40 protein-coding genes and 1 pseudogene (1 of these 41 running past the window's edge) are annotated in these 57,671 nt (G+C 70.6%); 16 read left to right on the forward strand and 25 right to left on the reverse strand.

The genetic code is table 11. The annotated features are described in order from the left end of the window. From FXF65_RS15925 to FXF65_RS15940, 4 genes are all read left to right on the forward strand, one after another. Positions 1-430, forward strand: partial view of a DUF8189 domain-containing protein gene (locus tag FXF65_RS15925; protein ID WP_222868586.1) — the final stretch only. The gene continues 722 nt to the left of window position 1, outside the view; 430 of the gene's 1,152 nt are visible here — the last part of the coding sequence; the start codon falls outside the window, past its left edge; its stop codon occupies positions 428-430. Positions 431-745: 315 nt separating this feature from the next. Further along, positions 746-2,152: an FAD-binding oxidoreductase gene (locus FXF65_RS15930; protein WP_148350741.1), complete on the forward strand. Its 1,407-nt coding sequence runs from the start codon at positions 746-748 to the stop codon at positions 2,150-2,152. A 47-nt stretch (positions 2,153-2,199) separates the two neighbouring features. Then, positions 2,200-3,306: an FAD-dependent oxidoreductase gene (locus FXF65_RS15935; RefSeq protein ID WP_148350742.1), complete on the forward strand. Its 1,107-nt coding sequence runs from the start codon at positions 2,200-2,202 to the stop codon at positions 3,304-3,306. 20 nt (positions 3,307-3,326) lie between these two features. Next, entirely contained in the window at positions 3,327-4,949 is a 1,623-nt protein-coding gene (locus tag FXF65_RS15940) for a thiamine pyrophosphate-dependent enzyme (RefSeq protein ID WP_148350743.1), read from the forward strand. 9 nt (positions 4,950-4,958) lie between these two features. Here FXF65_RS15940 and FXF65_RS15945 read toward each other — a convergent pair whose 3' ends face one another. The 3 genes from FXF65_RS15945 to FXF65_RS15955 form a co-directional block, all read right to left on the reverse strand. Continuing rightward, positions 4,959-5,927, reverse strand: a complete 969-nt coding sequence (locus FXF65_RS15945; protein WP_246198736.1) for a YbgA family protein — start codon at positions 5,925-5,927, stop codon at positions 4,959-4,961. Beyond that, entirely contained in the window at positions 5,924-6,421 is a 498-nt protein-coding gene (locus FXF65_RS15950; RefSeq protein WP_148350744.1) for an RNA polymerase sigma factor, read from the reverse strand. The genes FXF65_RS15945 and FXF65_RS15950 overlap by 4 nt, the downstream gene beginning before the upstream one ends. Before the next feature lie 105 nt (positions 6,422-6,526). Next, entirely contained in the window at positions 6,527-7,447 is a 921-nt protein-coding gene (locus tag FXF65_RS15955; RefSeq protein ID WP_148350745.1) for a MerR family transcriptional regulator, read from the reverse strand. Positions 7,448-8,166: 719 nt separating this feature from the next. On the opposite strand from FXF65_RS15955, the pseudogene FXF65_RS45300 reads away from it, so the two are divergent. From FXF65_RS45300 to FXF65_RS16010, 11 genes and pseudogenes are all read left to right on the forward strand, one after another. Continuing rightward, positions 8,167-8,262, forward strand: a pseudogene (locus FXF65_RS45300) (Xan family putative trans-acting RiPP leader peptide); the annotation flags it as partial. A gap of 12 nt (positions 8,263-8,274) precedes the next feature. Next, a complete protein-coding gene (locus FXF65_RS15965; protein WP_148350747.1) occupies positions 8,275-10,080 on the forward strand; it encodes a hypothetical protein in 1,806 nt (601 codons plus the stop codon). Beyond that, positions 10,080-12,389, forward strand: a complete 2,310-nt coding sequence (locus tag FXF65_RS15970; RefSeq protein ID WP_148350748.1) for a lantibiotic dehydratase — start codon at positions 10,080-10,082, stop codon at positions 12,387-12,389. The genes FXF65_RS15965 and FXF65_RS15970 overlap by 1 nt, the downstream gene beginning before the upstream one ends. Then, positions 12,389-13,783: a hypothetical protein gene (locus FXF65_RS15975; protein ID WP_148350749.1), complete on the forward strand. Its 1,395-nt coding sequence runs from the start codon at positions 12,389-12,391 to the stop codon at positions 13,781-13,783. The genes FXF65_RS15970 and FXF65_RS15975 overlap by 1 nt, the downstream gene beginning before the upstream one ends. Before the next feature lie 2 nt (positions 13,784-13,785). Beyond that, complete coding sequence (locus tag FXF65_RS15980; RefSeq protein ID WP_148350750.1) at positions 13,786-16,047, forward strand: lantibiotic dehydratase; 2,262 nt, start codon at positions 13,786-13,788, stop codon at positions 16,045-16,047. Next, positions 16,044-17,273 (forward strand): metallopeptidase TldD-related protein, encoded by a 1,230-nt coding sequence (locus FXF65_RS15985; protein ID WP_148350751.1) that lies wholly within the window; start codon positions 16,044-16,046, stop codon positions 17,271-17,273. Before FXF65_RS15980 ends, FXF65_RS15985 begins: the two co-directional genes overlap by 4 nt. Next, positions 17,270-18,340, forward strand: a complete 1,071-nt coding sequence (locus FXF65_RS15990; RefSeq protein WP_148350752.1) for a hypothetical protein — start codon at positions 17,270-17,272, stop codon at positions 18,338-18,340. Before FXF65_RS15985 ends, FXF65_RS15990 begins: the two co-directional genes overlap by 4 nt. Further along, positions 18,327-19,430 (forward strand): NAD(P)/FAD-dependent oxidoreductase, encoded by a 1,104-nt coding sequence (locus tag FXF65_RS15995; protein WP_148350753.1) that lies wholly within the window; start codon positions 18,327-18,329, stop codon positions 19,428-19,430. Before FXF65_RS15990 ends, FXF65_RS15995 begins: the two co-directional genes overlap by 14 nt. A 2-nt stretch (positions 19,431-19,432) precedes the next feature. Continuing rightward, positions 19,433-20,110 (forward strand): VOC family protein, encoded by a 678-nt coding sequence (locus tag FXF65_RS16000; protein ID WP_187412326.1) that lies wholly within the window; start codon positions 19,433-19,435, stop codon positions 20,108-20,110. 19 nt (positions 20,111-20,129) lie between these two features. After that, positions 20,130-20,735: an NADPH-dependent FMN reductase gene (locus FXF65_RS16005; protein ID WP_148350755.1), complete on the forward strand. Its 606-nt coding sequence runs from the start codon at positions 20,130-20,132 to the stop codon at positions 20,733-20,735. Positions 20,736-20,777: 42 nt separating this feature from the next. Next, positions 20,778-21,857, forward strand: a complete 1,080-nt coding sequence (locus FXF65_RS16010; protein WP_148350756.1) for a methyltransferase — start codon at positions 20,778-20,780, stop codon at positions 21,855-21,857. Positions 21,858-21,859: 2 nt separating this feature from the next. On the opposite strand, the gene FXF65_RS16015 is transcribed toward FXF65_RS16010, so the two are convergent. Next, a complete protein-coding gene (locus tag FXF65_RS16015; RefSeq protein ID WP_148350757.1) occupies positions 21,860-22,438 on the reverse strand; it encodes an AAA family ATPase in 579 nt (192 codons plus the stop codon). A gap of 36 nt (positions 22,439-22,474) precedes the next feature. Here FXF65_RS16015 and FXF65_RS16020 point away from each other — a divergent pair, with 36 nt between their 5' ends. Beyond that, positions 22,475-22,984 carry an Lrp/AsnC family transcriptional regulator gene (locus FXF65_RS16020; RefSeq protein ID WP_187412327.1) on the forward strand — a complete coding sequence of 170 codons (510 nt, stop codon included), beginning with the start codon at positions 22,475-22,477 and terminating at the stop codon, positions 22,982-22,984. Here the strand turns inward: FXF65_RS16020 and FXF65_RS16025 are convergent. The 21 genes from FXF65_RS16025 to FXF65_RS16125 form a co-directional block, all read right to left on the reverse strand. Further along, complete coding sequence (locus tag FXF65_RS16025; RefSeq protein WP_148350759.1) at positions 22,963-23,676, reverse strand: gamma-glutamyl-gamma-aminobutyrate hydrolase family protein; 714 nt, start codon at positions 23,674-23,676, stop codon at positions 22,963-22,965. The two genes, FXF65_RS16020 and FXF65_RS16025, sit on opposite strands and share 22 nt — an antisense overlap. A 48-nt stretch (positions 23,677-23,724) precedes the next feature. Further along, entirely contained in the window at positions 23,725-25,194 is a 1,470-nt protein-coding gene (locus tag FXF65_RS16030) for an APC family permease (RefSeq protein WP_148350760.1), read from the reverse strand. 25 nt (positions 25,195-25,219) lie between these two features. Further along, entirely contained in the window at positions 25,220-26,515 is a 1,296-nt protein-coding gene (locus tag FXF65_RS16035; RefSeq protein ID WP_148350761.1) for a YlbE family protein, read from the reverse strand. 1 nt (position 26,516) lies between these two features. Further along, positions 26,517-27,860: a hypothetical protein gene (locus tag FXF65_RS16040; protein WP_187412328.1), complete on the reverse strand. Its 1,344-nt coding sequence runs from the start codon at positions 27,858-27,860 to the stop codon at positions 26,517-26,519. 443 nt (positions 27,861-28,303) lie between these two features. Then, positions 28,304-28,933: a DUF4360 domain-containing protein gene (locus tag FXF65_RS16045; RefSeq protein ID WP_148350763.1), complete on the reverse strand. Its 630-nt coding sequence runs from the start codon at positions 28,931-28,933 to the stop codon at positions 28,304-28,306. 400 nt (positions 28,934-29,333) lie between these two features. Continuing rightward, a complete protein-coding gene (locus FXF65_RS16050) occupies positions 29,334-30,413 on the reverse strand; it encodes a DUF8189 domain-containing protein (protein ID WP_148350764.1) in 1,080 nt (359 codons plus the stop codon). Between the two features lie 177 nt (positions 30,414-30,590). After that, positions 30,591-31,718, reverse strand: a complete 1,128-nt coding sequence (locus tag FXF65_RS16055) for a hypothetical protein (protein WP_148350765.1) — start codon at positions 31,716-31,718, stop codon at positions 30,591-30,593. A 184-nt stretch (positions 31,719-31,902) separates the two neighbouring features. Then, a complete protein-coding gene (locus FXF65_RS16060; protein WP_148350766.1) occupies positions 31,903-33,762 on the reverse strand; it encodes a hypothetical protein in 1,860 nt (619 codons plus the stop codon). Further along, a complete protein-coding gene (locus FXF65_RS16065) occupies positions 33,755-39,001 on the reverse strand; it encodes a hypothetical protein (protein ID WP_148350767.1) in 5,247 nt (1,748 codons plus the stop codon). Before FXF65_RS16065 ends, FXF65_RS16060 begins: the two co-directional genes overlap by 8 nt. After that, positions 38,982-42,182, reverse strand: coding sequence for a hypothetical protein (locus FXF65_RS16070; RefSeq protein ID WP_148350768.1), 3,201 nt, complete (start codon positions 42,180-42,182; stop codon positions 38,982-38,984). Before FXF65_RS16070 ends, FXF65_RS16065 begins: the two co-directional genes overlap by 20 nt. Then, positions 42,179-43,333: a Kelch repeat-containing protein gene (locus FXF65_RS16075; protein WP_148350769.1), complete on the reverse strand. Its 1,155-nt coding sequence runs from the start codon at positions 43,331-43,333 to the stop codon at positions 42,179-42,181. The genes FXF65_RS16070 and FXF65_RS16075 overlap by 4 nt, the downstream gene beginning before the upstream one ends. Positions 43,334-43,349: 16 nt before the next feature. Next, complete coding sequence (locus FXF65_RS16080) at positions 43,350-47,936, reverse strand: DUF6603 domain-containing protein (protein WP_148350770.1); 4,587 nt, start codon at positions 47,934-47,936, stop codon at positions 43,350-43,352. 7 nt (positions 47,937-47,943) lie between these two features. Next, the gene (locus FXF65_RS16085) at positions 47,944-49,806 is read right to left on the reverse strand and encodes a S8 family serine peptidase (RefSeq protein ID WP_187412329.1); all 1,863 of its coding nucleotides are present in this window, start codon (positions 49,804-49,806) and stop codon (positions 47,944-47,946) included. Positions 49,807-50,037: 231 nt separating this feature from the next. Further along, complete coding sequence (locus FXF65_RS16090) at positions 50,038-51,381, reverse strand: FAD-binding oxidoreductase (protein WP_148350772.1); 1,344 nt, start codon at positions 51,379-51,381, stop codon at positions 50,038-50,040. Positions 51,382-51,508: 127 nt separating this feature from the next. Further along, complete coding sequence (locus FXF65_RS16095) at positions 51,509-52,123, reverse strand: DUF4360 domain-containing protein (RefSeq protein WP_222868587.1); 615 nt, start codon at positions 52,121-52,123, stop codon at positions 51,509-51,511. Positions 52,124-52,284: 161 nt separating this feature from the next. After that, the gene (locus FXF65_RS16100) at positions 52,285-53,886 is read right to left on the reverse strand and encodes a helix-turn-helix domain-containing protein (protein ID WP_148350774.1); all 1,602 of its coding nucleotides are present in this window, start codon (positions 53,884-53,886) and stop codon (positions 52,285-52,287) included. A gap of 155 nt (positions 53,887-54,041) precedes the next feature. Next, entirely contained in the window at positions 54,042-55,058 is a 1,017-nt protein-coding gene (locus FXF65_RS16105; protein ID WP_148350775.1) for an aromatic/alkene monooxygenase hydroxylase subunit beta, read from the reverse strand. Between the two features lie 25 nt (positions 55,059-55,083). Then, a complete protein-coding gene (locus FXF65_RS16110; protein ID WP_148350776.1) occupies positions 55,084-55,392 on the reverse strand; it encodes an MmoB/DmpM family protein in 309 nt (102 codons plus the stop codon). A 13-nt stretch (positions 55,393-55,405) separates the two neighbouring features. Then, a complete protein-coding gene (locus FXF65_RS16115; protein WP_148350777.1) occupies positions 55,406-55,759 on the reverse strand; it encodes a Rieske 2Fe-2S domain-containing protein in 354 nt (117 codons plus the stop codon). A gap of 70 nt (positions 55,760-55,829) precedes the next feature. Further along, a complete protein-coding gene (locus tag FXF65_RS16120) occupies positions 55,830-56,108 on the reverse strand; it encodes a toluene-4-monooxygenase system B family protein (protein WP_148350778.1) in 279 nt (92 codons plus the stop codon). Positions 56,109-56,163: 55 nt separating this feature from the next. Next, complete coding sequence (locus FXF65_RS16125; protein ID WP_148350779.1) at positions 56,164-57,639, reverse strand: YHS domain-containing protein; 1,476 nt, start codon at positions 57,637-57,639, stop codon at positions 56,164-56,166. Between the last annotated feature and the right edge of the window lie 32 nt (positions 57,640-57,671).

The raw sequence follows: 57,671 nt of genomic DNA on the forward strand, positions 1-57,671 counted from the left end.
CACGGTCGAACGCGACTCGCCGTTCAGCGCTCAGCGGACGCTCTTCGCCCGCGGCGAGGACAATCGGGTGTACGCGTTCAGCCTGTCCGTCGGAGGAGCGACCTGGCGGCCGCTGCCCGCCGTCACGGCCACAAGCGACATCGGCGCATCGACCGAGAGCGTGTACGTCCGGACCAGTGACAACACCATCCAGACGAGCCGACAGACCGACGGCAGCGGTACCTACTCCCCATTCGAGCGCGTCGAGGGACAGGTGACCGCCAACCCGGCGGCCTTCACCCTCCAGCCCAACGGCGGCCCGCTGACCCAGTACCTGTTGGCCCGCCAACCCAACGGCTTCCTGGCCTTCAATATCCGTCCCTTTAACGGCATACCGACCGGCCCGTTCGCCGGCTACAACGCGGTTCCCGGCCCGGCCGTCGACGGCTGACGAGCCCCGCTCCCCGCCGCGCCGTCGCCCAGCGGCGCGGCGGGCGTTTCTCCTGCGCGAAACACCGAGCACGCGAGAAGCGAACGACGAGAACACCTGCCTGTGCCGGGCCGTACCCATCGGTGGTGCCGGTCCCGGCCACGGATTCCTCCGTACGATTGGTGGGAATTACGGCCGAAGCTCCCGAGATCGACTGAGGAGATATCTACTTCCTGGCAATCATTGGCCAAAGGTATGTTAGCCCCGATGTCGCCGTGGACACAGTACGCGCTGATGGAGATTGCAGTATTTATTTAGTCGTTCTCATGATCTCCCATGCGGAACAAGGAGACGGTGACCACGATGCGAGATTCGTCGTTGCGTACGCAGGACAAGGCGTTTTCCGGGACCGGGGTGGACTGGGACGCGCTGCGGCGGCGAATGCGCGGAAAGCTGCTGCGGCCGGGGGATCCTGGATTTGACGACGCCCGAAAACTGTTCAACACGCTGACGGATGACCACATACCCGCCGCGGTGGCACAGTGCGCGACGGTGAATGACGTTCGCGAGGCGGTCTCAGCGGCTCGGACACGGATCCCGGTGGCCGCCCGTGGCGGCGGGCACAGCTACGTCGGATACTCGGCTCCACCTGGGGGTCTTGTCATCGACATGCGCCGCCTGTCGACTGTGGACGTCCATAAAGACGGCACCGCAAGCATCGGCTCCGGCGCGGTATTGGAAGATGTCTACCGTAAGCTCGCCGCGGCGAAACGCTGTCTTCCGGCGGGGTCCTGTTTCAGCGTTGGCATCGCCGGGCTCGCTCTGGGCGGCGGGCTTGGAGTGCTGCAGCGCAGTCTCGGTCTGACCTGCGACCGCCTGGTCGCCGCTGAAATCGTCACCGCGGACGCGGCGGTCCGCACGGCTACGGCCGATCAGGACCCGGACTTGTTCTGGGCCCTTCGCGGAGGCGGCGGAGGAAACCTCGGCGTGGTCACGAAGTTCACGTTCTCGACCGTGCCGGCTCCGGCGCTGACGGTGTTCGTCCTCAAGTTCCCCGCGGGAGAGGTACGGACACGCAAGGTCTTGACCGCGTGGCAGCAGTGGATCTCGGCGGCGTCGAGGAAGATGTGGGCGAGCCTCATCATCGACTCCGGCGATACGCCGAAATGCCGGGTGGCCGGCTGCTTCGTCGGGCGCGGTAGCGCGTGCAACCCGCTGCTGGACGATCTGGTGAGCCGTTCCGGCGTCACCCCGGACACCCGAAAGGTACTGGAACGGGACTATTTCCAGGCGATGAAATTCCTGGCCGGTGGGACGGGCCGGGAGACCTTCGTGGCATCGTCGCGAATTCTGGACGCTCCCGTCGCCGATCCGAAGGCTCTCGTGGCGTTGCTCACCGGTCGCAAAGGAATCGCCCTCATCCTCGACCCGCTCGGGGGCGCGGTAGCCGACCTGGGCGTCCATGACACCGCGTTCCCCTACCGTAAGGCGTTCGCCACCGCACAGATCTACGCCGGCACCACGGCCAGCAACCAGGCCAAGGCGCGTCGCAATGTCGCCGAGGTCGTGGCCAAGATGGGTGCTCAGGGCATCGGCAAGGGACACGTGAACTACATCGATCCCGCCCTGCCCGACTGGCCGAACGCCTACTACGGGTCGAACCTGAACAAGCTCCGCACGGTCGCACATACCTACGACCCGGACAAGGTTTTCGATTTCGCGCAAGGACTCACCAGAGTCTGACGGCATGCGATCCGCCACCGAGGACGACCGCATTGAGAGGTTAAGAGATGTCACCCGACTGCGTACCGGTGGATTCCAACCTCCCAACGCCGAACTTCACCTTCAACCCCGATGCCCCAGGTGCGTGCATCGCCGGGGTGAGACCGTATCGGATCGGCTCCTATCGGCTGGAAGCGGAGCAGGAATCCGGCAAGTTCATCGTCCACAACTACGGCCATGGCGGCGCCGGAATCACATTGAGCTGGGGCTGTGCCAATAGGGTGAAGGAGATCGTCCAGAGCCATATCGGCGCGTCTCACGGGGCGGAGGTCGCGGTGCTCGGCGCCGGTGTCATGGGGCTGACCGCGGCGACGCTGCTCCTCGACCTCGGCCTCCGGGTCAAGATCTATTCGGATCGTGCCGTCAAGGAGACGACGTCGTACAAGGCGGGCGGCCAGTGGGCTGTGTCCGTCGTCGCGTTCGCCGGAAAAGAGAACGAACTCAAGGATATTCTCAAAAACTCCTATAGGACCTTCACAAGCGAAATCGGAATGGGTTTCGGCGTCGTCGAACGGCCCAACTACACATCGTCCCTCTCGGAGAACCTCGAGGCGGTGATGACGCTCGTGCCCAATCTCCTGCCTGACCGCGTCCGGTTGTGCCGCCTGCCGTTCGAGGGGCACACCCAGCCCGGATACCTGTACCAGACGCTGCTGGTCGAGCCGCCGGCCTTCCTGAGCAAACTAGAAAAAGATCTGAACAACCGCGGTGTCACGGTCACTCACCGGGAGTTCACCAGTAGTTCGCAGATCCTCACGACACTGACACAGAAGATCATCATCAACTGCACCGGGTTCGGCTCAAGAAAACTCTGGAACGACGCGAAACTGGTTCCCATCAAGGGTCAGCTCGCCATGCTTCCTCCGCAGCCACAGCTGAAGTATCTCTACGGCCAGAACGGCTACATGTTCCCACGCTCCGACCATGTCGTCATCGGCGGCACCTTCGAGAGCTGCGTGAACAACGAGACGCCGGACAAGGCGAAGGTCAAGAGCCTCGTCACTCACATCGCTTCACTGTTCGGCCATGCGCCGCTGAGGCCGAAGCCCGACTTCCACATCCACCATCCGGGAAACATGCCCATGGTCGATCCGGAGATATCGAGCAATACCTAATTCTGCACTGGAGCGCGACCATGGCCTTCACCGTCGTCGACTACATCATGACGCGGCTGCGTGAACAGCATGTCGACACGCTGTTCGGCGTTCCGGCCGCCACGTGCGCGGAGCTGTTCGACAAGGCGTCCTCCCACGGCGTCGATCCCGTCGTGACGGCGAGCGACCTCGAAGCCGGTTACGCCGCCGACGGGTACGCGCGGGCGAAGGGCCTCGCCGCGGTCGCGGTCGGCTACGGCGTGGGCACGCTGAGCATGATCAACGCGATCGCGGGCGCCCATGTCGAGCGCAGTCCGGTCATCGTCCTCAACGGCGGTCCGACCGTCGAGAACCTCAACAACCTGAAGAACTTCGACGTTCTGTTCTCGCACTCGACCGGCCGACCCGACACGGACCTGAACGCCTACGAACTCATCACCGAGAGCGCCGTCCGCGTCGACCGGGCCGCCGACGTGCCGGCCGCGGTCGACCGGGCGATCACAACGGCGATCAAAAGGAAGCGGCCGGTCTATGTCGAGATCAGTAAGAGCGTCTGGAACCAGGGCTGCCCGATGCCGACCGGACGGCTGTCACCAACCAATCCACCTGCGGGCACGGAAAAGGAACTCGCGACCAAGATCGTCGGGCTGATCCGCGCCGCGAACAAGCCGCTCATTCTGGTCGGTACCGAGATCCAGCGGTATGGGCTCGCCGACAAGGTCGCCGACCTGATCAGCAAGCTCGGTGTGCGCTGGTCGTCCACCTTGCTCGCCAAGTCGACGCTCGCCGAAAAGGGCAAGGGGTGGGTCGGGGTCTACCATCCGCCGCATTCGACGCCCGTCGCCAAGGAGGCCGTCGAGCAGGCGGATCTGCTCGTGATGCTCGGCTGCGTCTTCCCCAACGGCTACGCGCGGCTGGTGACCGGGAACAACGGTCGCATCGTCTCGGCCTACGACGGCAAGGTGAAGATCAAGGGCGGGCCCAAGCAGAACGCCGAGATCGGCGCTCTTGTGACGGAGCTCGTCGCCGCGGCCGCGACGGCGCCGCCCGGATCCGCACCCGCTGGCGTAATTCCGGCCCCGCCCCCGCCGGCCACGGGCGCACTGACCTATCGGCAGGTTTTCCAGCGCGTCGGCGCCGCATTGGACGATTCCTGGATCGTCGTCCCCGACACGTTCCTCGGCGATTTCGCCGCGGCAGACCTGCCGGTGAAAGGCCGCGACGCTTTCATTTGCGGCGCCGTGTGGGCCTCGATCGGGCACTCGGTCGCCGCCGCTGTCGGCATATCGTTCGGTTCTGGCCGACGCCCGCTGGTCATCTGCGGTGACGGTGGTTTCCAGATGACGGCGCAGGCGCTCTCCACGATGGCGCGATACGGACGCGACCCGGTCGTCGTCCTGATCGATAACGGCATCTACGCCTACGAACAATTCCTGATCGACCCCGCGTACTTCTCCAACGCGGGCGCGCAACCGAAGCCCTACGTCGTCCTCAACCATTGGGACTTCACCAAGCTCGCGAACAGTCTCGGCGTCCGGTCCGCCACGTCGGTCGATACGGCGCGGGCGTTCGACGACGCGCTCGCCGCCGCGAAGACATCGAACGCCCCTGCTCTGATCGTCGCCAAAGTCAACCCGCACGACCTGCCGATAGAGCTCTCTTGATACCCCGGTCTACAGGTGGTGGCGGAGGACGAGGTCGGCGGGATAAGGGTCAAGGTAGGTCTGCTGGGCCAGATAGTCGAGATCTTCGCCTTCGGCGTGGTGGCGTAGGAGGGTGATGGGGATGCTGAGGGGCGCCCGTCCCTGCCGGTAGGTTTCGATGGCGTTCAGAATGTCGTGCCGACGGCTGTCGTTCAGGTGCTCGCTCAGAATTCCGAGGATGTGCTGGAGCGCGTTGACATGCCGACCACGCTTCGGACGGATGGCGAACGCTTCGTTGAAATAGCGACGGTAGTCGGTTTCCAGGACGTCGCGCGGACGGGTGCCCGCTTCGGCGACGATCCGTCCCAGCACCCGATAAATGGACGGGTCGTGCGCCAATAGCTGCTGTTTGTGGCGGCTGTGGAAGGCGACGAGATCGCTGGGCCGCCAGTCGGCGGAGAAGAGGGTGCGGAGCCGGGCGTGAGCGAAGACGCGTTCGATGAAGTTCTCCCGGAGGACGGGATCGTGGAGCCGTCCGTCCTCTTCGGTGGGCAGGTCCGGGAGGGCCCGGGTGACGAGGTCGGCGAACACGCCGCGACCACGCCGGTCCACCGGCTGGCCGTCGGTGCGTTCACCGGGAAGTCCGGAGGCGTAGCGCGGCAGGCTCGTCAGACCGCAGCTCGGCGAGCGTGACTTGAGCACGTATCCGTCGAGGTCGGTGAGATCGGGGATGCGAGTTTCGGCCAGGGCCGTCATCGCCTCGGTGTGGTCGGCGGCGCCGTCCTTGGTGATGATGCGTCCGCCGGTGTGCAGTCTCAGCGTGGGTCGGGGCGTGCCCAGTCCAATCTCCATCTCCGGGCAGACCGGCACCCAGTCGACGTGCGGCGCGAGCAGGTCGGTGAGGAACCGGTCGCGGCTGTGCCCGCCGTTGTACCGGACGGGCGCGCCGAGCAGGCAGCTCGACACCGCGAGCCGGGGACGCGGATGCTCGGTGGTCACAGCAGGTCCCTCATCCGGTGCAGCCCGCGGGCGGTGCGCGCCTTGACGGTGCCGAGCGGGACGGCCAGCCGATCGGCGATCTCCCGCTGGGTCAGCTGCCCGTAGTGGGCCAGCATGATGGCCTGCCGCTGCGGGGCGGGCAAACCGGCCAGCGCCTTTCGGACGTCGCACGCGGTGTCCACGGCTGTGGTGTTGTCGGGCACCCTGGCGGCGTCCTCCAACGGCACGGCTCTGCGGGAGTGGCGCGTCTCGGCGCGCAGCTGGTCGATGGCGCGTTTCCGGGCGATGGCCAGGACCCAGGGCTCCAGCCCGCGTGCCGGGTCGAAGCGTCGCCGCGACCGCCAGACCTCCAGGAAGACGAGCTGGACGACGTCGTCCACGGCGTGCCCGGGCACCAGCCGGACGACATGGCGGCGGACCAGGGGACCGAGAACGGCGTAGCACTCCTCCAGTGCCGTCTCGTCGCCTTGGCTGAGTCGCTGTCCGAGCGTCATGAGGCACATCTGCCCCGCGAAAAGCGCTTCAAAACTTGTTCATAGTCGATTCGGTGGTTCGAGGCGGCCTCGGCACCGCACCGACAGAGGATTTCTTTCCGCAGGTCAGGGTCGCGTGAGCGCGGATCTGATCTCGGTGACCGCCTCGGGGAGGGCGGTCACGAGCCGGGCGGTGGACGGAAGCCGGTCACGGTTCCACCCCGGTCCGCCGACCAGCAGGCGCACCACCGGTCGAGAGCCCGGCAGCCCGTCCAGCCAGCCGGGGTCGCCGGTCCGGGCGGTCTGCGACCAGACGAGGACGGCGTTCGGCCCGGTCCGCCGGATCGCGGCTGCCAGCGCTGGCGCCGGGACTCGCGCGCCGAGCAGGACGGCCGCGACACCGGTCTCCGCCAGCGCGGCGGCCAGCGCGTACACCGGCAGGCTGTGCTGTTCCTCCGGCGCGCAGGCCAGCAGCACCGGACGCGGGTTCAACGGCTCCGCGGGCGGCGCGACCTCCGCCAGGCAGCCGAGCAGGACCGTCGACAGCAGGTGCTCGACCTCCACGCAGTCCCCGGACGCCGCGTACTTGCGACCTATCCCCGTCAGGACCGGGACGATCAGACCGTCCCACGCCTCCGCGACCCCGGCTCGCGCGATCGCCGTCCGGATCAGCCGGGCCATCGCCGGCGCGTCCAGGGCCATCGCCGCCCGGGCGAGACCTCGCGCTTCCGCCGGATCCGACCCGGTGGACGGTTCATCCAGTGGGATCCGGTTGCCTCCGGCGCCATGCCCGCGGGGAGACGGCGGTGCGCCGGGCGGCTCGTTCAACGCGGCCCGCGCAGCCTCCGCCGGAGGAGCGCCCGCGATGATCGACCGCTGCATCGCCTCCAGCCGCGCGAGGTCGGCGGGCGTGTACCGGCGGTGGCCACCGGGGCTGCGCCCGCTGGGGCCGATGCCGTACCGGCGGTCCCAGGTGCGCAGCGTGGCGGCCGCCACGCCCAGGCGCCGCGCCACCGCGCCCACACCCAGCCCCGGCTCCCGATCCATTGCCTGCTCCTGCGTTCCGCTCTCCGCGCCGCCGTCCCGACCGCACAGCGTACGATCCCCCAATCTTCGCCGGAACCGTCCCTCCCGGTTGCACTTCCAGAGACGTGCCAAGCACAGGCACTCCTCTGGCGTAGCCGTTCATGGGACCCACCGGTGGAGACCGGATGTGATCGACGAAATCCGGAGGCGGGTGCTTCGCAAAAGCTGGGCTGGAAAATTGCGAAAGTCGCGTCGCCGGGTTCGGCTCTGATCTCCCCGAGTCTCGCACGGTACAGAGTCAGCGCTCGATCTTTCGAGTGACCTTATTGGCGAGCTATCGCTGCTTCGGTCGTAGCCGATGCGCGTTGGAGTGGGCGCGATTCGAGCCCGGCCGCAGGGGCGCGGTAGGGCTCACCTGCGGGACAGAGTGGCGTGTTACGCGCCTGGCCAGGCCACTATAACTCCAGCGCTATGTCACGCACGGTAGTGACATATTTACGATGGGCCAGCATTGGAGGTGCACGGAACGCAGAAGATCAGACCGCTCTCGGGGGTTCATGGTCGTTGAGGGCGACGAGTAGCCAGCCGGACTTCGTTCTAGACGCGAAACATATTCATTCGATTCATCGTCGACTCTCTCTCGGGAGGATGAAATGCGGAGCGACAACACAGAGAACGCCGAGGGCCTTGCCCGTTCGGATCCGGAGGCGTCCGCCGGGGAGGCGGCCGTGGACGACGGCATCGACGCGGATGCCGACGACCTGGACGATCTGGATGATCTCGACTTCGATCTCGAAGAGGTCGAGGACAAGATCGCTCCGCTGGCGCTGGCCTGAGAGGCGGCGGAGATGGTCCGTGCCGGATATGGGATCTCGCGTTCGGTCGGAGTCGAGGTCGACGTCAACGTCGGGCCCGCCGCGGCGTACGAGGGGCTGCGCAGGGCGTTGGACGCGCTGAGGGAGGCAGGCGCGACCTTCGACCACATCGAGGCCGTGCGGGGCCCGGAGTGGGCCGAGCTGTTCCCCGGGGCGGCAGGCGGCACGGACCGTCCCTCGCTCACCGAGATCGCGCTGGCTCCGTCGGAGCGGAGGCTGCATCGGGAGTCCGAGCAGGTGTTCCGGGTCCTCTCCACGGCGGCCGCGGCGTTGTGCGGCGGATGCTCCCAGGTGGGACGGCCGCTGGTGCTGCACGGCGTCGGCGGCGCCGACCTTCCTTCGCTGCGCGGGTTCATGCGCGCGGCCGAGCACGCCCGGACGGTGCCGGGAGAGATCGACGTCGTGGCGCACGCGCCCGAGCAGGTGCGCGCTCCGCTCGGTCCCGCCGCCGATCTGCGTGCGGAGCGGGCACGGTGCCTGCGGGGCATGGGCCTGCCGGTGGACGAGGCGGATCTGCGCGCCGTACTTCCCACGTCCGCCGACGTCCCGACGAGCCGCGAGGGTGAGCTGTACGCGCGGGCTGTGGATTCGGAGGGGAACTCAACGGATCGGCTCGCCGCGGCGCTCGCGTACTGCCGGGCGACCTTCTTCTCGGCGAACTGGGAGGGCTCGGCCGTGGTCGCCTCCGCCGCCCTGACGCTGGCGGAAGGCTTCCCCGACGCCGGGGTGCCGGGCCTGTTGGAGCAGGCCCGCAACGCCGACGAGCAGCCGGAGGCCATCGAGTTCGAGCCCGGCTCCCTGGAGACGGCCGCCGACCTGCGCGCCTTCCTGTACAAGGTGCTCGGCGTCCAGGCGACCTTCCGGGGACGGCAGGACGAGGCCCTGACGTACTTCCGCGCCATGCGCGAAGGGAAAGGGCGGCTTCTACCGGAGTTGCGCGCGCAGTCCCATCTCTATTGCGCGCTCACCTTCTCCAAGCGGCTGGATCGCGTCGACGCCGCGATCGGGGAGCTCAGGGACGGGTTCGCCGTCGTCCCGTCCAGGGACGGCGAGCCTGACAGCGTGCGCCGGGAGCGCGGCTGGCTGCACAACCTGCGCGGCCTGACGCACTTCGCGCGAGGCGAACTGCGCGCGGCGCTCGACCAGGAGAAGCTCGCGCTCGCCTGTGTCGAGGGGCTCGCCGATCCGAGTTCGGTGCATCTGCGCATCAACCTGCTGTCCAACGTGAGCGTGCTCCAGGAGAAGGCCGGACGGCTTCAACAGGCCGCGCGGACGTGGGATCGGTTCAACCGGGCGGCGGGTTCGTCCAACACGGCCTTCGTCAAGCACCACGCCTACCGTGCCGCCGGACTCGCCCTGCTGTGCGGCGATCGCGGAACCGCGCTGGAGGAGCTCGATCGGTCGCTGGTCTGCGCGCAGGAGTTCGGCGACGACTTCCACGAGTGCGAGATCCGGTTGGAGCTCGGCGGGCTGCATGTCGGCGCGGGCGAGAGCGGGTCGGGCCTCGCCCAGTTCACCGCTGCCGCGGCGGCCGCGGCACGGCTTGGAGATCCGTACCGGATGGCGCTGGCGAAGGCCGGTCAGGCCGTCTGCGTGAACTCTCCGCCGGGTGAGGAGGTGGCGCGCCTTGCCGTCCTCAGCCTGGCCAATCCGGGGAAGGCGCGGCGCCTGAGCCAGAGCGTTTCGTCGTCCGACCAGGACGTCCGGGCGCTGCTGCCCACTCCGCGCACGAAGCTGAACCGGCCCTTCGACCTGGTCAACTTCCAGGAGCGGTCGTGATGGGCGGGGAGTCCGCGTCGGCCACCGGTCGTCCGCGAATCGGGCTCGTGGCCGAGAAGGCGCACGAATCCCGCGATGTGGCCGGTTGGGAGTTGCTGCCGACGCTGGTGGTGCGCAGCGCGGCCTTCCCTTGGGAGATGGCCGCGGAGATCTCCTATCCGAAGGCGGGGGCGCTGGCGGAGGAGGTCGTCGGGCTGGAGCAAGCGGCGCGGGACCTGCTGACCGCGCCGCCCTCCAACGCGGGACGGCCGAACCGGAGCACCCTGAGCAGGCTGCGCAACCTGCGGCCGCTGCCGCCGGACGCGCCGGTGCCGGACGACTGGCTGGCGGCGTGGAACCGGACGACGTCCCGCCTGGAGCAGTCCCGCCAACGACTGGCCGAGGCCATCAAGACGGAAGGGGCTCTCGTCGGCGACGCGTTCGACCGCGTCGTCTCGGACCAACGCTTCCTGGACGCGGTCGTCTGCTCCTCCCCCGGCGTCTACCGGGACCTGCATCGCGGCAAGACGGGAGCCCGACTGCGACGCCAGGTGGCCTCCTACGTCCAGCGGCTCTGCGCCAAGTGCGAGACGATGAGCTTCTTCGGGCCGATCAACTACGGACGGGTCGATCCCTCCGAGGCGAACGGTTTCGCCTGGTCAAGCCATCTCGAATGCCTTCGGAGAGCTTTCCCCGCGGCCCGCGTGATCGACGGGCTGGTGGACCGGATTCTCGGGGATCCCGCCCTGGTCGCCGGGCTGGTCCCGCGGCGGAAGACGTGGACGGCTCCGGTCAAGGACGCGGCGAACGTCGTCGGCCAATGCGACGGCGTAAGAACGGTCGCCGAAATCGGCGGCGCACTGGAGACCGGGGTGGAGCGGGCGGCCGCCGATGTCGCCGTAGCGGTCCGGCGCGGCCTTCTGACCCACGACCTGTATCCGCCCGCGACGGTTCCCGACGCGCTCGGCTGGCTCCGCGAGCGCCTCCACGAGCGCGGTGATCCCGCCGCGCCGCTGACTCGGGCTTCGGACGAGATCGCCGTCCTGCTCGGCCGGTATCCGGCGGCGTCGCCGGACGAGAAACTCGAACTCCAGGCACGGGTGTCCGAGATCGCGGGCGGCGACGCGGGGGAGGGCACCGGAGCGCGCTTCTACAACGATCGCGTCGTCGTGCACGAGGCGGCCGTGGGCACGCTCCAGGTCACCGTCGGCGGCGCGGTCGCCGACGACCTGGCCGGTCTCGTCCCGCGCGCGCTGGCCCACCTGGCGGCGGAGGCCGAGCGGACCCGGCGGCTGACCGGGGCGCACCTGGCCCGCCGACTCGGGCGGGGCGTCTTCGGCCTGCGCGACGTGCTGAACGCCGACGCCGGGCTGCACGTCCAGTACAGCACCCGTCTGACCAGGCGCATCACCGAGATCCTCGAAACCGTGCCCGCCAACACCGCCTCGGTGGACCTGGCCGAAGCGGGGCTCCTGGACGAACCCGCTCCCCCGACCGAGCCCGTGCTCTGCTCGGTGGACGTGATGGTCGCCGCGCCGGACCTGGCGGAGTACCGGTCGGGTCTGACTCCGCTCGTCCTGGGCGACATTCACGACGCCGCGTTGCTCACCCCGTGGGCACTGCAATTCCACCCCGGCGCGCACCAGGCGATCCGCGACCGCGACGCCGCGATCGAGCGTGCCCTGACCGGTTGGACGGCGCTGAACGTCGTCGCCCGTCGCCGGACCGGTCTACCGCCGCTGGAGTTTCCCGGACTCGTCCTCGAACTGGGAGGAACATCCGCCCAACCGGCTCGACGCCGAGTCGGCCTGGACCGGCTCACCGTCCACAGCGACGGCGAGCAGGTCACCCTCCACGCGAAGGGAATCACTGGGCCGCTCCTGTTTCACAACGGGGAGTTGGAGAGCGCCGTCCATACCGCGCTGGCGTTGCCCCGGGTGCGGCGTCCACGCCTGCCCGACCTACCCCACGTCCCAAGGTTGACGTGGGGAAACGTGGTGCTCTCACGTCGGCGCTGGCGCTTGGCAGAAGCCGAGACGGCCCCGCTGGCCAAGGCGACGGTCGAGGATCGCCTGACCGGCATGGCGCGCTTGCGCGCCGACCGCGGCCTGCCCGCCCGCTTCTTCGCCTCCTCCCCCGCCGAACGCAAACCGGTCTACGTCGATGCCCACTCTCCGTCCTTGCTCGACGGGTTGGTCCGGCTGGCCCGAACGGCGGAGCGGATCACGGTGTCGGAGGCGCTGCCGGGCCCGGAGGAATGCTGGCTGCGCGACGGCCCGCACCGGTTCGCCGCCGAGCTGCGCTGCGTCTACCTGCGGGGAGCCGCGTGATGGGGCTGCTCATCGTGCCCGCGCTCACCGACTTCACGACCGAGGTCGCGGCGCCGCCGGGGACCGAGGTACTCGACCTCAACGCGCGGATGACGGCTCGCCTCGCCGACCCCGTCCGGCTCCGGGACCGGGCGGGACGGCTCGCCGCGGCCGAGGCGCTGTTCGCGCGGGCGGCCGCGGCCCGGCTGGAGCGCGGCGGGGACGCCGACGCCGGTCGTCTGCGCGCGGTGGGGATCGCGCTCCGGCTGGCCGACGACCCCGCCGTCCGGCTGACGCTGGACGACCTGGAACTGTCCGAGGGCACGACCCAGAGCAGCCGGGACGTGCTACGCGCCGCAAGTACCTGCCAACTGTTCGAACCTGAACTGGAGGAGGCCGAGCGGGCGGCCGAGGCGCGTCGCGTCTGGATTCTGGTGGACGCCGACCAGGCCCTGCCCGCCGCGTTCCAACTCGTAGAGCGGCTCGGGCCAGACCGCTCGACCCTGTGCGGCGCGTTCGTGGCCGCGCACGCCGAGGCGCTGCGCCGTATCCCGGAGCTGGCGGGCGTCGAACTGCTGGCATGGTCCCCGAACCGGGTGGTATGGCCCGAACCGCCAGGCATGCGGGAACCGGTGGTCTGGGTGACGGGGGCCTGCGCGTGGCGACCCGCCGGGCCGTGGGCGGGCTGGCTGGACGCCGATCGGGCGGCGGCGCTGCCCCGGGACGTCCTCGACCGGTGCCGGGGCCTGACGATCACCGTGGCCCGGTTCGCCTCCCCGATGTCCGCCACGGGGATGGACGGGACGCAGGTTGACCTGCGTCCTCTCCTGGACGGCCTTCCCCCTTCCGCGCCGGTGTCGTTCGAGCTGGTGGTGGGCGCGCCGGGAATGGACGAGTCGGTCGTCAACGAGTCCGTGGAGGCGCTCACCAACCACGCCCATCGCCTTGCAGGGCTGCGCCCCTATCGCATGGAGTGCGGGTCCACCTGGGAGGGCGAGGCGCTGTGCCTGGGGCCCGACCCGTCCCACGACCTCGCCCGGTGGTCCCGTTTCGAGGCGCCGCGAACACTCCCGCCGACGCGGGCGCGCGATCTGGTGGCCGCCTGGCTCGACCGGCTCGCCCCGCACTCCGACCTGCACCCCGGACGACTGGCCGCCTGCACCCTCACCAAGCCCGCGCCGAGAAGCCCGAAAGCCGACCTGCGGTGGGACGACTCCGCGGAGATCGTCACCGGCCCGGACGGCGCCCACCTGGTGAACCTGCGCTGGGGCCGCGCCTTCCGGCTGCACCCCCGCCTCGTGCCCGTGGTGCGCCGACTGGCCGCGCGCGAACCGGGCGCGCTGGACGCGCTGTCCGGCGAGTCCCGCGCCCGGCTGGTGAAGCACCTGCGGCAAGCCGGAGCGGTCGGGGGATGACGATGAGACGACGATGGCGTCTGGGCCGGATATTCGTGCTCCGGCACAGCGGCATGCCGTTCGACTGGCTGGAAGGTCTGGGCGCGTCACGCGACCTGCTCCGGGCGGCCGACGAACTGCTGGACATCGAGCAGTCCCTTGCCGTCCAAGACCTGCCCGCGCCCGTGCGCGACGCCATCGCGGCCTGCGCGCCCGAACGACTCCCCTCGAAGAGGACCGACCTGGCGGCTTGGCGCGACAGCGCCCACCGCTTCCGCGAGCTCTACAAAGAGGCCGACGAACACGCGACCGAGCAACTGCGGCCGGTGCTGAAACGTCAACTCGTGGGCGAAGCGGTGTTCCTGTCGAACCCGGCCGTCTACCGGAACATGCTGCTCCCCTTGGTGGGTGCCGCCGGTCCGCTCAACGGGCGCAGGCGTCGCGCTCGGCGGCAGCTCTACACCTACCTTCAGCGCTTCTGCGGCAAGAGCGAGACCGTGAGCTTCTTCGGGCCGATCGCCTACGGCGAGACGCGAGCGGGCGCCGACGCCGTCCTGCGGACCGACCGGCCGCGCGTCCGGCGGGTGTTCCTCGCCGCCTGGGCGGCCAGGGAACTGGCGCGGGCGCTGGCCCGCGACGCCAGACTGCTGCCCGACCTGCGGTTCCACCTCACTCGTCCCGATAACGGGCGCGCCGCCGCCACCGAACCGGCCGACACCGCGACCGCCGTCCTGGCAACCATCGGACGGGACGGGCAGACGCTCCGCGCCATCTGCCGGGAAACAGGACTGCCCGCCCGGAAAGCCGCCCACACCCTGCGCGAACTCGTCGCGGCCGGTGTCCTGGACGTGGCGCTCGGCGCGGGCCCCTACGACCTCGACCCGCTCGGCGCATTCCGTCGCCAGCTCGACGAACTACCCGCAACACCGGCCCGTGACCTGTGGCTCCAGCGCCTTCACGAACTGGAGCGGCTCCGTGCCGCGCTGGAAACCGGATCGTTCCCCGACAAGGTCGAAATCCTCCAGGAATTGGAGGATCTGTTCGAGACATGCACCGGCGTTCCCGCCAGGCGCGGCGCTGGCCGCACCTACGCCGACCGGGCGATCGTGTACGAGGAATGCTCCTCCAACTTCTCCCTTGAGGTGGGCGAAGACCTCCTGCACGACTGGGAACGGCGGCTGGGTCCGATTCTGGAGGTCTGCACCGTCCACGGCCATGCCGCGCAGCGTCAGGCGGCGCATCGGGTCGCCACCGCGATCCGCGCCGAAGACCCCCAGCCGGGACGGCCGGACGCACACCCGGCGGCCACCCGGGAGATGACCCTCGCGGCCTACGCGCACCGCACCACCGAACTGTTCCAGCCGCAGGGCAGCGCCTTCCAGACCGACCACGCCCCGCGCTACCGAGGGGCCGAGGACCTGCACGATCTGCTGCGGGAGGCGGCGACGCTCGACGGCGACCGGTACGCGCTGATCGACCTGTGTCCGCGTGCCGAGGACGTCGCGGACCTCCGGTCGGCCGGGCTGGTCGTCGCGCGGATCCACCACCACCTCCAGATCCCGGGCTGGCTGGACGTGATGCACCCCGACCCGGCGAGCTTCGCCGCCGAGGCCGCGGCCTGGCTCGCCGAGCACGGCGACCGGCTCGTGGGCTTCGACTTCGGGCGCCGCAACAAGGGCTACTACCGGTTCCCCGGACGCGAGGTCGCCCTGCGCGCGCCGTCCTGGACCGACGCCGACCGGGACGACCTCCTGCACGCCGAGGAGCTGACCGTCCGGGTCGAGCACGACCGCGTCCGGCTGACCGGCCCGGACGACCGGGAACTGCTCGCCTACCTCCCGCTCAGCGATTTCGCGAAGTATCCGCCGTACGCGGCGCTGTCCCACCCGCAGGTGCAGCACCCGGTGTTCGCGTCCGGCTCCCGCGGCCGGGACGAGGAGGTGCGCGTCGCGGACGTCGTCGTCCAGCGGGCGCGCTGGCACGTCGAAGCCTCCGAGGCGGCCGGGGCCACCGCGGAGGCGCGCTTCCTGACGCTGCGGCGGCTGGCCCGCCGGACCGGATGCCGGTACGTGTTCGTCCGGAGCCGACGCGAGCGCAAGCCGTATCTGATCGACCTGGAGTCGCCGCTCGCCGCCGACCTGCTCGGGCACGTGGCCCCGGCGGGCGAGACGCTGACCGCCGAGGCCATGGTCCCCGGCCCGGACGAGCTGTGGCTGCGCGACGACCTGGGCCGGCGCTACGTCTGCGAACTGCGCGTCCAGGTGATCGGGCGGGACGCACCGTGATCGTGACCTTCGCGGAGCACTCGCTGCGGTTCAGCCTGCGCTTCCGGCCGGACGGGCAGGTGCGGCGCAGGTCGGTGACGCGGCGCGGCGCCTGCTTCGACGAGCATCGCGGCCCCGGCGAGGTGCGCCACCGCTTCGCCGACGGCGACGGACTGCTGCGCGCGCCGCACCGGCTGATCAGCGCCGACACCGCCGACACCGCCGCGCGGGTGCTGGAGCGCCCGCTGGTCCGGGTCGGTCCGCGAGCGGAGGCGGCCCTGGGCGAGCTGAGCCGGGACGCGCGGGTCACGCTCGTCCTGAGCGGCCTGCACCAGCATGTCGCCGCCGGTGCCGACGACCGCGTGAACACCGACGAGCGCGGCATGTGCGCGGTGGAGGCGATCCTGGAGCAGGGACTCGCCGAAGCGGTGCCCTGGGACCTCACCGGCTCGCTGACCTCCGCCCTGGCCGCCGCCGAGCGCATCGTGGACCGGCTCCGCGACCGCGCCGCCCGCCGCCGCGCCGACACCGTCCCGGTGCGCGCCGACGTGCTGCTGGCGCCGGGCCGCGCCGGGGCCTTCTTCCACGAGCTGGTCGGGCATCCGATGGAGGCCGACGTGCTGCGGTCGGGCGTCGTCTACCTGCGGCCCGGCGTCCGGCTTGCGCCGGAATGGCTGACCGTCGGCGACGGCGCGGTGCGGGCGGCGGCGGGCTTCCGCGCGCGGATCGACGACGAGGGAAGCGCCTGCACCGAGGCCGTCCTCGTCCGCCGCGGAGTCGTCGCCACGCCCATGACCGACCGCGCCACGGCGGGGTTCGACGCGCGTCTCGAACCGACCGGGCACGGACGCCGCCTCGACTACCGGCACCCGGCGATCCCGCGCATGACCCACACCTGCGCCCTCGCGGAGGCGCCGCCCGAACCGCCGGAGCGCGACTGGATCGAGCCGTACGGCCTCCGTCCGGAAACGGTGAACCCGTCGACCGGCGACTTCTCCTTCCTGGCCCTCGCGCCGATGCTCCATCGCCTGGACGAGCCGCCGCTGCGGCTGCCCCGGCTCCGGCTCGCGGGCAACGCCCGTACCGCGCTCGCCGCCCTGCGTCCAGCCGATCCCACGGTCGGGGAGGACGGCCGGGCCCGGCGCGGCTGCGGCAAGCTCGGCCAGTTCCCCCTGCCGGTGACCTTCGCCAACGCCGGCATGGTGCTGCCCGCCGGGACGGTCTCGATCGAGGTGGCCGGGCCATGAGCGACGAACTCGTCGTCCTCGCGCGGGGCACCATGACCCCGGGTCCCGACGGGCCCAACCTGCGGCTCTCCTCCGACCACGTGTCGATGAGCCGTGACGACGCGGGCGCGGTTCGGGCGTCACGGCGTTCGTCCGAGGTCGGCGGGGATTCGGCCGTGGACACGGTGCGCGGCCTGCTCGCGGCCGCCGCGTCCGCACTCGGTCGGGCACCGGTCCAGAGCGTGCTCGCCGAGGTGCGGGAACTGCCGGGGCGCGGGTGGCGGCAGCTCCGCGTCCTCGCGCGCGTCGAGACCTCCCTCGGGCCCCTGTTCACCGGGCTCGCCGCTCCTTCCGGCGTGCCTGACGCGAGTCGTGCGCCTGACGTGTCGAGCGGCCTGGACGTCCCGCCGTACGACCTGCGCCCCGGCAAGCCGCCGCACGGATGGCAGGCGCTCCCGGTGGTGATGCGTCCCGCCGTGGCGGCGATCCCGGCCGCGGGCACCGCCCTGCTGCTCGCCTCCCGCACGGCGCGAGCCCGGACGGACCGCCTCAACGGCCAACGTCTCCTCGGGACGCTGTCCCTGACCGACCTGCCCACGGCGCATCCCCCGGCGACCTCCGACGACGCAGGCCACCCGGCCGACGCGATACGGCTGGTCGAGGCGGGCGTCCTCATACCGCTCCGGATCGAGGCGACGTCCGGCGCCCCGCGCGGGCGTGCCGTGTGGGACCACGACCGGCAGGCCCTCTACCCGGCCCCGCAGGCCCGTCTCCGGCTGTCCGCCGTCCGCGCTCCCGCGCCCGGCGCCTCGCTCGAACTCCAGTGGCCGATCGAGAGCCTGCGGCGCTACGACCCCGACGGCCTCCTCTCGCTGATCTGCGTCGCGCACGCCTCCGACCAGCCGGACCGGTGCTTCGCCGTACGGCTCCGCGGCCGTCCGCAGACCATCCTGCGGGCGGTCCGGGGCGCGGTCGCGGACACCTCGGCGGTCGCCTGCGCGGACGCCCACGTCACGACCCCGCCGCTGCTGCTGCCCAACGCCCGCGACCTCGAGGCGAAAGGAAGGTGCGCCGTTGACACGCTCTGACTTCGCGCTGGTGGGAGGCGGCATCATCGGCGCCTGCCTGGCGGAGGAACTCGCCGCGACCGGCGCGGCGGTGAGCGTCCTCGACGCGGGCCCGACACCCGGCCACGCCACCTCCCGCGCCGCCGGACCGGCCGCGCCCGCGCTGCGGCACGTCGCCGACCACGTCTTCTACGGCTGGTTGCAGCAGGCCGCCGCGAGCCTCCGCGAGGACGTCGATCGGCTGGAACCCGTCCATGGCCGGTTCAGCGCTCCCCAGCCGATCCTGCATGTACTTCGGGCCGAGGAAGCCGACCGGGTGGCCCCGCATCTGCCCGCGACGGCTTCCTCGGCCCATTGGATCTCGTCCACCCAGGCCGCGGAACTGGCGACCGGTTTCCGCCTGCCCGACGACCGGCGCTACCTACTGGAGCAGACGGCCCTGGCAGTGGACGGCGCGCGCTATCTATCAGCCGTCCAGGCACGGTGCGCCCGACTCGACGTGGTCTGGCGGCAGGACACCACCGTCCAGGACGTCCTGGTCACCGACGACGGCGTCGAACTGGCGACCACCGGCGGCCCCGTCCACACCGACATCGCGATCATCACCGCAGGGGCGTGGTCCGGGACGGCGGAGCTGACCGGCGCCCCCGTTCACGTGCGACCAGCGCGCAGGCAACTCGTCACGCTCGCCGCCGAATCGGTACCGCCGCTGATCCTCTCCTCGACCCGCCACCTCGTCCCCGGAGTCGCCGGAGACGTGATCATCGGGACCGACGAAGACGACATCGCCGCACAGGCCCCCGGCTTCGACGACCGCTGCGACGTCGCCGGGATCACCGAACTGCTGCATTTCGCCGCCACCGCCCTGCCCGCCCTCGCCCGTGCCGCCCCGGCCGACCTCCGATGCGGGCTGTGCCCCGTCCCGGCGAGCGGCCGCCCCCTGATCGGCCGCGTGCCCGGGCACCAGCGCCTCTGGCTCGCGACCGGGCACGCCGGGCACGGCCTCCTGACCGCCCGGCACACCGCACGGGGTCTGACCACCGCGCTCACCAAAGGACAGTGGGACACCGTCCCGCGCATGATGTGCCCGACCCGGGCGCTGGAGGGATGAACATGCGCATCGATCACGTGATGATCGGCGCACGCCGCGTCGAACCCGTGCGGGACCTCCTGCGCGAGCGCCACGGTCTCGGCCTCGTGCTGGGCGGACGACTGCACAACGGCACCACCTGCTGGATCGTCCCGTTCGACACACCCGACGTGCAGTACATCGAGGTGGTCGTCCCGCACGACGAAGCCGCCATGGAACGCACGGGACGCCGCGCCGCGTTCATGGAGCGCACCGCCGCCGGTCCCGCCTTCCTGTCGTGGGTCGTCCAGGTCGACGACATCCAGCAGACGGTGGAGCGGATCAGCAAGGTCCTCGGCGGGGACGCCGGGCTGCGCCACGGGGAGTCCGTCCGAGCCGACGGGCAGCGTCTCCCCTGGGCGGAGACCGGCTTCGCCGCCGCGTGGCGGCAGCCGTCCCGCCCCTTCTTCCTGGAGTGGGGCGCCTGGCCGGAGCGCCGCGCCCGGATTCCCCGCGAACTGTCCGCCGCCGCCCACCGGCGCACCCCCACGGCGTTCACCTCGATCACCGTGGGCGGTTCCGACGACCTGTCCGACTGGCTCGGCGACGCCGACCTTCCCGTCGTGGTCGACCGGGCCGCACCGGACGGCGTGCGCGAGGTCGCGTTCACCGTCCGCGACGGCGAAGACCGCGGCGGCGAGGCGACCTTGAGACTGCCATGACCGAGACAGAGGAGCCCGCATGAACGTGGCACCGGAAATCATCTTCCTCAGCGGATCCCTCAGCGAGGACTCGAAGACCCGCCTTATCGCCGACTGGTGCGCCGGCCTGTGCGTGGAGCGTGGAGCCCTGACTCAAGTCTTCCGCGGCGCCGATCTGGAATTCCCGTTCTATCGTCCCGGCACCAAGGCACGGGATCGGCCTGAAATAAAGAACTACCTTCGGGCGATGGAAAAGGCGGACGCGGTCGTTCTGGTATCGCCCGCCTACCACGGCGGCGTATCCGGCCTGCTGAAAAACGCGATCGACTACATCAACGAACTGGGAGAGGCCAGCCGACCGCTCCTGGACGGCCGGGCGATCGGCTGCGTCGCCGTGGCACGCGGAGAGCAGGGCGCGGCGAGTACCCTCGCGATGCTGCGGACGATCGGCCACGCGCTCCGCGGCTGGCCCACCCCGCTCGGCGTCGCCCTCTCCAACGAACAGGCGCACACCGACAGCGGCGGCGTCCCCCGGGTCGAACGCACCCGCGCCCAACTCAAGGTGATGCTGGGCCAGGTCATCTCGCACTCCCGCATCAGCGCCCGCAGAAGAGCCAACCGAACTCCAGCGGGCACGCGCCAATGACATTCAGGAGAGCCCTGCGTCCAACTCCGAAGGAGCCGACTGATGCGTGAGACACTCCACCAGTCCGTCACCCCCAATGGCGCGTGGGGAGACACCGAACTGAGGCGCCGAGCGGACCTGGCACTCCCGATGGCCATCCGCGTGGCAGCAACCCTCCGCCTGGCGGACCACATCTCCGACGACGGAAGCTCACCGGAAGAACTAGCCGCCCACCTGCGGGTCAACCCTGATGCGCTCAATCGACTTCTGCGATACCTGGCAACCGAGGGCATCCTCGCCAACGACACAACCGGACGCTACCGCCTCACCCCCCTTGGAAAGCCTCTGCGCGAAAATCACCCGCAGAGCGTGCGCAAGGTTCTGGACACAGAAGGCGCCCTAGGGAGGGCGGAACTCACCTTCGTCGAACTGCTGCACACCGTCCGCACCGGCCAGCCCGCCTACGCCACCCGTTACGGCAGCCCCCACTGGCAGGACATGGACGAAAACCCTCACCTGGCAGCCGATTTCGACACCTTGATGTCCACCCGCATGACCGCATGCCTGCCCGCGATCACCCAGGCGTTCGAATGGGAATCCCTAGGCCACATAGTCGACGTAGGCGGCGGCAATGGCCGCCTCCTAGCCACCCTGCTGACAGAGTTCCCACTCCTACGCGGCACCCTCATCGAGCAACCCGGACCCGCGACTACCGCCCGAGCCTTCCTGGCCAAAACCGGCGTAGCTGACCGGTCTCAAGTAGCAGAAGGCGACTTCTTCGGCCCCCTACCGCCCAAGGCAGGGGCCTACATACTGGCGAACGTCCTACACAACTGGGACGACCAGTCCTGCCTGACGATCCTGCACCGCTGCCGCGAAGCGTCCGATGACTCGGGCCGGGTCCTCATAATCGAGCACCTCCGCACAGAAGGCAGCGCCCCCAAAGCCGCCCTAGACCTACGCATGCTGCTCCTATACGGCGGAAGCCAACGCGGCCTCCCAGAGATGGCCCACCTCGCGACGACCACCGGCCTGCAAATCCACAACACCCACCCCGCCGGAGAACTGACCATCCTCGAACTCCACCCCACCGCCAGACCAAACCCCATCCGGCGCGAGGAGGACGATCCGTCCGCGCCGTGATCTCATGTGGTCACGGATTTATTGGACATGTCGCGGTTCTGTGGGAAGCGAAAGCTCTCGCTCTTGAGCGCCTCGCGTACCGCCTCAAGGGTCTGCTCCGGGGATTGGTCGCCGGTGTCCAGGACGTGGCGTTCCAGGTCCGCCAGGTCGGCGAACTGGTCCCACATCGCCAAGACCGGTTCCGCCGCGGTCAGGGCGTCCGGGCCGGTGCGGGCCTGGGCGCGTGCCAGGGTCGTTTCCCGAGCCGGACGGAGGACGACGTAATGCGTCGACGTGGCGGGGTCGTCCCGCTGGGCGCGTTGGAAGTGGTGCAGCATCCAGGGCCCGATGATCCCGTCCACCACCACGGTGTAGCCGCCCTCGGCGTAGGCCAGGGCGGCCAGAGCGATCACCCGCAGGACGGTCTGGTTCTGCCGGTCGGACTCGGGCAGGTAGGGCGGGACCGCACCGGCGGCGATGAAATGCCAGAAGTCGTCGGTGTGGAGGTGAACCGACTTCTCGAACCCCGCCGCCAGCGCCGCGGCGGTGGTGGACTTGCCCGCACCCGGCGGTCCGGTCAAGATCACGACGTCGCCTCGCATTCTCCTGACGCTACAGGGGGGCGATACGCTGAGCGGGTGGGTGGCAAGGAGAGAGCCGGTGATGGCGCGCGGGCGGGGCAGGCCACCCCATCGATGGCGGCGCTGGACAGTACGGATCGGGAGATCCTCCGGATTCTGCAGAAGGACGGGCGCACGTCCAACTCCGCGATCGCGCGGACGCTGGGGATCACGGAGACGACCGTGCGGAAGCGCATCGCGGCGATGCGCGAGCGGGACCTCATGGAGATTGTCGCGGTGCCGACGCCGCGGCTGGCCGGGTACAACATCTCGGCGATCATCGGGCTCTCGGTGAGCCTGCCGTACCTGCGCGAGGTGAGCCAGGCGCTGGTCGGGGCGCCGGAGGTCCGCTACTGCGGGCTGTCCACGGGGCGTTTCGACGTGATGATCGAGGCGTTCTTCTACGACAAGGAGCACCTGCTCCGGTTCACCACCGACGTGCTCGGGGCGCTGCCGGGCATCACCGCCGTGGAGACCTCGCTCATCCTCAAGATCGAGAAGTTCTCCTACGAGTGGGAGCTCGGCTGAGCGGTCCGGCGCGCCGCCGCCGCGGCGACGAGCTGGGCGAACAGCCCGGTCATGCCGCTCTCCTCCGCGTGGCCCTGGACGCCGCAGGCGAAGGTCCGGTCGCGGATCTCGATGCCCTCGACGACACCGTCCTCGGCCCAGGCCGTCTCCACCACGCCGCGGCCGAGGTTGCCGACGGCCTGGTGGTGGTGGGTGGCGATGTCGGCGCGGTCGCCGAGCGCGGCGTACAGCCTGCTGCCGGGCAGGATGATGATCGAGTGCTTTCCGAACCCTGAGCGGTCCGGCAGGTGCGCGTCGGTGCCGACGACGTCGGGTAGGTGCTGGACGAGGGTCCCGGCGCGCACCACGTTGAGCAGCTGCATCCCCCGGCAGATGCCGAGGACGGGCAGGTCGGCGGCCAGGGCGGCCCCGGCGAGCCGGAGTTCCCACTCGTCCCGCAGGGCGTCCGCCGGGCGCACGGACGGGTGCGGCCGCGCCCCGTACCGGCGGGGGTCGATGTCCGCTCCCCCCGCCAGCACCAGGCCGTCGAGCCTCGCGACCACGGCGGGCGCCGCGTCCGGCTGGGGAGGGAGGACGACGGCGGTCCCGCCGGCGGCCTGGACTTGCTCGTGGTAGGCCACCGGCAGGACGACCGCTCGCCGTCGCCAGACGTCCCATGCGGCTTCGACCAGGTCGGCGCTGATGCCGATCATTGGCCGGTCCGTCACGTCCGCCTCACGGTGGGCGTTCAGGCTGGGCAATCAGAAGACCTCGGTCTTGGTCAGCCGCTCGTAGACCTCGGGCTGGTTCCGCTTGAGCCTCAGCGACCGAATGGTTCCGATGAGGAACGCCAGCGGGATGAAGCTGAGGAGCAGGACGTTCACCCAGTCGGTCCGGCCGGAGAGCAACTCGAAGTTGCGCGCCACCAGCCACGACGCGACGCCGAGTCCGACGAGGCTGAGCACCGGCGCGACCGTCGTGCTCCACACGGTGAGCCCGTGCGCGGTGTCCCTCCGGTTGAAGTAGACCGCGATCGCCAGCGAGCACACCGCTTGCAGGACGATCACGGCCAGCACGCCCGGCGCCACCATCAGCAGGAAGACCTGGAGGTACGGGTCGGCTCCGGCGATCGCGAAGGCGATGATCGCCACCAGGCCGATGATCCCCTGGACGGCGCTCGCCACGTACGGCGAACGGTGGCCGGGGTGCACGCGGGCGAGCGCGCTCGGCAGCATCTTCTCGCGGCCGAGCGTGAACAGGTACCGCGACGCCGTGTTGTGGAAGGCCAGCGTGGACGCGAACGCGCTGGTCACCAGCAGGACCTCCATCACGACCACCGCACCGTGCCCGACGTACTTCTCCGTCGCGGCGAACACCAGTCCGACCGGGTCGGCGGTGGCGGCGTCCACGATCGACGCCTTGCCGTAGGCGACGTACACGATCCAGGCCATGAACGTGTAGAAGAGGGCCAGGAATCCCACGGCCAGGTATACGGCCCGGGGGACGGTCCGCTTGGGGTCGCGGGCCTCCTCCGAGTAGATCGCGGTCGACTCGAACCCGATGAACGCGCCGAACACGATGGCGAACATCGCGCCCGTGCTGCCGCCCGCGAAGACCGACGACGGGGAGAAGGAGTCCAGGTCGAGGCCCTCCGCGCCGCCCTGCCAGAGCACCGGCGCGGCGAGGACGAGCAGGACCACCGCCTCCGACAGCAGGGCGACGCCGAGCACCTTCGCGCTGAGGGAGATCTGCCGGTGCCCCAGGTAGACGACGATGGCCAGCGCGGTCAGCGAGAACACCGGCCACGGCACGTCGACGCCGAAGGCGTCCTTGACCGGCGCCTTCGCGAAGGCGCCGACCGCGCCGAGCTGGCCGATGGCGATCACCGAGTACGCCGCCGTCGCCAGGGTGGCCGCCCCGCCGCCGACCGGCCGGCCGAGCCCCTGCCCGATGTAGGAGTAGAAGGCGCCCGCGTTCTTGATGCGCAGCGCCATCCGGGTCAGGCCGACCGCGAACAGCAGCAGGACGATGCCCGCGACGAGCTGCGCGCCGGGGGCGCCGATCCCGCCGATCATGAAGGCCAGCGGGGCGAACCCGGCGACCACCAGCAGCGGTCCGGCCGCGGCCACGACGAAGAAGGCCAGCTCGAAGGGCCCCATCCGGCCCTGGATATGGGACTCGTCCTTCGCCGCTCCGCGACCGGTGGGGGTCACCTGCTCCGAGTTCGTCATGGCTCACTCCAGGGGTGTCATCGGGTCAGGAGGCTGGGGAGGTGGGGTAGCGCTCGGCGTAGGCGGCGGCCGCTGCGGTGAACGCCTCGATGCGGGGACGCAGGAGGCCCGCGCCGATCTGGCCTCCGGAGCGTCCGGCCAGGCCGCCGTCGATCAGGGGGGTGCGGCCGGTGGCGATCACGGCGTGCAGGTCGACGCCCACGGGCGTGCCGCGGAAGCCGAACGCCGGGATCTTGTAGTCGGGGTGCTCCGCCGAGGTGATCTCGTACATCGCCTCGTTGTTCTCCAGCATTGCTTGGAACGTTCCGCCTTGGTAATCCATCAGCGACGGGGCGCACGCCTGAGCCATTCCGCCGAGGCCGACGGTCTCGGTGACGCAGCTTTCCCCGCCGATCCATTCGGCGTCCGCCTCGGTGAAGCCGTCGAAGAAGCGGCCCTGCAGCTCGGGGTGGCCGCCCCGGAACCATTCGTCGCCGAGGCCGCTGACGCGGACCGCGAACTCGCGGCAGTTGATCGCCATTCCGGTGAGCAGGCTGCTGTGCTCGACGCCGTGGGCGGCGTCCGCGGTGGCCTTGGCCGCGGCCATGCTCAGCCGGAGGAACGTGTAGTCGTTCGCGAGGAAGAAGTCCATGACCTCCTCGACGCGCGTCCGCCACTCGGGTGTCGTGGCCAGGGCGAACAGCCGCGGGGTCAGCTCCCGCTGGAGCAGCAGGGTGGCCGCCGTGTTGCGGCTGTGCAGCTCGTCGCCGAGCCGCAGCGCGCGGGCCATCATCGGCTTGAGCGGGATCGGGGCGCCCGCGAGGCTCTCGGCCAGCACCGGCGCCATGGTCGTCTCCAGCCACCGCAGGCCGTCCGCGACCTCCTGGTCGTAGGAGCCGTAGTTGAGGCGGTAGCGGCTCTTGCCCTCGTAGAAGTTGCAGAAGGCGGTGTTGCCGTGGGCCTCGTCGCGGACGACGAACACCGGCATCGAGGCGGTGTAGATGCCCGCCACCGAGCCGATGCAGGCGTGCTGCTGGGTGGAGCGCACCTGGATCTCGCCGGCGTCGATCTTGGCCTCGGCGTCCTCGACGCTCCCGGCCAGGCCCTCGTAGACCGCGCCGTAGAGGATGGCGCGACGCTGGCCGCCGGTGTACTCGGGCCATTCCAGCGGCGCCCCGGACGTCAGGATCGTGGTGGGCGTCATCCCGGGGACGACGTCACCGGCCGCGGCCACGCCCACCAGCACGGGCTCGGCGCCGACCATCCGCTCCAACGCCTCGACGTTGGCCTTCGTGCGCCGCGCGTCCGCCTCAGCCGAGATCGTCTCGTTCACGGTGGTCATCTCAAAGCCTCTGCATGTAGTTCCGGGTCTCCCAGTCGGTGACCACTGATCCGTACTCGCGGCACTCGGCCCGCTTGTAGTCCAGGAAGGTGCGGTGGAACTCCTTGCCCATGACCGTTTCCGCGAGGTCGTCCGCCTCGAACTGGTCCAGCGCCTGCTCCAGGGAGCGCGGCAGGGCGAGGTCGCCGTACGGGGCGAGCTCCTCCGTGGTCATACGGTAGGTGTCGCGGTTGAGTGGTTCGCCCGGGTCGAGCTTCTTGGCGACGCCGTCCAGCCCGGCGGCGAGGATGAGCCCGATGCCGAGGTGGTAGTTGACCGAGGCGTCCACGGTGCGCACTTCGAGGCAGTGCCGGTTCACCGGCATCCGGCACATCAGGGTGCGGTTGTTCTCGCCCCAGCTCCGGTGGACGGGGGCCCAGGAGATCTCGTCCATGAAGCCCTTGCTGGTGAAGCGCTTGTAGGAGTTGACCGTCGGCGACGTCACGGCGCAGATGGCGCCCGCGTGGGCGAGCACACCGGCGACGAAGTGGCGGGCGGTGTCGCTGTAGCCCCCGCCGGACGCGGCCTCGAAGACGTTCCGGCCGGTCTCCTGGTCGGCGAGGCTGATGTTCACGTGCGACGCGGAGCCGAAGTCGTCCTGGAACGGCTTGGCCATGAACGTCGCGATGCAGCCCAGCTCGCGGGCGACGTGCTTCGCCATCAGCCGGAAGATCACCATTCGGTCGGCCATGGTGAGCGCGTCGGTGTAGTCGAAGTTGAACTCGTACTGCCCGTCGCCTCCCTCGTGGTCGAAGGAGTAGACGCCGTAGCCAAGGCCGTTCATGTACTCGACCATCGGCCCGAGGAAGGGCTCGGCCAGCACCGTGGTCTCCAGGTCGTAGCCCCGCGTCGGCGCGTCCAGCCGGTCCTGCGGCACCAGCGGCTCCCACCCCTGGGCGGTCTCGCGCACCACGTAGAACTCGGGCTCGATCCCCACGTTGGCGACGAAGCCCATCTCGGCGGCGGCCTCGACCTGGCGGAGGAGGAAGTTGCGCGCCTCCTGCGGGTAGAGCTCGCCGTCGAGGTGCAGGCTCGTCGGCACCACCGCGAACTCCGGCTTCCAGGGCAGGACCACCAGCCGGTCGAGATCGGGGATGCCCGCGCACTCGTCCTCATGCGGACCGAGGTCGCCCATGCCCTCCAGCGCGCCCACGGTGTACAGCTCCGAGCCCTTCGCCATCGAGGGCAGCGACTCCACCGGGACGCACTTGCTCTTGGGCACCCCGTGGACGTCGACGTAGAAGCCGAACACGTACTTGACGCCCTGCTCGATCAACTGGTCCCGCAGGACCTCCGCCTGTGACACAAACCACTCCTCTGCTCGATTTCGACCCATAGTGGGACGCAGAGGTTCGAATGTCAACACTCAACCGTCCATCGAGTACTTGATCTCGATCCTCGATCGAATCGATGCGCGGCTCTGCGCCGGGCACGGGCGGGGCCGGACGACGGCATCGCGTCGACCCGCCGGATGCGCAGGTCAGGGCGGCGGACGCGGGGTGGATCGCCACAACACCGCCGTGAGCCCGGACTGTCCTCGAAGGCCCTTGGGACGCCCTCCCGCGCGAGCGCCGTCGAAACAACGTGCGCGGCGGACGCGGGGCGGCACATATCCGGGTTATACGGACCGCGCTGCTACGCGCTTGGCGGAAAGGCGCGGCACCCATGCAGAGCAGAGGCCGATCAAGGCGGCTGCCTTGATCGGCCTCTGCTCAGTCAGGGTGCGAAGAGAGGTTTGTGAAAGGGCTTTTAGCAGCGCTTCCAGGCGAAGAGGTATTTCGCGCTGCCGTGGGTGGAGTCCGTCGAGATGTAGCTCGTCCAGGCGTCGGAGCTTCCCGCGTCCACCCGCAGTTCGGTGTTGATGTTGAGGTTGCGCTCTTCGCCGCAGGGCTTGTAGACCGTCTGTTGAGGACTGACCCTGTCCTGGAACGCCCATCCGCCGCGATACCGGCCCCGGAGCTGGTGGTTGCCGAGTTGCTGGGTCTCCGGGGAGCCCTGGAAGTAGACGTTCGTCAGCTGTGTGGCGGTCGCCCCTTCCCGCAGCCTGGCGTAGCCCTCGTGGTCGAGGCCGGTGATGCCGTAGGTGTAGTCGCTCGGGGCGTTGACCCGCAGGTTGATCTGGCAGTTCTTCCGCATCTCCGTCGGCGACGTGTCACCGCCGGCGGTGGCGACGAAGTCGCTGTAGGAGACGGTGAAGGCGGTCCGGTCGTCGCTGACGTCCACCGACCACGTTCCGGCCCGGCAGCCGGAGCCGTTGACGGTGACCACGTCGACGCTGACGCCTTCCGGCGCATCGGGGGCCGCGGCCGCGGAGAGGGCCGTCAGGAAGGGCAGGCCGAGAGCGCCCGCCAGCACGATCGCCGTTCGCTTTGCATTCATCATGGAAGTGTTTCCCATTGAATCGGGGGTTTCCGTCGCGACCTTGTCGGTCGCTCCGGCCATTTGCGACGGTATGCCCCGCTCAGAAGCGGATCAACTTCGTCTTTTTCAACGGGTTTTCTGTCTTGCCCACGCTTTGACAACTGCGTCGAAATGCTTCTGATCTGGCGGTCACATGCGTCCCACCAGCCTCAGTAGCCCCAGCGGTTTAGAAGGGTCCCCCGGAACCCCCGCCGATCGCCGCCGGAATGCGCCGCGTCCAGCCGGGTGCGGCACCGCCGTCACGGCGCCGCGGGGAGCGTCACGGGCGCCTGTTCGCCGCTTGTCCAACCGGTAGGAGATGGCGGCGTTGGAAAGGGTGGGCCCCGCCGTCGTTACGACGGCGGGGCCGGGGAGTGTTCTAGTCGATGGTCGGGCCGGAGACCGGGCTGTAACCGGCGAACGGCGGGCCGCCCGTGGTGAAGGCGAGCGTGTTGTTGGGCTGGCGGGCCAGCAGGTACTGGGTCGTCGGGCCTCCGTTGGGCTGGAGGGTGAAGGCCGCCGGGTTGCCGGTGACCGATCCGTCGACGCGCTGGAAGCCCATGTAGGCGCCGTTTCCGGAGTTCTGGGGGTTGACGTAGACGGCGTTGTCGCCGCCTCGGACGTAGAGCGCCCGGGAGGTCACGGCGATGTCGCTTGTGGCCGTCACGCCGTCCAACGGCTTCCAGGGCGTTCCGCTGAACAGGTCGCGGGTGTAGACCCGGTTGTCCTCTCCGCGGGCGAAGATCGCCAGGGCGTTGATCGGGTCGCTGTCCCTGATCGCGATGTTGCTGGTGACGCGCATGTTGTCGATCGCCTGGAAACCGGAGGCGCCGGTCGGGCTGATCTGGTTGAGGTAGACGCGGTTGTCGCTGCCGCGGACGAAGATGCGGACGTTGCCGCCGATCGGGCCGATCAGCCGGCCCGCGGTGATGTCGCTGGTGATGAATCCGCCGAGGCTGCTCCAGCCGACCCAGGAGCCGCCGCGGCGGACGTTGGTCCACACTGCGCCTTCCGGGCCGCGGGCGAAGATCCGCACGGTCCCGGTCGGTTCGTCCGCCGGGACGATCGACTCGATCTCCCCGGTGACCGTCAGGCCGGACACCACCGAGTAGCCGGAGACCGCACCGGACGGTGCGACATGGTTGGCGTAGACCTGGTTGTCGCCGCCGCGCACGAACAGGTCCGTGCCGTTGGACGTCGCCACGGCGGACGGGTCACCGACGATGAACCCGCCGAGCGACTGCAGGGCGGCGAAGCCGCTGCCCGAACGTGCGGCGTAGAGCAGCGCGCCGTCGGAGCCGCGCACCGCCACTCCCTGCGCCGTCTGATTGGCGAGCCGGTCGTAGGCCACCTGCGGCGTGCTGAGGTTGGGGAGGTCGGCGGCGTAAGCAGGAGGCGCCGCCGCGGTCGCGGGACCGGCCGCGGACAGGGCGAGAGGCAGCGCACTGGTCACGGCCACCAGTGCGACGCCTGCCCGGACGGCTCTGCGGAGCCAGGAGGAACGTTGCATCAAGAGTCCCCTCATCACATCGGAAGTGACTCTTATTCGCCGCCGAGGCGCACCTGGATGATCGAACCATGGCCATGCAGCGCCGTCCGGTGGCCGAGGGCCACCGGACGGCGTCGGTTCATCGGATCACGGGTGGGTGAGCAGGTTGGGACTGCCGGCGTTGGTCGCCCAGATGATGTGGGCGCCGGGTGTCGTGGCGAGACCCTGAATCGAGTTGTTGGTGCCGGTGGTCGGTGCGGGCGCCTGCGTCCAGCGGGTGCCGTCCCAATGGATGAGCAGGGCGCTGTAGACGCCCGCCGGGTCGCCGTCGGTGAAAGTGAAGGAGTTGCCGCCGGCCCAGACGTCGTTCGAGCCCCGCGCCGTCACCGCGGCAAGCGCGCCACTGCTGATGCTGTTGGACGAATTGGACCCGTGGTCGAACGGGCTCGGCACGATGGCCCACTTGCTGCCGTCCCAGTGCTCGGTAAGCGTGAGGGGGGTGCCGAAATTGCCCTGGTTACCAACCATCCACACGTCATTGGCAGCAATGGCGACCACGCCGTTCGCGACGGGCGCGTTGCTGTTGGAGAGACTCCCCGTCTGCGCCATTGGGACGACGCTCCAGGAAGTGCCGTCGTAATGCAGGGCATACAGGCTGTCAGGAGCCGACGACAGATGCCCCCACGTTCCGACTGCCCAGATATCGCTGGCAGACCGTGCGCTGACGGCGCCGAGCGTGGAACTGAAGAAGTCGTCGGTGGCTGGGGCGGGCACGGTGATGCGGTTCCAGGACGTGCCGTCCCAGTGCTCGACGAGCGCGAACCGTCCGTCGGAACCCACGGCCCAGGCGTCAGAGGCACCGACGGCGGCCGCGCTGTTCAGCCCGGCCCGCCGTCCTGAAATGGCGGGGCTGGTCGAGATGCTCCACTCGCTGCCGTTCCAGTGGCTGATCTGCGGGTTCGAGATCCGATATCCGGTGGCGCTCACGCGCCCCACGGCCCAGGCGTCCGCCGGTCCACGGGTGGCGAAGGCGTTCACCCGTCCAATCCCGTTGGGCGCCGCGATCTGCTGCCAGGTGCTCCCATTCCAGTGCGCGAATCCCGAGGTGCCTAATGCCCACGCGTCCGTATCGCTGGAACTGCTGATGGGGCCGCTGACCCCTGTGGCGGGCGACGCGGTCCATCCGCCGGCGGCCTGGGCGGCCCCCGCAGACAGGACGAGGGTGGCGGCGGCGACAACGCCGCCGAGCCAACGTGTCCAATGCTTGGTCATCATGCGATTCCCTTCCGGAAGTGGCTGATCGCCATCTCTGGAGTGGGCACGCGCGCCGCCTCCGCCCGGTTCAAGCGTTCCAGCGGCAGGATCCGGCCAACGAGCGGCTAAGGCTTCGAAGCTGCGGCCTCCGGCATCCCTAACGCGACCGACCGAACACCAACGAGGCCGCAATCGCCAGCACCGCCTATGCGGGTGGGGCTGGGGTGTCGGTCAGGGTGTCGAAGCGGAGGCCGCTGGAGCCTTCGCCTCGGCCTACGCCGCGTTGGGCGCTGAGCCACAGGACGACGCGGCCGTCGCGCCAGCGGGTGCGGTTGAAGGCGACGGACAGGCGGGTGCCCGCCTGTGGGACCTCCTCCTCGTTCACGAAGTACTGCTTTGCCGCGTCGAAGCCGTAGCGCAGCAGGGTGGTGCGGGCCGGGACGGGCTTGCCGTCCACGACGCCGGGCATCGCCGCGCGCTGGAGCTGGATCTCCCGGTTGTCGCCCGGGACGTGCACCGGGATGAACGGGATCCAGTGCTCGGGGATCGTGTTCATCGCCTGGTAGGAGATCGGGGCGCGGGGCGGGTCGGCGGGGGACGCGGGTGGCGCGTGGCGTTGGCGGAAGCGGAGGGCCTCGGCGGCGGCCTCGCTGCCGCGGCGTGGTTCGCCGGTCGGCATCCGGACGGTCTGCTCGATCCCCCAGACCAGGTTGGCGTTCTCGTCCCGGATCAGCAGGACCTCCTCCAGCGCCGGGCCCTCGGCGACCTTCGGGACGCTCGGCGGCAGCAGGAGGTCGGTGTCGGCGGGGACGTGCGCGGAACCGATGGTGTCCAGGGTGAACATCGACCAGCGCCGCTGGTCCTCGTCGTCGCCCGCACCGGCGGGGGTGATCCAGAGCTTCTCGCCGAAGACGTCCGTGACGACCAGGCCGCGGATCTTGTTCACGGTGCCCGCGGGCAGGTCGCAGGGCAACTGGTACCAGTCGTTGCTGAACACCAGCGCGAATTCGAGGAAGATCAGCCGCGCCAGGTCGGTGCTGTCGGGACGGACGGCGGCGAAGTTGGTGCGCCCGTCCTCGATCGCCCACCAGCGCGGCAGCGGCATGCCCGAGTAGCGCACCGGGGCCGGGAAGACCGTGCGGCTGAGCGTCTTCTCGGGCGGCTTCGTCCCGCCGAGCGGGGCTCCGGGGTCGACGGAGAAGGCGTGCCAGTCGAGTTCGCCGCCGGGGTACTCCTGGGCCTTGACGACCTTCTCGGCGCCGCCGGGCACCGAGGCGGAGACGGAGAAGCGGTGTTCGAGACGGCGCGGGTCCCAGGTGGCGTCCCCGTCCGGACGGTCGGCGGTGACGCCGGTGGGCTGGTCGATCAAGGCGTCGAACCAGGCGACGAGCCGCTTGCCGAGATTGTTGAGCGTGGTGCGGTGCAGCAGCCCGTTGATGCCGTCGGCGGCGTTCCCGCCGTCCTTGACGTGCCGGTAGAGCAGGTAGCCGTCCATCCGGCGGCCGGCGATCGTCTGCATCGTCGCCCACACCTCGGGGTGCGCGAGCCGGGCGGTGTCCTCTTCCCGGGGATGCTCGGCGTCCGGCAGCTCGATCGGGTACTTGTCGAGGTACTGCTTCTCGAAGCGGAAGAGGTCGAGCCCGAGCAGGTTGTTCTTGCCGAGCAGCTTCAGCCACCGGTGGCCGATCATCAGGCGCAGGTCGAAGGCGATCTCCTCGGCGCCGAACGCGAACGGCAGCGGCCGCCGCTCGGCCATCGTCTCCAGCGGCCTGTCGGTGGGCAGGTCCTCGACCGGGCCGCCGGCGGGCCGGAAGCGCGTGGGCCGGGACGGGCCGACCGAGTAGGTGGCGGTGACGGGCGAGCCGCCGTCCGTCCCGCGGAACTCGCCGAGCTGCCACTGCCGGGTGAGCATCCACAGCGGGTCGCGGACCTCGACGCGCAGCGCCCGCTCGAAGTCGGCGGTGCGCGGACGTCCCTCCAGCCGGTTCCACACGCCCACGGTCGGGTGGAGGCGCCGGGCCAGTTCGTCGGCGAACGTCGAGGGGACGGGGTTCGGCTCACTCATGGGCGGCCTTCCAGCGCAGGTTGGCGATCGCGAGGTCGGTGCTGACGGTGATCTGCCGCCGGGTCGCCGACATCACCGTGGCGGGGAGCATGTGCGCGTACGCCGTCCCGTCGAGGTGCCCCGGCTCGACGGCCCGGGTCTTCGCCAGGTCGAACGTCTCGGTGACCGCGTCGACGAGGTCGGCGGGCGTCCAGCGCCCGGCGGGGTCGCGCACCGGCGGGACGACGAGGAGCATCGCCTGCGGCGGTTCGGCGTCCGGGCCGTCGTAGTGCACCGCGATGCCGGTGGTCTCGCGCTCGGCCGGGATCACCTCGGTCCACTCGTCGAACACCAGCCCGCACTGGTCGCCGTTCAGCGGGGCGGTGTAGTGCGCGGTGAACAGCAGCCGGTCCTCGGCGAGCTGGTCGGGCAGGTTCGGGTCCTTCGCGAACTCCATGGCCAGCCAGTGGTCGCCCGCGACGTACGGGAACTGGACGGGCGTCAGCGGCGGCTCCTTCCAGCCGAGGACGCCGAGCAGCCCGCCGGGCCCGAGCAGCCCGCTCGCGAGCATCAGGGTCTTCTCCCACAAGCGCGGCTTCTCCCTGATGCGGGCCATCCCGTGCAGCCAGTCGTCGACCGGGAAGTCGCGGGCGGGCGAGAGGTGCGCGACGAGCTTGTCGCCGTCGTTGCGCGCCTTGCTCCACTGCTGGAGGAGCGGGCCGGGCGCGGTGAACTGGGGCACGGCCAGCACGTCCTCGCCGAGCAGCGCCTTGAGCGCGTCGATCGCGGCGCCCACCCGGTCCGGCCCGGGGATCGCCTTGTCGTAGACGGCCAGCGCCTTGGTCGCGGCGTCGCCGCGCGCGGACAGCTCGTCCATCAACCGCCCCGCGCGGGTGAGCAGGTCCCTGCCGAACACGACGACCTGGTCCTGGAACGGCGCGAGGTCCAGCCCGGCCGGATCGACGTCGGTCAGCGGCAGCAGCGCCGCGACGTCGGCGAGCAGGCCGCTCAACGTCGTCTTCCTGGTCTTGGCGATCTGGTTCAGGGCTTTGAGGCGGTCGGCGAAGCGGGAGCGCAGGCGGCCGACCCGGTCGCGCAGTTCGCGCGCGGTCGACGGGCGCGGGCCCGGCTTGGTGGTGAGCAGCCCCTCGGCCTGCTGCAGGATCTTGAACCGCTCCGCGGCGGGCGTGGACGCCGGCAGGTGGTCGTACTGGTCGAGCAGCGCGTCGGCGGCGGCGAGCGCGCGGGTCATCCGCGCGGCGACCTCGGCGACGGCGGCCAGGACGGCGGCGAACACCCCGCGCCGCCACAGCGCCAGCTCGCCCCATCCGCTGCGCACCAGGCCGAACCCGCCCGCCGCGACGGTCAGCTTCGCGTAGCGGGCGAGGAACGTGTCGATCCCGCTGACCAGCGCGGCGCGGGCAGGGTCCGCGCCGTCGGGGTACAGCGGCCCGAGGTCGGCGATGAGGTCGGTGACGTCGTCGCGCAGGTCGGTCAGGGCGTCCAGGACCTTCGCCGGACGTTCGCGCGGCAGCGCCACGGCGTCGTCCGCGGACCGGTCGAGCGGCGCGCTCCCGGCGGCCGGGACCAGGTCGCGCGGACGCAGCGGCCGCGCGGTCGTCAGCAGCGTCCGCAGGGCCGCGACCAGCGGGGACAGCTCGAAGAAGCCGATCTTCCCGGCGAATCCGGGGCCGTTCTGGTCGGAGATGCGGGTGGTGTACTCGATCGACAGCTCGACGTCCGGGCGCGGCTTCGCCTGGTCGATCACGACGCCGAGGATCCGGTCGTCCAGGTCGGTCATCGCGGCCTCGTCCGCCGGGCGCAGCGCCCAGAGCAGGTCGATCGGTTCGAGCCCGGTCTCCTGCTGGGTCACGAGCCGCTGCTTCTTCGTGCCGTCGTCCGGATCCCGCCAGGTCACCAGCGCGGCGACCGTCGTGGGGTTCGGCAGGACGGCGGGCAGCCAGGCGTTCACTCCCGGTTCGGCCATGCCGCGCGGCGCCCCGTTGCCGGGCGGACGGCCCGCCATGAGCTGGAGCCCGAGGCGGTGCGTCAGAGTGGTGCCGCTGCGCGGGGTCTCCACGACGGACGGTGCGGGCGCGACGCCCTCCTTCGCGTAGGCGTCCAGCGTCGCTGAGGCTCGTTCGGGGTGGCCCTGCAACGCCTGGTGGGTGCCTTCGGCCACGGCGAGGTCGGCGAGCGCGTCGTGCACGTCGCGGAGCGCGTCGATCTCCTTGCCGATGTCGCCGACGACGCCCGCGTCCGCCTGTTGCAGGTCCGTGAAGCCGAACGGGTAGTGCTGGTCGGCCGCCGGCAGCGCGTTGACGTGCCGGAGCAGTGCCAGCCCGTCGATCACGTTGCGGGCCTCGACCTCTTCGATGCGGCGCGGCCGGGCCGGATCGTCCGAGGCCGGGACGGTCTCGTCGATCTTGTTGGCGCGGAGCGGGAACTTCAGCCGGAGCCCGGCGATGTAGCGATCCAGCCCGGCGCGGCGGTCGTGCAGGCCGCGCTCGAAGCGGTAGCCGAGCAGCGCGCCCAGCGACTGGCCCTGGCGCATCCCGTCCAGGATCGTGAGGGCGAGCCGGACGCGCTCGGAGCTGAGGTTCACCGCGAACGCGCTGGTGTCCGGCGTCTTGTTGGCCATGTACCCGGCGCGCAGCACGGCGGCCGTGCGGGCGTGGGCGGGCGACGGCGTGTGGACGTAGCCGCCGTTGTCCGGGTCGAGCGGGATCGGCGCGGTCCCGAACACGATCGCGAGGTCGGCGGGCGGCGTGACGTGGCCGGCCTCGTCGCTCGTCCGCCGGGCGACGTTCTCCAGCCAGCCGTACGCGCCGAGATGGACGCCGCGCTTCGGGGCGTCCGTGCCGCCGGGGCCGTACCGGAGTTCGGCCAGCCGCTCGTTCGCCAGCCCGAGCCGCCAGGCGTCGAGCCGGTACGTGGCGCAGTCGACGTGCTCGGCGAGCACCCGCTCCAGCCGCGCCGTGGGCAGCCCGGCGAGCAGGCCGAGCGCCTTGATCTGCTCGTCGAGATCCGCCGTGGCCGGGTGGGTGCCGAGCACCGTGCGGAGGAACTCGTGCACCAGCACGGACTGGCCGCCGGTCATCGCCGGGTTCGTCGAGTAGAGCGTGCGGTACCGGCTCTCGCTCAAGATCGTCTGGCCCGGCCTCGGGATCTTGATGTGGACGAACGGCGCGTCCCGCGCGTCGGGCGCCACGGTGCCCGGAGTGGCCAGGGCGAGCCGTCGCGCGGCCTCCGCCCAGCCGAGCAGCATCGCGTGCCGCGCCAGCAGGTACAGCAGGGCCGAAGGCGGCAGGTTGTCGAGGAAGCCCTTCTCCTCGCGCACCTTGTCCAGGTCGGCGCGGGCGTTGTCGGCGAGCCAGCTCAGGTAGTTGCGGCCGTCGCCGGTGTACGCGCGGATCGGATCGGTCTCCGACAGCGGACGGTCGTCCACCAGCGGCGCCAGCAGCGGATGGTGGACGTCGGTGAACAGCCGCCGCAGCAGGTCGGGGTCGGCCGCCGGGTCGCTCGTCGGACGGCCGAACCGGGCGAGCAGCGCGCGGATCGGCTGCGGCATGGTCAGCTGCCGCTCCAGGGCGTCCTTCACCTGGGGGCCGAGCGCGCGGAGGTTCTCCCGGTTGAAGACGTCCTCGACGCTCTGCGCGTAGCGCTGGTGGAACTCGGCCGAGGTCGGGTGCAGCGCGAGAATGTCCAGGAGGGCTTGGTGCGGGTCGTCGGCCGTGCCGTCCAGGTGGGTGACGTGTGCGAGCGCGTTGTGCCAGTCCTTCGCCGCCTCCGTGAGGACGACGTTCAGCGCCTTGCGGTGCTTCGCCGCGTCCGGCCAGGCCAGCCGGGAGAAGACGGTCGTCGGCAGGATCCCGTACGGCTGGCGGCCGATCTTCACGGCGGAGAGCGGGCCGCGTCCGGACACGTGCGCGACGAAGAACGACCTGGTCTGCGCGATCTGCTCGTCGCCGAGCACACCATTGAGCAGCGACCGCAGGTAGTAGCCCCAGGTCGCGGGCCACAGCGCGGTGTGCGCGGCGCGTGCGTCGCGGCGGTCGGTGCCCTCGGCGTTCGGCACCCCGGCGAGCACCGCCGGGTCGAGGCCGAGCAGCTCGGCGAACCACTCGCCGTCGGTCTTCGTCGTCCAGTCGGCGGCGGTGGCGGCGAACCCGGCCGCCGTCGCGAGCCCCGCCTCGGCCTCGGCCGCGGCGTCCTGACCGGCCGGGGCCTGCTCGGTGTTGTTCGTCGGCGTGCCCTGCGGCAGCAGGCTGAACCCGGCCGGGCTGCGGAGCTGGCGGGTGAGCAGCCCGCCGAGCGCCGTCGCGGACTGCTCCGGCGTGGCCTGCTCCCGCAGCCCCAGCACGACGAGCCGGTCGACGCCGTTCCGGAACGCGGCTTCGAGGGGGATCCGGATCCCCATCCCGGCGTTGACGGCCTCGTTGAAGTCGGTCAGCCAGCGCAGCGCGGGCGGGACGGTCAACGCGCCCGTGGTCTCGTCGATCTTGAGCTGGTTCGCCTTCGCCTCGCCCGGGTCCGGGCTGACCGCGAGCTCCGCACGCACCGGGCCGCCGGGCTTGGAGAACACCTGCGCGCCGTTCACGTACCCGAACGCGACGAACCGGTCGGGCAGCAGCGTGGCCTTCGCGGCGACCGTCCAGGACTGCGGCGCGATCTGGTCGGCGGCGGGCGGCGGCAGGACGAGGAACGACACCACGACGTCGTTGCCGCTGGTGACGGGCGCGCTGTCCACACCCTGTGGACGGCGGGCCCGGATCGCGTCGGCCCGGGTCTTCCCGACCGCCGCGAGCAGCGCGATGTCGGCGTCGCGCAGCTTGGCGCGGTCGCCGTGCGCGCGCCAGACGGCCGTCCAGTACGTGACGGCGGGCTGGCGGTCGTTCGCCGCGGGCGCCGCGGCGCTGACGATCACCAGGACGGTCGTCGTCAGCGGCACCCCGGTCGGACGGTCCGCCGGGTTGGACGGACGGCGGCCTTGCAGCAGCCACCCCGCACGCCCGGCCGGGACGCGGGCGACCAGTTCGTGCCAGGCGGCCCGCTCCCCCACCGCCGCCCCGCCGGACGCCCATAACCCCGTCCAGTAGGCGTCGAGCGCGGCGAGTTCGGCGCGGGTGGGACGGGGCTCGAACTTGTCGATCGCCCACTCGTCGGGGAAGACCCGGACGAGCAGCTCGGTCCGGGTGAACCGCGTCTCCACGCGGACCGGCCCGAGCAGCACCGGGAAGTCAAGGCTTAGGACGGGCATCCGGCAGCATCTCCTGCGCGTGTACGGCCACCAGGACCGGTGCCTGGAAGAGGATGTAGGCGACGTCCGCCGAGCTGATGTCGGACCGCCAGCCCACGAGGATCTTTTCGTCGTCCCGGCGCTGCTCCGCCTTCTCCTGGTCGTCCTCGTCGCCGTTGAACTCGGCGAGCTCGACCTTGATGTCGGCGTCGAACTGGATGAAGCGGTGCCGGTCGTGCGGGTCCACGCGGTCCCACGTCAGGTCGTTCCACACCTCGACGGGGACCGGGTCGCCGGGCTGCTCCTCGTCCACGCCGAACCGCGGCTCGCCCGGACGCTCCTTGATCACGAAGAACCAGCCGAGGTCGCCGCCCCGGCCGCGCGCCTCGTCGGCGTCGAGGTCGAAGCCGAGCAGGTAGACGTCGGGCTCGACCTTGGCCTCGTAGATCGGCAGCTTGACCAGGTCCGACGGCGGGGGCAGGTTCTCCGGGAGGGGCGCCAGTTCGCGCTCGCCGCTGGTGTCGGGCACGCCCCGCACGACGGGCCAGGCGGCCTTGTGCGCGTAGATCGCCGCGTTCGGATACTTCTTCAGAAGCTCGCCGCGAATCAGCAACACGAGGTCGTTCTTCCGGCGGCTGTTCCCGCCCAACGGAGTGGTGGTGCTCCATTTGTGGATCGGCGGGATGTCGTACAGCCGTTCGCGCCGCTTCGCCGCGGACTCGCCCGGCTGCGGCATCGCCGCCCTCGGGTCCCAGAACTGGCGGAACGGCGTGCCGCGCATGTCGGTCGGGAATTCGCGCCAGAGCATTTCCCGCGCCATCTCGTGGTTGAGCCCGACGAGGTACGACTCGATGAACCGGCGGTTGTTCTCCAGGAGGGTGATCGAGTTCGCCGGGATCAGCCCGAGGTTCGGCACGAACGTGTCGACCGACATCTTCAGCAGGTCTTCGTACATCGGCATGTCGAACACCGGGTAGGCCATCACCTCGGTCAGCTCGGCCAGCTCGCCGCTCACGGGTCTGAGGCGCTCCGGGAGGTTCATCGAGGCGATCAGGTTGTCCACGACGGTCTTGTCCGAGCGCAGGCCGGTCATCATGTCGGCGGTCGCGTCGACCACGCCCAGCTTCGGCGGGTCCTCGACGTGGCCGCCCGTCTCGGCGTCGCCCCAGCCCGCGTACAGCTCCCGCAGCGCGTCCTTGTACGCGGCGGCCTCCGCGCTGTCGTGGTCCCCGACCGGCGTGGTGGCGGTCTCGCCGTACTCGCGCAGCTCGAACAGCGGGTTGCGGGCGAGGACGTCGACCGGGTCGCCGGGCGGCTTCGGCGGGAGCCGCGCGTCCAGCTCCGTTGGCGTGACGACGGCCGCCGGGGTGCCCTTCGGGGACGCGGCCGTGACCTCCAGTTCGTCGATGCGGGAGACGAGCGTCTCGGCGGGCCTGACCTCCGGGAATTGGAGCGTCCTCATCAGCCGCGAGCCCGGCCGGGTGATCCGGCGCATCGCCGGGGAGACAGGGGCCGCCGCGACCCGGCTGCGCGCGACCTTGAACCCGACCGCCAGTTGCTCGCCGAGACCCACGAGACCTTCGCCGAGGGCGGCGAAACCTGACTCGGGGGCGCGTTCGACCACTCGTCCGTGCGCGGGGGCGGTCAGCGTCAGCGTCCTGGCCGAGGGCAGCGGCGGCGGATCGGCGTCGGCGGCGAGCGGCGCCACGGGGACGGCCGGCGGCTCGAAGTGCTTGTCGTGCAGGCGGTTCCCGACCTCGCGCGCGAGCTGCGCCGCCCGGATCTTCTCGTTCGCCCGCTGGGCCTCGCCGAGCTGGTTCCAGGCGGCGTCCATCAGCTCGTCCTGCCGCTTCTGGACGACCTGCGCCCCGAACTGCGCGGCGACCCGGAAGCGCGGGTCGAGGTTGAGCCGATGCACCCAGTCGCGCAGGACGTCGTCGCTCACCGGTTGGCCGTCGGCGTCGACGAGGAGTTGCGGCATGAGCGCGTGCCAGCGCCCGTACAGCGGCGGCGTGATCACCGGGTCGGGCTGCGCCGCGAGGTCGGAGACGTGCGGCGCGAGCGCGGCGTTCGCCATCGTCGGCGGCTGGTGCTGGTACGCCTCGGCCAGGTTGATCAGCCCGGCCATCGCCCGCTGCCACTGGTTCGGGTACTGCGGCGCGGGCGGAGGCCGCAGCCTGTAGTAGTTGTCCCAGTTCTCCCAGTCGTCGGGGTTCTCGTCGGAGTCGGGCAGTTGCAGCGCGCCGCCGAGCTTCAGCACGCCGTCCGGCTGGGTCGGCGTGGTGACGCCGGGCAGGCCGAAGCCGGGACTGCGGTGCGCGTCCATGTCCCGGCGGCCGACCGGCTCCTTGGCCTCCAGCGGTTTCAGCAGCCGGACGAGGTACTCGAAGTCGCCCACCTCGCCCGTGGTGAACGACCAGCGGTGGTAGTAGGGCAACTGGCCGGTGGCCACGGTCTGCGGAACGCCCCAGCTCGGCGTCATCGCCGGGATCGCGCCCGGCGCGAGGCCGAGCCCGGCGCGCCGTCCCGTCTCGAACGCGGGGACCAGGAACGCGTCGTACGTCGTCTTGGGCGAGAGGTGGCGCGGGCAGACTACTCGTGAGCATGCGCTGTCCGGCGCGTCGCGCAGGACGCGGCCGAGGTTCGTTAGCGCCGCGCCCATGTTGTTCGGATCGTCGATCGCCAGCGGGATGTCGAGTTCGCCGTTGACGTGGACGTGCGCCCACGCCCCCAACTCGGCGGCCGGTTGCAGGGCGCGCGGGTCGGTGACGGTGATGGACGGCAGGGGGCCGCCGCCGGGCTGCTCCTTGAACTCGGTCCCGGCCAGCACGATCAAGGCGAGCCACGGCGCCAGCCGCTTCGTGCCGCCGTCCGGCGGGGCGGGGCTGTACCGCCACGGGAAGACCTCGTCGTAGAACTCGATGTGCGCGAGGTAGTTGGGCTCGAAGGTGGCGATGGACGGCAGCGGCTCGACCCGCGAGATCGCCCGCGGGTCGACGCCGATCACGTCGCCGGGGCCGTAGATCTGCAACGGCTGCTCGACGAGGCGGTTGGGCGGGTCGTCGCCGTCCTTGAGCGCGTCCCCGGTCAGCTTCAGCCTGACGTTGATCGTGGCCCGGGGCGCGGTGCCCGGCGGCTGGGTGATCCGCGTCGTCAGGCCGGTCCGCAGCCAGGGCAGGAAGGAGTAGGCGTTCGCGCTCACGAACCGCTCCCGCGCCGCTCGGACGTCTTGGTCAGCTCGGCGCCCTGCCCGGCGGCGGCCGCCAGCCCGGTACGGGCCACGCCGCCCGCGACGAGCACCTTCGCGCCGGAGGCCGCGGCGGCGAAGCCCCACCGTCCCGCGGCGAGGCCCGCCACCTTCGTCCACGCTCCGGCGGAGTACTCCAGGGCGCTGCGGTAGCCCGCCTCGTCGTGGAGGTCGTCCGCGCCGCCGACCACCAGGACCTTCCCCGAGCCGAGCGGGACCGCGCGGTGCGACGACCTCCCGGCGGGCATCGGCGCGGTCTCCTGCCAGCTCCCCTGGGTCAGGTCGTACACCTCGGCGGTGGCGCGGGCGAACGGGTCGAAGCTCCCGTCGCCGGGCGCTCCGGGCGCGCTGCCACCGGCGACCAGCACGCTGGTCGCGGACAGCGCCGTCGCGGTGTGCGCGCTGCGCGGATGGTGCAGGCTGCCGGTCGGCGTCCAGGTCTTGGCGTCGGTGTCGTAGAGCTCGCAGAACGCCAGCGCCGGATCGTCGCCCGTCCCCACCGGTACGCTGCCGCCGCAGACCAGCACCTTCTTGCCGTCCTGGAGGACGACGGCGGTGTGCCCGGTGCGGGCGTCGGTCATGTCCTTCGCGGCGGTCCACGTCTCGTCCGCCGGGTCGAACAGCTCCGCCGATCGCACCGCCATCACGGTGCCGCCCGACCTGACCGTGCTCCCGCCCGCGACGAGGACCTGGCCGTTCGACAGCAGCACCGCGCTGTGCCCCCAGCGGGCGGCGGCCATCGGATGCGCGGTCGCCGTCCAGGCGCCCTGCGCCGGGTCGTAAAGCTCGGCGGTGGCCAGCGCGGGCGCGCCGGGACCGCCCCGGCCGCCCGTGACCAGCACCTTCCCGCTGGGCAGCAGGGTCAGGGCGTGCAGTTGCCTGGCCGAGCCGAGCAGGACGGGCGCCGACCACGTGCCCTGCTCCAGGTCGAACACCGCGCTCTGCCGCACGGCGGCGGACGCGGCATCGGCACCGCCCGCGACCAGCACCTTCTTGCCGTCCTTGAGGACCACGGCGGTGTCGTGCTGGCCGGACCAGCTCACCGCCGCGACGTAGTCCGGAGCGGACGACCAGGCGTCGGCGGCCGCCAGCGTGGCAGCGGTCATCTCGTCACACCCTTCCTCAGGGGAGGTAGATCTCGGCGGTGGCGGCGAGTTCGGCGGGATCGGGGCCGGGCGCGGCGGCCCCGGCCAGGGCCAGGCCGCCCGCCACGAGCACCCGGCCGTCCGCCAGGTCGACGGCCGGGAAGTCCCAGCGGCCGGTGGCCAGGGGGCCGGTGGACGTCCAGGCGCCGGAGCCGGGGTCGAAGACGACGACGACGCGGTAACCGGCGGTCGCGCGGGGCCGTCCGGTCCCGCCGATCACGACGACACCGGCCGGTGTCAGGACGCTGCGGTGCCCGCTGCGTCCGCCGCCGGGGAGGTCGGCTACGCGCGTCCAGGCGCCGGTGTCCGGGTCGTACAGTTCGGCGGACGCCAGGCCGTCCACGCGGTACGGCACGGTGGGCACCGCGTCTCCCCCGGTCACCAGCACCCGGCCGTCGCTCAGCACGGTCGCCCGGTGGCCCTTCCGTGGCGTGATCAGGCTGCCGGTAGGCGTCCACGTCCTGGCGGCCGGGTCGTAGATCTCGCAGAACGCGAGGGCGCGCTCGCCCTCCCCGGTCGGCAGGGCGCCGCCGATGACGAGCACCTTGCCGCCGATCGACACCGCCTGGTGGCCGGTGCGGGCGCAGCCCATCGGCGCGACCTCGGCCCAGGTCGCGGTGTCGGGGTCGTACAGCTCGGCCGACGCGAGCGCTGCGCCACGGGCGCCGGTGCCGCCCGCGACGAGCAGCCCGTCACCCGTCGCCGTGGCGGAATGGCCGTGCCTGGCGGTGTGCAGGCCCTGCGGAGTGCTCCAGGCGGCGGCCACCGGCTCGAACACCTCGGCCGAGGCCAGCGGCGCGCCGTCGGCGCCGAGCCCGCCCGCGACCACGACCCGGCCGTCCGCGAGTTTCGTCGTCGTGTGCCGCCGCCTGGCCGTCGCCAGCGGCGGGATCGCGTCCGCCCAGGCGGCCGCGACCGGGTCGTACAGCGCGGCGCTCGCCACGGCCTTCCCGGTGGCGTCGGCGCCGCCCGCGACGAGCACCTTGCCGCCGGTCAGCCGGACCGCGTCGGCGCCCGAGACTGCGGACGGCGGCGGGCTCGCCGCGGTCCACGTCCCCGGCTGGGCCGCCGCGCCCCCGCCGACCTCGGCCTGCGGCAGGACGTGCACCTGCCCGGCGAGGCTCGCGTCCGCGCGGATCCAGTCGGCCATGACGTCGGCGGCGGTCGCCGCGCTGCGGAAGCTCGACGTGGTGGAGCCCGTCGCGACGGGCGGGAACGCCTGCCGGTTGTTGCGCCGGTAGGCGACGACGAAGCGGTCGCCGGTGACGCGCACGGTCTCGTCCACCGGGAAGGGCTGCCGCAGCCGCGCCTCCCGCTGCGAGAGCGGCGAACGGGCGGTGCTGCTGCCCTCCAGCAGTTGACCGAACACCGCCGGAGGCGGGCTGTAGAGCTTCGGCGCGCGGCGGGCAGAGGGGGCTTCCGCGGCCATGCGTGCCGCGGCCGGTCTCGGCGGCCTGCTGTCGATGATGTGCATCTCGTAGCGGGCGCTGCGCCGGACCACACGCGGCGAGGCGATCGCGCCCTTCTCGGCGGTCAGCTCGATCCCGGCGTCCTGCTTCTCGTAAGCGGGACGGGACAGCTTCGCCGCGTCGTCCATGTCCTGGAACTGGGCCATGGCGAACTGGTCGTCGGTGACCGACGCCCGCTCCAGTCCGCTGCCCGCGACCGGCGCGACGCTGAACCGCTTGCCGTCGCTCGGACGCTGCGCGCCGACCCGGTCGATCCGGACGTCGAGCGGGACGGCCCGCTGATGGATGAACAGCGTGCCCAGCGGATGCAGCACCAGCTCGTCGCCCTCGGGCAACTGGCGCAGCGTGACCAGCGGGTTGGTGCCGCCCGCCGGGAGCCTGGTCTGCCAGCCCTCGGGCTTGCGGACCTCGCGCTCCAGCAGTTCGAGCACCGCGACCGGCGGCAGCGTGGTGGTGCGCTCCTCGCCCCACGAGATGTCGAAGTCGGCGGAGATCTCGAAGAACAGCAGGGAGATCGAGCCGCGGCCGTGCGCCCGCCACGGCGACGGGCCCTCCAACTGGAAGCGCAGGTCGATGCTGAACAGGCCGACCCCGAACGCCTTCAGCGAGATGCCCGCGGATATCTCGATGACGAACGCGAACGGCGAGAACCGGAAGAGCGCGTCGAAGGCGAGGTGCCCTTCCAGACCGAAGTCGTCGAAGCCGAGCCGCAGTTCCGCCTTCGCGCCGAACTGGGCCGTGTTGCTCGTGACGGCGAAATAGCCGGACACCCGGATGAGGCGTCCCGGCGCGTTCAGGATGTCCAGCGACACGCGCGGCGGGATCGGGAACGGCAGCGGCGGCGGCTTGAACGACGGGTGGAACCCGCCGACCGAGAGGACGAAGTCGGGGTTGTCGCCCATGTTGATGAGCAGGCCCATCCCGCCGTCGATGGTGATGGTCAGGACGCGGGAGTCGACCAGCTGCGCGTAGAACCACAGCCGCGACTTGTCGACCTCGAACGCGCCGATGAAGTTGACCTGGAGCTTGAGCAGCGGCACGTCCTGGCTCGGCAGTATGCATTTCAGCACGCCGAGAATGGCGATGTTGCCCGGCGGGATCTCGACGATCACCCCGAGCGAGACGCTGACCAGCGTCGGCGTGCCCCAGCCGATCTTCGCCATGGGCCCGACGAGGAACCGGCCGTCCTCCGGCGGGAAGAACCTCCGCAGGTCGCTGATGATGCGCGGCGCGTTCGCGACCACGTCGCGCGGGAACATCACGGACTCGATCGCCCCGCTCGCCACCCCTTCGACGAGCGCCGCGAGGTCCATCCGGCGGTTCAGGCCGAGGATGCCGCCGACGGCGAGCAGGGTGAACCCGAACCCGAGCTGGATCCCGCCCCCGCCGAACTCGGCGGTGAGGACGATCAGCAGCGAGAACCCGGGCCTGCCGTCGGGCATCCGCGTGCTGATCAGCCCGATCGCCTTGACCTCGATGAAGCCGGCGAATTCGAGCTCCAGCGCCCCGGAGTACTCACCCCGGTCCGGGTCGAAGGACAGGTAGCCGCCGCCCACCACGATCCCGGTGTCGATCTCCAGGCCGACGCCCTTCGGCGGCTTGAAGCCGAGCGCGAAGTCGACCGGGCCGAGGTTGCCGCCCCCGGCGGGGAAGCGCGGCTCGGCGACGATCCCGATGCGCTCGACCGACGCCTGGATCGGCCCGAGCGCGCCCTTGAAGTCGGTGGACACCTCGATCGGCAGGGAGCCGTCGGCGGGCAGGCCGACGCTCAGGTGCAGTGTGGTGATCTCCAGCGGGCCGAGTCTCAGGTGCAGGGGCAGCGCGAGTTCGAGCGTCTCGCTGCCCTCCAGCCGGACACCGGCCGACGGCGTCCACAGCAGCCGCAGGTCGACCCCGGTCTCGAACCTCGCGCCGACGAGCTTGCCGATGAAGCCGTCCGCGCCGGACAGGTCGATGACCAGGTGACCGCCGGTGACCTCCACCTGGGCGGACGGCTCGGCCGTCGCGGTGCCGTCCGCGCTCGCCTTGGCGTTGAGCGACAGCGCGAGGCTCGCCGTCTCGACGGTCAGGCCGCCGAGCCGCGTGTCGCCGAGGACGGTGATCGGCTCACCGGCCTTGCCCACGGTGAACGCGGCAGTGGCGTTGAGCGCGGCCGAGGGCGCGCCCTGCGGGGGCACGATCGTCACGTCCAGCGCGGGTGAAAGGCGCACCTCCGAGCCCGCGGTGACCGTGCCGTCGACGCCGACGCTGAACACGGTGCGTTCGCCGAGCGGGAACTTCTGCGTCGCCTTGCCGGTGATGCCGATCCGGGTCGGGAAGGCGAGGCCGCCGTCGCGCACGCCGACGATGAGGCCCGGCCCGATCAGGACGGCGCCCACGCCGCCCGCGCCGGTGGCGATGTAGGAACGGTCGAGGCGGTCGTCCCCGGTGTCGAGCAGTTGGGCGAGGAGTTGGAGCAGCACCTTCCCGTCGAAGCCGGGTGTGCCGAGGCCGTAGGCGTCGCGGAGCAGCGTCAGCGGCTGGCCGAGGAAGCGTCCGATCCGGTCCCAGCGGATCGTCCACGAGAAGTGCGGCGGGAACATGGGGTCGACCGGGTCGCCCGGGACGTCGAGCCCTTCGAGCAGCCCGGACACGGTGAGCAGCATCGTGAACTTGGGCAGCCGCACCCGTAACCGGTCGACGATCAGACGGGTGACGATCCGGCCGGGCAGACCGTTCAGCAGCGCCTGGGCTCGGACGCGCTGCGCGGGCGTGACCGAGGGCGAGTTCAGCGCCGCCGTCACGCCGGTCTGCACGCTCGCCAGCCCGGTCAGGACGGCGTCGATCCGCTGTGCGACCGACGCCCCGTTGGCCGTGATCCCGATCGAGTCGTCGACCTTGATCGCCACGTTCAGCGCGATGACGAAGTTGCCGAGGTCCTCGACCGCGCGGGCCGTGTCGGCGGCGGCGCCCGCGAGCCCGGCGAGCGCGTCGTCGTTGATCGCGACCCCGAACTCGGCGAGCAGTTCGCCCGGATCGGCGAGGGCCTCGGCAAGCGGCAGCAGGGCGTCGCCGATCAGCGCCGCCAGCCGTTCGAACGTTCCCGCCTCGCTCATGACGCGCTCACGGGGTCGCCGCCAGCGCGGCGGCCGCGTCGAGCTTGCCCGCGCCCCACACCGCGTTGGGCAGGACGAGGTCGGGCGGGATGTGGTCCTTCTTCGTCGTCGCGGCGAGGATCCGCTGCACGTCGCGGTAGGTGAGCGTCGGGTTCTTCTGGAACATCAGCGCGATGACTCCCGTCACGTGCGGTGCGGCCTGGCTCGTCCCGGAGAAGATGACGTGGCGGCCGAGCAGCCAGCCGCCGAAGCGGGCCTTGATGTCGTCCGGGTGCGTCTCCTGCGAGGTCGCGGACGAGATGATCCGGCGGCCGGGCGCGACGAGGTGGGGCCGGACGCGATCGGGCGGCACCCCGGACGCGCTGTCCAGGCCGCGGCTCGAACCCTCCGCGATCGAGCCGTAGGCGCTGAAGTTGGCCCCCGGCTCGGACACGTACGCGCCGACCGCGACGACGCTGCGGGCCGTGGACGGCGAGGTCACGGTGTTGTCGGTGATGTTGTCGCCGAACGCGAGCTGCGGCCAGAGGTCGAGGTTCTCCCGCTCGACCCACACGTCGACCGTCGCCGCCGCGCCGCCGATCTCGTGCAGCTCGATCGTCCACGTCCCCTTGCGGACGGGGCCCTTGAGCGTGACGTCGATCTTGCGTTTGCCGTTGTTCGGGTCGGGCTGCGGCGGGGACACCACGGTCGCGACCGGCGTCCCGCCGATGGAGATCACGCTCTGCTGGCCGGGCTGCGTCCACGCGCTCGGGGTCGACCGCGGCGGCGTGACACGCAACTCGATCCGCGCCGCGCCGTCGTACCAGAAGTAGAGCTGGTCGTCGACGCGGTCGTCGGACAGCTTGGTGCCGTTGGGAAAGACGATCTCTTCGACTTCCAAGCGGAACGACACGTTGGCGAAGGCGTTGATGTTCTTGCGGCCGTGGCGGCGGGCGTCGCCCTCGTTCCCGGCGGAGACCACGATCGCGCGCCCGGGAATGGGATTGCCGTTCGCGTCGTGCATGAGCTTGTCGATCGCCAGCTCAAGCGCGGACGATCCGTCGCGCGCCCCCTCGTGCGTGCCGAAGCTCATGTTGATGACGCAGGGGACGCCTCCGGGCCCGCGCTGCGACGCGATCTGGTGGAACAGCGCGACCGCTTCGCTGACGGCCCTGCTGGAGACGAGCGTGGCCGAATTGGCGAAGACGATGTCCGCCTCGGGTGCGACGCCTACGAAAGTGAACGGCGCGAAGAGGCCGTCCCTTCCCGACCCGTTGCCCGCGGCGATACCGGCGACGTGCGTGCCGTGGTCGAACTCGGCGCTCGTCCAGATCGCGCCGATGCGGTTGTTGGCGACGACGTCTGCGACGGCGGCCTCGTCCCACCAGACTCCGTAGTTGAACCCGGCGGGATATCCGAATCCGCTCGGCGGCTTCTGCCCGGCACTGGGAGTGGAGAACTGGTCCCAGTAACCGATGAGGCGCGACTTCGGCGGGGTTATGTTCGGAACGTTGAAAGTGGGATGGACAACGGTAAGGCGATTGTCGATGACGCCGACGAGGACGCCTTTCCCGGTAAGGCCGGGCACGCCGCCCGCATTGTACGGCGGCGAACTCGCGCGGAGCGTGGTGGCCTTGATCTCGCCCATGCTGCGGTCGATGTGCAGCCGCGTGCGCGCCGACGCGGCGACCCAGCGGACGCCGGCCGTCGCGGCGAGCCCGCCGACGTAGGCGAGGGCGATCGACCCGGTGACGAGGTCGCCGTGGACGTGCCCCGTGTCGAGACCGGCTTCGGCCAACGCCTTGGGATCTCCGTCGAAAGTGACGAACACGTCGATTCGATCGTCGGGGTCGGCGCCGTTCTCCTCCCAGTCGAGAAGGGCGCGAAGCACCTCCGCGTCGCAGTTCGGACCCGCCGTCGGAGTCGACGTCGAGGTAATCGCCGCTAAACGATCAATATTGCCGGATCCGCCGCCAACCGCCATGCCGGCCCCCTTCGCCCGCGCCCCGCTCGAAAGGTGCCACAGAAAGCATTCGGGTGACAGATCGTGGCCGGACTCGGCCTCTCCGTAGTCCATCTGCGGCCAGGGCCGGGCGGGCGGCGGCGACCTCGGTGTTCTCCTTCAGGAGGGGATGACGTTGTGCGTACGTCGGAAAACGTTGGCGGGGTCGTAACGGCCCTTGACCGCGGCAAGGCGCCGGTAGGTGTCCGGCGGGTAGACGGCGGTGACGTCCGCGGGCTCGGCCGAGCCCAGGAATCCGACATAGGCGCCCGAGCCCAGCGCGTTCACCCGCGACCAGCGGCGCAGCGCCTGCTCCCGCAGGCCGGGCGGCGCCGCGTCCGGGATCACGAAGGCGGCCGCGGCCATGACCTCGGCGTCCCGGTGGGCGAAGGCCGTCGCGTCCTGGCCGACGCGCGCGACCGCGCCGCCCATGGCGCGCAGCGAGACCGCCGCTCCGCCGCCGTCGAACAGCTCGTCGACGGCGGCGATGCGCGCGTCGTCGAACGTGGTGAAGAAGGTGTTGCGCACCTCCATGCGCAGTCCGGGGGGCATCGACGTGACGTCTTCGAGAATGTCGGCGTAGGGCATGGCCTTGATGCCGTCGGAGGTGACCGGGGCGAGTGCCCTGAACGGACGCAGCGCCTCCTCCGCCTCGTCGCCGTCCGGACCGGCGTAGCAGCACGCCAGCGTGACGGTTCCGGCATGGCCCGGCATCGCGGGCATGAAGCTGAGCGCCGTGGTCAGCCTCTCGTCGCTCGCGCGCATCAGGTCGCGCCAACCCGCGATGAGTTCCGGCAGGTCACCGGCCCGATAGGTGATCATTCCGAAGTGCACGGAGGTGACCGGGTGGGCGATGAAGTCGAAGCCGACCGCGACGCCGAAGTTGCCGCCGCCGCCGCGCAGCGCCCAGAACAGGTCGGCGTGCTCGACGGCGTCCGCGCCGATCAGCCGGCCGTCGGCGGTGACGACCTGGACCGCCGCCAGGCTGTCGATGGCCAGCCCGTGCCTGCGCACCATCCAGCCGATGCCGCCGCCGAGCGTCAGGCCGCCGACGCCGACCTGCCTGGTGTCTCCGGCGGTCAGCCCCAGCCCGTGCGGGCGCAGGGCGTCGGCCACCGCGCCCCAGGTCGCGCCCGCGCCGACGCGCACCCGCCCGGAGGACGGGTCCAGCAGGCGCACGTCGCTGATCCGCCGCGTGTCGATGACCAGGCCGTCGCTGCTCGCGCTCAGCCCCGCCATGCTGTGCCCGCCGGACCGCACCGTCACGGCGAGCCCGGCGTCGGCCGCGTAACGCAGCGCCGCCGCGACCCCGGCCGCGTCGCGCGGACGGACCACCAGGTCGGGCGTGCCCTTCGCGAACAGGGTCGTCGCGGACTCGGCGTAGCCGTCGTCGCCCGGCGCCAGCACCTCGGCGGCCGTGTCGAGCGTTACGGACGGACGTTCACTGCTTGAAATCTGTGTCATGGGGCGATGGTGCCGACCGCATGACTAATCGGTCGTCGCGCACAGGGCGTGTATTTCCCCTGCTCCGCGCGCAGTCACCCTGAGTTCGCGTACTGCGGTGAGAGTAGGCGGCAATCGTTAGGCAGACTCAGCGCGGGCAGTTCTTCCAGGTGAGCTCGTAGAGGATCCGGGGGCCGTCGCTGAGGGAGTCCATCGAGACGAAGCTGGTCTTGGACGGGTCCGAAGTTCCCTTGTCGACACGCAGTTCGGTGGTGAGAACAAGCTTGCGCTGCTCGCCGCAGGGCTGGAAGAGGAGTTTGTCCGCCGGCTCCTGGTAGGAGACTATCCAGTCGTCGTCGTGGGGACCGTTCAAAGTCTGCGCGACCATCCCGTTCCCAGGCAGACCCTGGAAGTAATGGCCGAATTTCAGGGTGGCGTTCGCACCGCTCTCCAGCGTGGCCCAGATCGGATGGTACGACGACGAGATGGCGTAGGTGACGTCTTGCGGCGCGGTCAACTGCAGGGAGACTTGGCAGTTCTTGCGGGCGTCGACCGGTCTCGACGAACCGCCCGCCTGCGCGAGGTAATCGCCGTAGTTCACCGAGAGCTTTCCATCGTCCCGCGCATCCGCCCAGACGGTGCCGACCGGGCACCCCGCACCGTTGACCGTCGCGACCTCGACTTTGAACTTGATCGGGTCGTGAGCGTCCCGTGATCCGGCGGCGGCCGGGGCGACCGGCACCGCGGTGACGGCGAGCGCCACGGCGGCTAAGACGGAAACGGAATTCCTTCTGCGCATGCGATTCCTCTTCACGTGAAATGGAGGCACCAGACGGCGCCCGAAAAGGCAGCCCAACGCCGACCTCAACCGGAGGCTAACTTCGGCGCCGATCACTATCAACGGCCTTTATTCAACTTCCCGGGCTACCCCAGGGCGGCGTCGATGTGAGTGGTGGTCCGGGGTTCGTTGAGGGTGAAGACGGAGCCCGCCCTGTTGCGGGCGATGACCTGGACGGCGAGGAAGACGTCCACGATGGTCGGCAGTGAGCGCAGCGATCCGCCGATCAGTTCTTCGGCCCGGCTGATCCGGTACCGCACCGAGTTGGGGTGGATGGTCAACTCGTTCGCGGTGTCGTTGATGCTGAGATTGTTCCGCAGGTAGACGATCAGCGTTTCGAGGAGATGGTCGCTGCCCTCCAATTTGGAGAGCAGGTCGTGCGAGCGCCTTATCAACTGGTCTTCGTCGGCGGTGCTGATCGCGATGTCGGCGACGGCGAAGTCCTCGAAGCGCTGCACGGCGGGGACGTCGGTCGCGCGGGTCAGGGCCAGGCGCGCGTCCCGGTAGCTGTTGCCGATCAGATCCAGCGACGCCACTTTCCGGCCGATCCCCGCCGACGCCTGGAGGCCGCGAGCGCTGAGGACGCTGACGGCCTCGTCGACGAGACGGGTGTCGGAGCATTGCAGGAGCACGACGGCAACGCCCTCGTGCGAGCCGACGAGGTGCGGTGACGAGGAATTGGAGACGAGTCCGCGCAGGATCTGCGTGACGTCCCTCAACTGCTGCGAATGCAGTTCGGGGTCGAGCCGGCGCTGGCTCCAGTTCGGCAGGGCGACGGCGGCGACGAAGCAGGGGCCGTGCGGCTCGAATCCGAACCGGCGAACATGGTCCCAGCCGAACTTCTCGTAGCCGTTGTTCGACACCAGCCGTTGCAGGACGTCGGCCCGCTGCAGCGCCTCCTCGGTCGCGGCGGCGCGGCGGCTGAGCGCGATCACGTCGAGCAGCTGCTCGACGGTGGTGATCAACTGGGACACGATCTCCTGCGACGTCGGGTGGCCGCGCCGCGCCAGCACGATCCAGCGGTGCGCCTCCTCCGGCCCGCTGATCAGGGAGGCCACGACGTACCACTGCCCGACGGTGAACTGCTGCCGTTCCTGCGACGACTTGTCGATGCGCTGCCAGATGACGTTCGTCGGCCCGTCGCCCGTGGCCGCGAGGAGCCGCCCGTCGGGGTAGTAGAGGATCACCGTGCTGTTGACGAGCGCGCCGAGGCGGCGCAGCAGCGAGTCCGTCGGGTCGGGCGTCGACACGGCGGCGATGAGGCTCGACTGCAACGTGAGCAACTGCTGGTAGAGGACGAGTTCACTGCGCGCGACGCGCTCGTTGACGGCGTCCTTGATGGAGCGCAGCGACGCGTTGGCCGGGGCCGAGAGCAGCGGCAGGTCGTGGGCCGAGGCGGCCTCCACGATGGCCGCGGGCAGCCGGGCGGCGTCCGCCGCCAGCGTGTGGACGATGCCGACCGCGCCCGCCGTCTTCGCGGCGGCGACGAGCGCCTCCGCACCGCCCGGACTCGCGCCCGCGGGCAGCCCGCTGGTGAGCAGCAGCACCGCGCGATGCTCGGCCGCGGGAAGTTGCCCCAGTTGCAGCACCTCGGCGCGGGCTATCTCCGCGGACGTGGCGCGGTTGCCCCCGGCCTTCAGTTCGAGGCCGAGATCGACGTTGCGTTGCAGGTCTCCGATTGTGAACATCGCACTCGTCCTAAACGACACGTTGACGGGAGCGCATCCGACACTCTACGGCGTCGCAGCCGGTTTGTTCCATCCCGAAATCGCTGGTCAGAAGCCTGATGTGCGAGGGGCGACCGGACCGGCCCCGGCGACGCGGGCCGGTCCGGCGCGTCCGCTCATCCGACGGCGGCTGGCTCCTCGACGAGAGAGGCGCGGGCGCTCGCGACCGTCCTCTTCACCTCCGCACCGAGATCGCTGCCGGGCACCAGTGCCTGGCAGTAGGCGTCGATGGCCTTGTCGCCGAGCGCGCTCCACTTGTCGAGCCAACCGCGGATCAGATCGCGGTTCGCCTTTCCATGGCCGTCCGACTGCAAGGCGTACTCGACGAGCGCGTGCGACCATTTCTGGGTGCGGTCGCTGTCGACGAGCTGGGCGCGGCACAGCAGTGCGAGCAGCGTGTCGCCGTTCTCCTGCGCGACGGCGGAAAGGGCCCGCAGCATCGCCGCGTCGATCGCGGGCCGGGCCACGAGATTCACCGCGACGAACTGCTCGGCCCAGTCCCAGGCGACGAGGGCGCGCTCCATCAGCTCCCGGAATCCCTGCCACGCCTCGTCGTCCTCCCAGCGGGCGCGTTCACCGCTGCCGAAACCGGCCGAGGGGTGGGCGGCGGCGAGTTCAGCCGTCCGGTAGGCGACGCGGGAGACCCAGCGCAGATGGTCGCCCGACTCGAAGATGAAGCAGTTCTCGATCGTGCTGGACGGGGCGAGCGCAGCGAGATAGGCGGTCGACATCTGCACCGTGTGCAGCAGGTAGCGGCTCGGCGTGTAAAGGCGCGCCAGTTGCGCGACCCATTCGTCGGACAGCCCACTGTCGTGCTCGTTCTTGCTGTGGTCGTCGAGCAGGCCGTCGACGTGCGACTCCTGCCCGTCCTGGATCATGTTGTAGGTCCGGTAGACGAGCTGGTCGGGGTCCCGGAAACCGTCCCAGTCGGCGTGCCTGAGCGGTGATTCGTTGCGGTATTTGACGTACCACTTGCTCAGCGGGACGTCCGGCCCCATGGCCCAGGGGGCGTCGTCGTCGGTGCTCCAGAGGAGCTTGGTGGAGACGATCTCGTACTCGGTCGGACGGCGCCGGTTCTTCGCGAGATGGCTCCACGTCTTCAACGGCTTGGCGACATCGTTGGCATCGCTCATGATTCTCTCCTAATTGTGAGTGCCGTCAGGACTTCGTCATGAAGTACCAACGCATGTACTCGTCGTGCGTCTCGATCTGACCCGAGTAGCCGGTCAGATTGATCTCCAGCTCCTGCATGGAGAACGCCCGGCCGAGCAGCGTTTCCATCGTCTGGCGGCGGATCACGAGGCCGCCGTCCGCCTCGACGCGCACATAGGTCCGGTGATCGTCGACGACGATCTCCTTCTCCGGGTTGTCGAGTTCGATCGCCTCGACGGCCACGACCGAGATCTCGCCGCCGCGCAGCAGCGGGCCCGCGAAATTCGATCTGTCCTGCACCGTGGTGGTGGTCATCATTTCTCCTGTTTCAGGCGTGGGAATGCTTCGGTTCGATCCCCTCGACCGAGACGAGCACGGCGCCGCCGTCGACCTTGACCGGATACCGGGCCAGTTCCGCGTCGTCGGGATTCACGCTGCGTCCCGAGAAGGCGTCGAACTCCCAGAGATGGGCGCCGCAGGTCAGGATCGTGCCGTCGAACTCGCCTTTTTCGAGCGGATGCTCCTGATGCGGGCAGTTCTTCTGCAGGGCGCAGATGTCACCGTCGTCGGTGCGCAGCAGCAGCACCTCGACTCCGGCCACCGAGCAGAGCCGCATCTCCCCTGCCCACAGGTCGTCCTCCGCGCAAACCTCATGGAATTCAGCTTCCGGCGCCGATGTCATCCGCGCCCACCACCTTCCGAGCGCCGGTCCGCCGGCCTTTCGCGGAAAGTGCCGGCGGACCCGGCGCGTCTCATTGGTCCTGCGGCACGAAGACGTCGATCTGCTGGAAGTGCCGGAGCCCGGCCTCCTCGACCGTCATCGTCCGGGGGAACGGCTCCGCGTCGTCGGTGTCGGTCGTCGGGCGGACGAGCAGCGTCGCGCCCGGCTTCGGGTGGCGGGCCTGGTAACCCACCGCTGGGGCGAGGCACGCCTCCACGACCTGGTCCATCGTGAAGCCGGTCTCGACGTCGATGATCCGGGTGTGCGCGTCGTACTGAAGCCGTCCGATCACCGCAAGGGGCTTCGACATCTCGGACTCCTCTCGTTCTTTGAGGTGATGGGAACGCGCGTTGTCAGGCGCGATCTCAGGCGAATGCCCACGCGAGGTCGTGCGCGTCGGTCCCGACCGGGCTGATGACGCCGGCGCCCATGTACTTGAGGATGTTCTCCGGCGTGTTCGGGGAGATCTCGCCGTTGTACATCCGGTCGGCGATGCTGTTGAACGTCTTGTACCGGTCGGGCTCCAGCTCGAAGATCCACTTGCACACGGAACTGCAGAAGCTGTACAGCCGGCCTTCGTGGTCGAGCTGGTGGGCGCGGGCCTTCCAGACCGTTCCGCCCTTGTTGGAGATCGGGATCTGGCACATGTTGCAAATGGCCGGCATGCCGATCGCCTGGGACTTCTCGGGGTGCCCCGCGCGGATGTTCTCGATGATCACGTCCCAGTACTGGCCGAACGTGTCGTTCCAGCCGGGGTACTTGTGCTCCAGCCAGGCCCGCTCGCGGGGGCCGACGTTGCCGGTGGGGTTCCACCACAGCGTGTTCCGCCACGCCCACGTCGCCGCCGCCTGGCAGTGGTGGTGGGTCTCGACGTCTTCGAGGAAGATGTCCCAGTACCAGGGGCGCTCCAGCCCGAGGTCGAGCAGCTGCCGCTCGAACTGCTCGCCGACGAACTCGGTCATGTACTCCTTGAAGGAGCGGTCGCGCTTGTCGAGCGGGATCCAGTAGTCCATCGGAATTCCGGTGAGGATCGCGAAGAGCCGGTGGATGCGCCAGAAGGCGATGTCGACCGCCTGCTGCGCCTCGGCCTTCCGCCCGTTCCTGATGAGGATCTTGAGGACGGGCGTGCCGATCTGCGCGTGCCGCGCCTCGTCCGACTGGATGCTCGTGATCAGGTTGGAGAACGTGAAGTCGCCCATGTTGGCGGCGTCCGCGGAAAGGCCGATCATCTGGATGTTCGTCAGCCCGGTCTCGAACGCGAAGTTGAGCATGACCGAGGTCGTCACGGCGTCCCGGGTCATCATCACGTCGTCGAGCGCGTGCCGGCCGGCGATCGCGGCCCAGTTCTTGCTGTGGTGCGCCTGGTGGGCCCAGTCGAACTGGCGGTCGAGGGTCACGAGCTGGTGCGGGAAGTAGAGCTGGATCTGCCCGTGCCGCATCTCGTCGAGCATCCCGAACGTCGCCATGTTCCGCATTCCCGGCGCCTTCGAGAAGCGGGTCATCCGGGCGTCGGACTGGCACGCGGCGTACTCGGACAGGGCGATCGCGCCGTAATGCAGCTTGAGCATGCTGAGGTACGCGGGGTCGGCGTCCTCGTAGTAGCGGGACCGGGCGAGGGCGGCCTTCACCGAGTAGGCGCCCGCGTCCTTCTCCCGCTGCACGCTCACGTATTCGCGGTAGGAGACCTTGTAGGGCTCGTCGAAAGATTCCCATTCCTCGATCGGGATGCCGTAGGGGTCGCTCTGGTCCGGCGGGAACAGCTCGTCGATCTCGACGTACCGCGGCGTCCAGTTCGTGTCGCGGGCGATGTCGTACCAGCTCGATCGTTCCAATAGCGCCATGTGAGATCGTTCCTCTCTCGTTTTTCGGCGTG

The organism is Actinomadura syzygii (genome assembly GCF_008085905.1).
GTDB classification, from domain to species: Bacteria; Actinomycetota; Actinomycetes; order Streptosporangiales; family Streptosporangiaceae; genus Spirillospora; species Spirillospora syzygii.

Bases quoted from the DNA above. Each gene is read 5' to 3' on its own strand.
- FXF65_RS15930 (WP_148350741.1), top strand. From the start codon at position 746: ATGCGGAACAAGGAGACGGTGACCACGATGCGAGATTCGTCGTTGCGT.
- FXF65_RS15935 (WP_148350742.1), top strand. From the start codon at position 2,200: ATGTCACCCGACTGCGTACCGGTGGATTCCAACCTCCCAACGCCGAAC.
- FXF65_RS15940 (WP_148350743.1), top strand. From the start codon at position 3,327: ATGGCCTTCACCGTCGTCGACTACATCATGACGCGGCTGCGTGAACAG.
- FXF65_RS15950 (WP_148350744.1), bottom strand. From the start codon at position 6,421: ATGACGCTCGGACAGCGACTCAGCCAAGGCGACGAGACGGCACTGGAG.
- FXF65_RS15955 (WP_148350745.1), bottom strand. From the start codon at position 7,447: ATGGATCGGGAGCCGGGGCTGGGTGTGGGCGCGGTGGCGCGGCGCCTG.
- FXF65_RS15965 (WP_148350747.1), top strand. From the start codon at position 8,275: ATGGTCCGTGCCGGATATGGGATCTCGCGTTCGGTCGGAGTCGAGGTC.
- FXF65_RS15970 (WP_148350748.1), top strand. From the start codon at position 10,080: ATGGGCGGGGAGTCCGCGTCGGCCACCGGTCGTCCGCGAATCGGGCTC.
- FXF65_RS15975 (WP_148350749.1), top strand. From the start codon at position 12,389: ATGGGGCTGCTCATCGTGCCCGCGCTCACCGACTTCACGACCGAGGTC.
- FXF65_RS15980 (WP_148350750.1), top strand. From the start codon at position 13,786: ATGAGACGACGATGGCGTCTGGGCCGGATATTCGTGCTCCGGCACAGC.
- FXF65_RS15990 (WP_148350752.1), top strand. From the start codon at position 17,270: ATGAGCGACGAACTCGTCGTCCTCGCGCGGGGCACCATGACCCCGGGT.
- FXF65_RS16000 (WP_187412326.1), top strand. From the start codon at position 19,433: ATGCGCATCGATCACGTGATGATCGGCGCACGCCGCGTCGAACCCGTG.
- FXF65_RS16005 (WP_148350755.1), top strand. From the start codon at position 20,130: ATGAACGTGGCACCGGAAATCATCTTCCTCAGCGGATCCCTCAGCGAG.
- FXF65_RS16010 (WP_148350756.1), top strand. From the start codon at position 20,778: ATGCGTGAGACACTCCACCAGTCCGTCACCCCCAATGGCGCGTGGGGA.
- FXF65_RS16015 (WP_148350757.1), bottom strand. From the start codon at position 22,438: ATGCGAGGCGACGTCGTGATCTTGACCGGACCGCCGGGTGCGGGCAAG.
- FXF65_RS16025 (WP_148350759.1), bottom strand. From the start codon at position 23,676: ATGATCGGCATCAGCGCCGACCTGGTCGAAGCCGCATGGGACGTCTGG.
- FXF65_RS16030 (WP_148350760.1), bottom strand. From the start codon at position 25,194: ATGACGAACTCGGAGCAGGTGACCCCCACCGGTCGCGGAGCGGCGAAG.
- FXF65_RS16035 (WP_148350761.1), bottom strand. From the start codon at position 26,515: ATGACCACCGTGAACGAGACGATCTCGGCTGAGGCGGACGCGCGGCGC.
- FXF65_RS16045 (WP_148350763.1), bottom strand. From the start codon at position 28,933: ATGAATGCAAAGCGAACGGCGATCGTGCTGGCGGGCGCTCTCGGCCTG.
- FXF65_RS16055 (WP_148350765.1), bottom strand. From the start codon at position 31,718: ATGATGACCAAGCATTGGACACGTTGGCTCGGCGGCGTTGTCGCCGCC.
- FXF65_RS16060 (WP_148350766.1), bottom strand. From the start codon at position 33,762: ATGAGTGAGCCGAACCCCGTCCCCTCGACGTTCGCCGACGAACTGGCC.
- FXF65_RS16065 (WP_148350767.1), bottom strand. From the start codon at position 39,001: ATGCCCGTCCTAAGCCTTGACTTCCCGGTGCTGCTCGGGCCGGTCCGC.
- FXF65_RS16075 (WP_148350769.1), bottom strand. From the start codon at position 43,333: ATGACCGCTGCCACGCTGGCGGCCGCCGACGCCTGGTCGTCCGCTCCG.
- FXF65_RS16080 (WP_148350770.1), bottom strand. From the start codon at position 47,936: ATGAGCGAGGCGGGAACGTTCGAACGGCTGGCGGCGCTGATCGGCGAC.
- FXF65_RS16090 (WP_148350772.1), bottom strand. From the start codon at position 51,381: ATGACACAGATTTCAAGCAGTGAACGTCCGTCCGTAACGCTCGACACG.
- FXF65_RS16100 (WP_148350774.1), bottom strand. From the start codon at position 53,886: ATGTTCACAATCGGAGACCTGCAACGCAACGTCGATCTCGGCCTCGAA.
- FXF65_RS16105 (WP_148350775.1), bottom strand. From the start codon at position 55,058: ATGAGCGATGCCAACGATGTCGCCAAGCCGTTGAAGACGTGGAGCCAT.
- FXF65_RS16110 (WP_148350776.1), bottom strand. From the start codon at position 55,392: ATGACCACCACCACGGTGCAGGACAGATCGAATTTCGCGGGCCCGCTG.
- FXF65_RS16115 (WP_148350777.1), bottom strand. From the start codon at position 55,759: ATGACATCGGCGCCGGAAGCTGAATTCCATGAGGTTTGCGCGGAGGAC.
- FXF65_RS16120 (WP_148350778.1), bottom strand. From the start codon at position 56,108: ATGTCGAAGCCCCTTGCGGTGATCGGACGGCTTCAGTACGACGCGCAC.
- FXF65_RS16125 (WP_148350779.1), bottom strand. From the start codon at position 57,639: ATGGCGCTATTGGAACGATCGAGCTGGTACGACATCGCCCGCGACACG.